We start from the raw sequence: 57671 nt of genomic DNA on the forward strand, positions 1-57671 counted from the left end.
GATGTAGGTGCAGTAAAAGCGGCGACTGATGCAGGAGCAGCAGCAGCAAGTGCTGTTGGAGAATTAATTTCTGTTCATGTAATTCCACGCCCTCACACAGAATTAGATTCAATTTTACCAGATTAATTATATTTTAATAAAAGAAATAGGGTGATGCCATGAAAGTAATTACGGAACAAAATATTAGAATGGCAATCCTAAAGGGTAAACTAAAAAAAGGTGATAAAGTAGTATCAGATGATACTACTTTGATCACCCCTTCTGCGTTATCTTATATTAGAGAAAAGGGTATTCTCATATCGAATACACAAAATAATAAAGAAGATAAAGAATCTCCAATAATCAATAATAAAAACGAAAATTCTAGTGATGATTTTGTTATCAAGATTTTTGATTATTTAATGGACATTTTAGGGAAATTGAATGAACTTCAGTCTTTTAATTTAAGTATTTATACTCAGTCCAGTTGGTCAATTATCAATGATATTTTTCTAATGATAGATTCCGGAAATTGTTCTTCTACTTTAGAATTAGACAATAAATTATCCAGTGATTTAATAAAGAGCGTATATAATAAAGATATTTATTTACCAATACCAGATTTAGGAGATAAGAGGTTGATTCTTTTATATCAAATATACTTTAAGGAACTTTTTCTTTATAGAAAATTACAGATACATGAAGATCTTGACGCTATTCTGGTAGACATTTATAAATTAATTTATTTATCTGCGAACGAAATCAAGCGGATAAAAAGTGAGGTGTTGTAAATTTGAATGTTACAAATATTGAAAACCTAGCTGAAAAAGTAGTACAGAGGGTAAAGGAAAAAACCGGACAAACATTTGAAGTAGAAGCCTCAGGTAGACATATTCATTTATCTGAAGAAGATTTGAAAACATTGTGCGGAGAAAATTTTGAATTAAATCCAGTAAAATACCTTTCTCAACCTGGTCAATTTGTTTCGCAACTAAGGCTTACGATTGTTGGCCCCAAAGGTCATCTTAATAATGTAGTAGTTCTTGGACCAGTACGAAAAAATTCTCAAGTGGAGGTTTCATTAACTGATGGGAATACCTTGGGGTTGAAAGCACCAATTCGTATGAGTGGAGATATTGAAGGGACTCCTGGAATTACTATAGTCAATGGAAATAAGTCAATTACTATTCAAGAAGGATTAATTGTAGCAAAAAGACATATTCATGTAAAAACTAGCGATAAAGAAAAATTGGGAGTTACTAATGGCGAAATAGTAAAAGTTAAAGTTCTAGGTAAGCGACCACTTATTTTTGATGATGTAGTTATTAGAATAGATGATGATTTTGCTACCTATATGCATATTGATTTTGACGAAGCAAATGCCTGTGGATCATCAAAAGGAACTCAAGCATATATTGTGAGAGGGTGAGTTAATGAATTCTGATGAATTAGTTCGTCTTGTAACAGAAAAGATACTTGAACAACTAAAAAAAGAATCATCAAAACGTTTTTTAGCACTAGGAAAAACTTTAGATATAAGTTTAGATGTTGATATTACGAATGATCCCGATGAGCTTTTGAAAAGTCAAGGAATAATTGTGAAGGGATTAGGTTGGGAGAGCTTATTTCGTTTAAAAAATCTAGTAAGTATAACTCAGAACGAAGAGGTAATCATAAAAGGTTTATTAGAGGATAAGTTAATAATTCTTATTCGACCAACCAACTGGCCAAAAAATAAGTTAATGATATCAAAGGCTGAAGAGACTCTTCGGGACTTAAAACGAATGGGATTAGTTTTCCTACACGAAGAAGAATTAAATAATTATATTAATTCTCAAGGGGTTAAAGAGCAACAAAGTTTTATTGGTCAACCAATGAAAACAAAGAAAAAATTAGTCACTGTGGATATATTACGAGAAGAATATGATTTAAAGCAATTAACAGAATTTAAAAAAGAGCCTAATATGATAATTACTGCTTTGGCTAAAGATTATTTGCAAGAGAATAATATTAAATTGATTTAGGAGTATAGAGTTATGTTAATTGGAAAAGTTGTAGGAAATTTATGGTCTACAAAAAAAGATGATAAATTAAATGGGAATCGATTTCTTATCATCCGAAAAATGAAAAATAGTGAAGAAGTCGAAGAAAAAATCTATGTTGCAGCAGATAAAGTAGGAGCTGGGATTGGCGAATTAGTTTTAGTGACTACTGGGTCAAATGCTAAACTAACCTTTGATAGCCAAACCCTCCCAATCGATATGGCAATTATAGGAATTATTGATTCTATCGACTTGTCCGAGTGAGGAGAAGAAAAATGGGAATAAATGAAATAATAATGTGGATAATCGCAATATTTATGATTTTAGGTTCAATTGATTATGTATTAGATAATAAATTTGGTTTGGGTGAACAATTTTCTGAAGGTATAATGGCGATGGGAGCCTTGTTCTTATCTATGGCGGGTATTATCGTGATTGCACCTTTATTAGCTGATATTCTTAGTCCAATTATCGTTCCTGTTTTTAGGTTGGTGGGCGCAGACCCAGCTATGTTTGCGGGAACTATTTTAGCGAACGATATGGGAGCATATTTCTTAGCAAAATCAATGACAGAGAATCCTCAAATTGTTGCTTTGTCAGGACTTACTCTAGGTTCAATGATGGGGGCAACAATTGTGTTTTCTATACCAGTATCACTAGGAATAATTGAAAAAGAAGATCAAGAATATTTAGCAACAGGAATTTTATGTGGAATGATGTCCATTCCATTTGGAACTTTCGTTGGTGGAATTCTAAGTGGTATGAATGCTATGACAGTTTTAATAAACTTAATTCCTATTATTGTTGTAGCTGTATTAATTGGTTTAGGTATGTGGAAAGCACCACATAAAATGATTTCTGGATTTAAAGTTTTTGGTAAAGGTGTAGTCATTGTTGCAATTATTGGTTTGATTATTGGTGGTTTGGAACAGCTCACAGGTGTGAAATTAATTGAAAATGTAGCTCCAATATCAGATGGGTTTATGACCGTTGGTCCTATTGCTATTACATTGGCCGGTGCATACGGTTTAGTATTTGTCATCACAAAAGTTTTCAAAAAACCATTAATGAAATTTGGAAGTCTGTTAGGAATGAATGATGTTGCTGCTGCAGGTTTAATAGCATCTTTAGCTAATAATATAGCAATGTTTCAAACGATGAAAAATATGGATAAACGAGGAAAAATAATTAACGTCGCTTTTGCAGTTTGTGCCTCTTTCACCTTTGGTGATCATTTAGGTTTTACAGCGGGTATAGATACTAATGCAATTGTTCCTATGATTGTATCTAAATTAGTTGGCGGAATTATAGGTGTCCTTATAGCATTAGTGGTTGTTAATAGTATGTATCCGAGAGATAAACAAACTATTGCTGTAAGTGAATAGGAGGACAGAGTATGTCGATTGATAAAGATAAATTAGAACTTATGGTTAGAGAAGTTTTAAAAGAAATGCTTGTAAAAGAATCAGATACTCATGGAGTAAAAAAAATAGAATTACCGAATCTGTCTGTTAGAGAAGAAGATAGAATGGATACAGGTAATCCTAATGATATTGTTTATACTCGAGATTTATTTACTCTCGATGAGAGTCCGCGTTTAGGCTGCGGATTAATGGAAATGGAACATACAACTTTTGATTGGACACTGACTTATGATGAAATAGATTATATTATTGAAGGAGAATTATCAATTAATATTAATGGAAATACGATTACTGCGGGTCCAGGTGAAATTATTTTAATTCCAAAAGGATCTTCTATTCAATTCTCTGTAAAAAATAAAGCAAGGTTTTTATATATCGTATATCCAGCAAATTGGCAAAATGTATAATATATAGAAAAGAGGGTATAGGATGTTTAATGAAGTTTTAAGTATTAATGGACAATCTTTAAAAAATAGACTTGTCATGGCTCCTATATCCTTAAATTTTTCAAAAAAAGGGTATTTAACTAAAGAAGAAGCAAATATATTGATTAATCGTTCAAAAAGATGTGGAATGCTCATTCTTGGTTCACATGCATTAAACACAAAAGTTTGTGGACTGGAAGATGGATGGATTTTAGATAATCAAAACGATAATCTAGGTATTAATTACTTGATTAAACAGGCCCATAAAAATAATGTGAGAGTTATTATTCAATTATATGATGGAGAACAACAAAAAGAAAATAATGATGAAGCAATTAATCGATATTCAAGAGAAACAAGTATTATTAATCATTTAAATGAAAACAAAATACATGAGAAAATATTAGCTTTTATTAAAGCTGTTGCTTTAAGTATTACTTTGGGGTTTGATGGTGTTGAAATTCATGGAGCGAATTCATTTTTGATTCAACAATTTTTATCCCCTTACTATAATCAAAGAACGGATAAATGGGGCGGCACTCAATCTAATCGTGAATTATTTCTTAAGAAAATTTTACAAGCTATAAAAAGATTAAAATGCTTAATGAATAGGGATGATTTTATTGTTGGGTTAAGAATGATTCCAGAGGAATTACCTGGCGGAATTACAATAGAAGATTCCATACATTTATTAAAAAATTTGTCTGTAAATGAATTAAACTATGTACATTTATCTTTGAGACTTTGGAAACAGAAAGATAAAAATGGTAATTTAATAGTCGAAAAGTTAGCAAAAAGTTTGGATAAAGACATTTTATTAATTAATTCAGGTCAAATTTTAAATCCGACAATTGCAAATCAATCATTAGAATATTGTCATTTAGTATCTATTGGGAAGTCTTTGTTAACTAAGAGCTTTTTCGAAGATTTAGATTGTGACATTGAGCGTGAATTAGCTGATTTTCTTCATCTTCAGAATAACTTTAAGCCCCAAAAAATATTTTTACGAAATAATTTACGAATCATGGGACCTCTATCTTTGATGTCTTCTAACAAGGAAGGTACTATATCAGCTGCTGAATTTTCTTTTTATTCAGAAAGAGCTAAAAATATTGATTTAGTTATTTTTGGTGCTACTGCAGTTTCATTTTCAGGGAAATGTATTATCAACGGACCTGATTTATTTAAGAATATTCATGTTTCTAGCTTCCAAAAATTGATTCGGAAATTTAAGGAAAAAAACTGTTACTCAATTATCCAGTTATACCATGCTGGAAGATTTGGAAAAAATTCAATATATTTTAAAAATAACTTAAATAAATTAATTAATCAGGGAGAAATAGATTCCAATTTTGTACAAGAATTATTTGAAATCTATTGTTCATTTGGAAAGTCAATGCAGTTAGCATTCTCAGCAGGTTTTAAAGGGATTGAGATTAATTTAACAGATCCTTATCTCTTAGGAAACATAATGAAATCTAATAATTATTATCTTCGTATTCTTTTGATAAAATCTTTACTAAAAATATTTTATAATATTAAAAAGATTAATGATTACTCAAATTTTTTGATTGGAATAAGAATCAATCCTGAAAATTTTGCATGTGAAATGAATGAGAGGATATTTATTCAAGAGTTTGTTATGGAAATACATCCCTATATAGACTACATTAGTTTTAATGTTAATGATTATCAAACTATAAATTCGTTGGCTATGATTGAATTGATTAAGAAATCTAGCCAAAATAAACTTTTCCATCTCATTTCCGGAGGTATTAGAAATGAGCAAGATAAAGAATATATGAAGAATTTTAATCTAATACCTATGCAAGTTAGACCATTTATTTTTAATAATAATGCGCATGAGATTGAAAGAGAAGAGAAGTTAAATATTCTCAATTCCCGAATAAAAATGAATGAGTTACGAATTCCTATTTCTTTTCAGAAATCGATGAAAGAATCTAGAGAATGGTATGTTGAATAGAATAAACTATTTATATTTAATGTTTCTAAAGTTATAATGATATTAGAAAATAGGGAAGTGGAGTGGAAATCTCCCGCGGTCTCGCCACTGTGATACAGGAAAACCTGTTAAGCCAGATTACTAATAATTTATCTTTTTCTACGAAGTATAGGAGAAGATTCTTTGCTCCATAAGGAGTATGGATTTTTCTATACTTCTTATGGAGTTTTACTTTGTTGATAACTGATTGGGGTGAAGTATGAAAGAAATAATGATATCTGGGGTTTCGAGTGGAGTAGGGAAAACGACCATAACCCTAGGCCTAATGGAAGTTCTCAAACGTCGAGGTTATACAATTCAACCTTATAAAGTAGGACCAGATTATATAGATACAGCTTTTCACCGTCGATTATGTGAAAGACCTTCGATTAATTTAGATGAGTTTCTTGTGCCAAATTCTACAACTTTACAAGCATTGTATTTAAGAGCACTAAATGAGGCAGATATATCGGTCATTGAAGGAGTTATGGGATTTTATGATGGCTTTGGTATTGATAAGTCATATTGTTCTAGCGCCGGCATTGCAAGAAAACTTAAAATTCCTGTTGTACTTGTCATTGATGGCCAGGGTACATCTACAAGTGCTGCCGCAGTAGTAAAGGGTTTTATGGAATTTGATAAAGAAATAAATTTTATAGGAGTGATTATTAACAGAGTAGCTTCGTACCAGCATTATCAATTAATTAAAAAAGCAGTTGAACAATATAATTCTATCGAAGTTTTAGGATATTTAAAGAAAGATATGGCCATAACCATTCCTTCTAGGCATTTGGGTTTAGTGCCCGAATCAGAATTACTTAATTTAGATGAAAAATTAAATACTCTGGCAAAAGAAATGGAAAAAACAATTGAGGTTGATAGGTTACTTGAACTTTCTGATTTTCATATAAATTCTCAAGAAGAGATTAATAAATTTGTAGAAAAAAATTTATCAGCTTTTACAGATAATATTAACGGCAAAGGTTTAAAAATAGCGTATGCGAAGGATGCAGCCTTTTCTTTTTACTATCCTGATAATTTGACTTTGTTAGAAAGTATAGGCATTGAACTAATATCATTTAGTCCCTTGAAAGACAATATTTTGCCAAAAGCGGATGCATATTATTTTGGTGGTGGGTTTCCTGAATTATATGTAAAAGAATTATCTCAAAATAACAATTTAAAACAGGAAATCAGATTAGCCTTCCAAACTGGAAAATCAATTTTTGCTGAGTGCGGGGGGTTAATGTATCTTGGAGAGAAGTTTGAGGAAAGGGATGGATCACAATATTCATTAGTTGGTTTAATTCCAGGGAAATCTTACATGACTCCTAAACTAAAACGCTTTGGATATTGTAAATTTTTTCCAGAGAAAGATATTGAAATTGCTGAAAAAAACTGGGAATTACGTGGACATGAATTTCATCATTCGGATTTTCATTCAGAGAGTAATTATGCTGGATATTCTCATAAAGAACGTGATGGTCAAATAATAAAAAGATGGCAATCCGGCTATCAAATCAATAATTTATTTGCCAGTTATTTACATATCCATTTTTATCAGCATCCAAATTTTATAAAACATTGGATAAATAATATAAAAGAAGGAAATAAAACTCTATGAATATGAATTTGATGATGTTTTTTGGTGCATTTTTATTAGATCTTTTTTTAGGAGATCCTTATAGTTGGCCTCATCCGGTTAAACTTATGGGAAAATGGATTAACTGGTTTTTGAATAAGTCTGATTATCAGAATAAGAGTAAAAAAAGACAGCAATTACTAGGTTATCTACTAATTATTTCTCTAATTATCTTAGTTGTTTGTATAGGTCAAGGCGTTTTACTAGTTTCTTCACACGCATCTAAAACTCTATATATTATTATTGGTATGTACTTTAATTATACTTGTTTTAGTATTAAATGTTTGAGAGACGAAAGTGAAAAGGTCCTATCCGCTTTGCAGAATAATTTAGCTTCTGGTAGGAAACAATTATCAATGATTGTAGGTCGAGATACAGAACAATTAAGTGAAACAGAAGTTTATAAAGCATTAATTGAAACTATCGCAGAGAATACTGTCGACGGTTTTATTGCTCCAGCATTATTTATTGCCTTTCTAGGTCCCATTGGAGGACTTGTTTACAAAGCAATCAATACTTTAGATTCTATGGTGGGATATCGTTACTCTCCTTATACCTACGTAGGGAAGGCATCTGCTCAAATTGATGATCTAGTAAATTATGTACCTGCCAGAATAGGCTATATAGTTTTTATTATTTCAAGTCTTATACTTAACTATGATTGGAAATCAGCAATTAGTATAGGCTGGCGAGATAGATATCAACATCTAAGTCCAAATAGTGGTTGGTCAGAAGCGAGTGTAGCAGGTGCATTAGGCATCGAATTAGGCGGGGGCCACTTATATAAAGGGAATTTTGTCGAGAAACCATCGATTGGTGAATCCAAAAAAATTGTATCGGTTAACCAAGTGTATCAAACTCTCACTTTGATGTACTATTCGGGGACTATATTATCATTAGTTATAGGATTATATCTTGTGTATGGAGGGTAATATGAATCAATATATAAAAAAGCCACATAAAATTACAAATCGAAGTTTTGAAATTATTCATGAAGAAATTTCTCAAATTAATCCAGAATATAAATTTTCATCTCCCCTACAAGAGGATATCATCGTTCGTGCCATTCATACTACAGCAGATTTTGATTATATGAATAACCTTGTATTTAATAAAAATGCTGAGCATATTATTCAAAAAGTTATCCAGAATGGAGGACATCTAATTACTGATACAAATATGGCTTTAGCTGGCATAAATAAAAAAATTCTCGATCAATTTTCTTGTAGCTATCACTGTTTCGTAAATGATACAAGAGCTTTTAAATTGGCTAAGCAAGAAGGTATTACTCGATCTATGGCTGCGATTACTTTGGCCAGTCAATTAAAAGGGCCGAAAGTCTATATAGTGGGAAATGCTCCCACTGCAATCTATCAATTATTAGAATCAGTAGAAGCTGAGAAGATAGATATTGAAGCTGTAGTGGGTGTACCTGTAGGCTTTGTTGGTGCAGCAGAATCAAAATTAAAATTACATCATTCAAACATTCCAAGCATAGTCGCACTTGGTAGAAAAGGTGGAAGCAATCTAGCTGCGGCTATTATTAATGCAATTCAATATAATATTCAAGGCATTATTCATCAAGGATAGGTGAAAAGATGGAGGAATATATTTCATATAATGGTAAAAAACTTAGAAAAGGCTATACTACTGGAAGTTGTGCGACGGCAGCAACGATAGCGGCAGTAAAAATGTTAATAGAACAAAAAAGAATTGATCAAGTAAAATTGATACCACCAGCAGGGGTAGAATTAATAATACCTATATATAATTGCTTGTTCAATTCTTCTCAAGCATCATGTTCAGTCATAAAAGATGGAGGAGATGATGCAGATGCAACTCATGGAATGCATATTTATTCAACTGTTACTTGGAATAATAACAGCGAAATAGAAATCATTGGGGGTGAGGGAGTGGGGGTTGTAACTCAGGAAGGTTTAGCTATTCCGGTAGGAGAAGCCGCAATTAATCCTGTACCTCGTCAGATGATAAGTTCAGAAGTGCAAAAGCTATTACCTAAAGATGTTGGTTTGACTATTGAAATATCTGCTCCGGGTGGTGAAGATGTGGCTAGAGGTACGATGAATCCCCGACTAGGAATTATGGGTGGAATTTCCATTTTGGGAACGACGGGAATTGTTACGCCAATGTCAGAAGAGGGTTGGAAACAATCTATTACTATAGAAATGGAACAAAAAAAGAAAATAGGTTTTAATAAAATTATTTTAACACCTGGAAATTATGGTGAGGAATTTATCATTGAAAAAACAAAATTGAATAAAGATTATATGGTTCAAATGAGTAATTTTGTCGGCTATGTACTATTAGAAGCTATGCGATTAGAATTTGAAGAGATTTTGTTAGTAGGACATTTGGGAAAATTTATTAAAATCGCCGGTGGCATTTTTTCAACTCATAGTAAAGATGCAGATGCAAGAAATGAAATTATGATTGCTAATTTAGCATTAATGGGGGCACCTTTATCCTTATTAGAGGAAGTTGATAAATCTTTAACAACTGAAAAACAAGCTGAATTAATTATAAAAGCAGGTTATGAACAAGTCTATCAAAGAATCGTTCAAAAAATTAAAAGCAGGATTTTAAAATTATATCAGTTTCGAGCTCCTCATATTAAAGTCGAAGTAATAACTTTTTTAACTCAAAATGAAATTATTGTTAGCACAAGATCATTGGAGGAGTTGGAAAAATTATGGCAATGATACATGTCTTTGGGATTGGACCCGGTTCAACGGAAATGATTATAAAGCAATTCGACAATATAATTCAATCTTCAGATGTAGTTATAGGGAGTCGCAGACAATTACAGGTTATTCCAAAAAAATTTTCTGGCAAAAAAATCATTCTACCAAAACTCAATCAACTATTGACAATATTAAAAGATTTTCTGGCGAAAGATAAGACAATTGTAATTTTGGCATCTGGAGATCCGTTGTTTTTTGGAATTGGAAGCTATATGATAAATCAGTTTGGGACAGATAAAGTTTACATTTATCCAGGAATAAGCTCTGTTCAATATCTATTTAATAAAATTGGTCTATCTATGAATGATTGTTATCTTACTAGTAGTCATGGACGGATTGTGGATTTTGGAACTTTAGTGACTCAGAAAAAGATAGGAATGGTAACAGATGAGAATAATGGACCATATGAAGTGGCTCAAGGACTGCTTAAACAAGGATTAACTGAAGCAACAGTTTATATAGGAGAAAATCTATCCTATGAGAACGAGAAAATTACAAAATTTAGATTGGAAGAAGTTCCAGATAAAGAATACCAAATGAATGTGGTGGTTATAACACGATGAAAGATAGTGAATTTCTAAGAGATAGGGTTCCTATGACAAAAGAAGCGATTAGAGCAATATCAATTGATAAATTAGAGGTCCATAAAGCTAAACGATTTCTTGATATAGGAGCAGGAACCGGGAGTATTAGTCTTCAGATAGCCTCTATGTATCCCGATATTGAGGTTATTGCGATTGAAAACAAACTATTGGCAAGTCAATTAATTCAGAAAAATTGTGAACATTTAAAAATAAATAACGTGAAAATAATTCAAGAAAAGGCGCCCATCAATAAACCACTTGGAAAATTTCAAGCCATATTTATCGGTGGAAATGGAGGGAATTTATCAGAAATTATTGAATGGATAGATGAGTTAATGGATGTTAATAGTAATTTGGTTTTAAATTTCATCCTTCAAGAGCATGCTCTGGAAGCAGAATATTTACTAAAAGAAAAGGGATGGAAAGAAGTTGAAATGATTTCTGTTTCAGTTTCTGATTGGACACAACTTGGGTCTGGTCATTATTTTAAACCACAAAATACTACACTTATTCTAAGTGCTAAAAAAGGAGAGAACAATGAAAAATAAGGTGACTTTTGTTGGAGCAGGCCCTGGAGATGTCGAGTTAATTACTCTAAAAGGATACAAAACACTTCAAAATGCAGATATGGTAATTTATGCAGGTTCTTTAATTAATACTAAATTATTGAAATATTGTAAAGAAACTTGTGAATTACATAATAGTGCTACCTTAGAACTAGGAGAAATTATTAATTTAATGAAAAGAGGTATTGAATCGGGATATTCTGTAGTAAGGCTTCAAACTGGGGATTTCTCATTATATGGATCAATACGGGAACAAATAGAAGAATTGAAAAAAATTAATATTGATTTCGAGGCAATACCTGGAGTGAGTTCTTTCTTAGGTGCTGCATCTGCAGTGGGCACAGAGTTTACCGTTCCAGAGGTTTCTCAAAGTTTAATTATTACACGGATGGCAGGACGTACACCAGTTCCTTTAAAGGAATCACTCAGATCTTTTGCACAACATCAAACATCTATGGTTATCTTTTTATCTATTCAAGGAATAAAGGACGTTGTATCAGAGCTATTAGCAGGTGGTTACTCAGATAAGACTCCAGTGGTAGTAATTTATAAGGCAACCTGGCCAGATGAAAAAATAGTAAAAGGAAACTTAAGCAACATTGCAGAAAAGGTAATAGAAGCTGACATAACTAAGACGGCACTCATTATGGTAGGAGATTTTTTGGGAGAGACATATTACTATTCTAAACTCTATGATAGTGAGTTCAGCCATGAATATCGCCAATAATATTCAAAAAAAGTATTCAAGATATTCTCATCCTAATGTAGCTTTGGTGTCTATTACCAGAGATGGTCAGATTTTATCGGAAAAAATTAAAAAAAGAGTATTTCCTCAAGCAATTATATATACGAAATATACTAATCACTTAAACACGAAAGAAGAGCCTTTAATTGAAGATAGTGCTATTAAAACAATTCAATACCTGATGCAAAATAAGACAGATTTAATCATTACTATTATGGCTTCAGGAATTACTGTAAGAGCTATTGCTCCCTGTCTACGGGATAAAACTATTGATCCTGCAATCATCGTCATAGATGATCAGGGCCACTTTGTTATTTCGCTGCTGAGTGGTCATTTAGGTAATGCGAATAATTGGGCTAAAGAAATTGCAATTAAAATTGATTCAACCCCTGTTATTACAACAGCTACAGATTCAAAAGAAAGAGTAGGTGTCGATGAATTAGCAAAGTATGTTCATGGTTACTATACAAATTTTAAAGAACAGACTCGCTTATTTAATCAATTAATTGCAGAAGATAATAATATTGCATTAATTAATGAAGCAGAAGTTCCATTACCAGAACAGCTAGGAAAAATAAAAAATATTGATAAGCAGATTTGGATGTTAAATCCTGAAAGCTATCAAGGAACGATTGTTATTAGTGATAAGTTTGAGGAAATATTTTATCAACAATTCAATCAAAGAGTTTCAACCCCTATACTCCAGTTGATACCACGTCAATATGTTATAGGAGTAGGTTGTCGCAAAGACATAGAATTCCCAAAATTATTAGAAAACTTTAAAAAGTTTATGCAGGACCAAGATTTAAGCATCTACGCTGTTAATAAAATTGTGAGCATTGATATTAAAAAGAATGAATTATCAATTCAGAAATTAGCCCAAAAACTAGGTGTTGAATTTGAAACATATTCAAAAGAAGAATTAATAAAATATGAAAATTTATATCCTGGATCTTCATTTGTTAAGAAAAAGGTAGGTGTTTCAAACGTAGCTCAAACTGCGGCACATCATGCTACTAATTCCAAAGTTTTGTCTCAACGATATGCATATGATGGATCCACTTTTGCTATTGCTAAAAAAATCAAGGGAGATGAATAAATGTTATATATAGTCGGATTAGGACCCGGATCAGCTGAATTAATGTCCCCTATGGCCCAAAATGCATTAGAAAATGTAGATGTTATTGTAGGATATACTACTTATATAAAATTAGTGAAAGAATATATTAAAGATAAAGAAGTTGTTAATACCGGAATGAAAAGAGAAATAGATCGGTGCAAAAAAGCGATAGAATTAGCAGAAAATGGCCAAGATGTTGCTGTTATTTCAAGTGGAGATTCCGGAATATATGGAATGGCAGGATTAATTATGGAAATTCTTGCTAGCCAAAATAGTAATCTAAAAATTAAAGTTGTTCCAGGGATTACTGCAAGTATTGGTGGAGCAGCATTATTAGGAGCGCCACTAATGAATGATTTTTGTCATATTAGTCTTAGTGATTTAATGACACCATGGGAAATCATCGATAAAAGACTGAATGCAGCTGCTCAAGGAGATTTTGTTATCTGTTTATATAATCCTAAAAGTAAAGGAAGACCGAATCATCTAAAGAAAGCTTTAGATATTATTTCTACTTATAAAGGCGAAGAAACTATTGTTGGTATTGCTAAAGATATTGGGCGAAAAAAAGAGAAAGTAATTGTAACGACTATTAAAGATTTAGATGATTCAATCGTAGATATGACTACAACTGTTATTGTCGGAAATAAATTTACCAAAGTTTATAATGGGATGATGTATACCCCTAGAGGATACAATTTATGATTCTATTGTTTGGTGGAACATCTGATAGTCTTAAAATTATGGAAGAGTTAAAAAAAAATAAATATCAAACTCTACTTTCAGTGGCAACGGATTATGGGAAACGATTTTCTAAAGCATTTGAGCCAAATGTCGTTCAAAAACGTATGAATCTGATTGAGATGGTGGATTTTATTGATAAGCATAATATTGATTTAATAATTGATGCCTCTCATCCTTTTGCTGATTTAGTATCAAGAAATGCAATGCAGGCAGCGATTGATAAAAATATTAAATATATTCGTTATGAAAGGCCCTCTGTAATCTTGCCAAATTATGTGGAGTGCGTTAAATCAACTGAGGAAGCTTCTCAAATTGCCTTGTCGAGTCTTACACAGCAAGGAATAATCTATCTAACGACAGGTAGCAAAACGTTGAAAGAATTTATTTATAGAATTCCTAAGGATAGATTATGTGTGAGAGTTTTACCTACTGGTGAAGTTCTACAAGAATGTGAAAAATTAGGATTAGAAGCACACCAAGTTCATGCGATTAAAGGACCATTTTCATTGGAATTGAATAAAGAGTTATATCGTAAAGTGAAGACTGAAGTAATGATAACCAAAGAAAGTGGGAAAATCGGTGGAACTGATGTGAAAATAAAAGCTGCTCACGAACTAGGAATAAAGGTAATATCGATAGGGCGACCAATTCTCAGATATCCATTAAAATTTGGAGATATAAAAGAACTAATAGATTTTCTCAAAAGTGGAAAGTCAGGTGAATAGAATGAATACTAATAAAGTCTATATTGTAGGTGCTGGCACAGGAAGAATTGAAAATCTAACTGTTAAAGCAAAAAATTTAATTGAAAAAGCAGATATAATTTTCTACGACAGATTGATAAATGACAATTTGCTAATGTTAACAAAATCAGATTGTAAAAAAGTGTATGTAGGAAAAAATCCTAATGGCAAAGCAACCAGTCAGGATACAATTATTAATCAATTAATTGATGCGGTCCAACACTTTCCAGTTGTATTACGTTTGAAAAGTGGTGATCCTTACATTTTCGGTAGGGGTGGAGAAGAAGCCAAGATACTTTATGATAAAAATATTCCTTTTGAAGTCGTTCCCGGGATAAGTTCTTCAATGGGAGGGCTGACCTATGCGGGTATTCCTATCACTTATCGAGATATTGCTTTAGATTTTCATGTGTTTACCGGACATGCGAAGGACGGAGAAGCAAAGCATGATTGGAAATCCATTAGTCAACTCAAAGGTACTTTAGTATTTATGATGGGAGTCAAGCATCTCAAGAATATTACAGAATCATTGATTAAAAATGGTAAAGATCCTCAAACACCTGTTGCTATAATTGAATGGGCTAGCCGTAGTCATCAAAAACTTATCATAGGGGATTTGAAATCTATCTATGTTAAAGCTTTGAAGGCCCAAATTCAGCCTCCATCTTTAATAATTGTTGGGAAAGTTGTTAACTTTAATGATTCGCTAAATTATTTCATGAGAAAGCCTTTGTTTGGTTTTAAGATCGCTATTCCTCAGTCGCAATCTAGAGTATTGTTACCATTACTCGAAGATTATGGAGCTGAAGTGATAATGTTCTCTTCTCCAATTAAAAGGATAAAGACGATCAATTTATCAGAAAGAGCTTTATCTTCAACCTTATATTTTTTAGATATAAGTTCAGTAGATTCTTTTATAAACTGGATGATTGAAGAGAAAAAAGATTGGCGACAGTTGGCTTCTCTTAAAATCGTTTCCGTTGGGAATCATACATATCATCGTTTCAAAGAAATAGGAATTCAACCCAATGAAAATATTGAGAATCTAATTTCGTTGCAGAAAAAGAAAATGAATGGAAAAGAAATTTATTTGGCAAGTGAAGAGACCAGCCAACAATTACAATATATTATTAAAAGCTTTAATATGAATAATGTCATTATTACTAGTCAAGAAGAGTTCAATATTGCTGAAAATTCTCCTGCGATAAGAGAAGTAGATGCGGTAATTTATTCTAATACTAAGGCTGTCAGAAGTATGCTTCGATATGAAGAGTATGTTGATTATAAGACTATTCCTTCATACTGTTTAGGAAATCAAAGCAAAAAAATGTTGGAAGATTTAGAATTTAAAACTATTTATATGTCTGAAGAAGGAACCTATGAGAGTCTAATGGAATTATTAATTTCACAAGTACCTTCTGAATATGAGGAGGATTAATTGATGAAGAAAGCGATTATTTTGACTAGTTTTGGGTCTACTCATCAAGATACTAGAAAAAAGACCATAGAGGTTTTAGCAGAAGAAATAAGAGATTTGTATCCAGATTATGAACTTAGACAAACTTTCACCTCAAAAATTGTTCGACAAAAAGTGTTGTCAAGAGAAAATATTAAAGTCAACAGTTTAAAGGAAGAGCTTGATTTATTAATCAATGAAGGCGTTAGTGAAGTGGTTATTCAATCTACTCACATAATTCCTGGTTCTGAATTTCATAAAATAGATATGCAAACAAAAAAAGCAAGAAAAACAGGTTTAAAAATAAAAGTGGGGCAACCTTTGTTGAGTAGTCCTGAAGATTATAGAGAAGTTGTTAACTATTTAAAAGAAAATTTTACGCCAAAATCAGAAAATGAAATTACTTTATTTATGGCTCATGGGACATCGCATGCTAGCTTTACTTCTTATGTAGCGTTGGCGTATATGCTCAATAATTCACCTTTATATATGGCTTGTGTAGAATCCTATCCTGAATTAAATGATATAATTCCAGATTTAAAAGAAAAACAGATAAAAAAAATTAATTTAAGACCTTTTATGTTTGTAGCTGGAGATCATGCGAAAAATGATATGGCAGGTGAAAACCCTGATTCTTGGAAAATTCAGTTACAAAATTCTGGTTTTGAAGTACAGACATATATAGAAGGTCTAGGGGAATATAAAAAAATTCGTCAAATTTTATTAAATCATTTAGAAAAATCAATGAAATATGAAAGTCGGTGTCGTCATGGTAGGTAAACTCTTTGCAATTGGCGTTGGTCCTGGAGATCCAAAATTACTGACAATAAAAGCTACAGAAGCCTTTCAATCTATTCAAGTAATATTTTCGCCTCAAGCAAACGCTGGAAAAAGATCTTTAGCTTTAGATATCGCTAAAGATTATCTACCTGAATCAATACGTATTGAAACTAGATATTTTCCAATGATTACAGACTATATTCAAAAGGTTAAACAATGGGAACAAGTTACTATTGAAATAGAAGAGGAATTAAATAAAGGAAACAATGTTGGTTTTCTTACTTTAGGTGACCCTAACACTTATAGTACATTTTCTTATATACTTTCACGGATTAATTCTAAGTTTGAGATTGAAATTATCCCAGGAGTAACTTCTTTTGCTCAATTGGCAAGTATTCGCTCAGTTCCTCTTGTTTTAGATGACGAATCTTTGTGTGTTATATCAGGAACAGCTTCTAAATTAAAGATAAAAATGGCTCTAGAAATGTTTGATAATATTGTGATTATGAAAGTTAAACGTCACCTAAAAAAAATATTACCACTGATTCAGAGTCTAGATTTAAGTAGTACTTCTTATCTAATTAGCAATGCCGGAATGACTGATGAAAAGATTTATGAAGATCTTAATGGACTAACTGGTAAAGAAGATCTCTCATATTTTTCTACGTTGATAGTCCAACGCCGAAATGAGGGGAAAAAATGAAAATGGCAAAAAGAATTATGATTCAGGGGACTTCTTCTGATGCGGGAAAAAGTCTCATCGCAGCTGGTTTATGTCGGATTTTATCTAAAAAAGGATATAAAGTATTTCCGTTCAAATCACAAAATATGGCACTTAATTCATATATAACTGCCAGTGGTGATGAAATGAGTCGAGCTCAAGTGGTTCAAGCAGAGGCAGCGAATCGTATACCGGAAGCTCGAATGAATCCGATTCTTTTGAGACCAGTGGGAGAGGCTCAATCGGAGGTTGTCATTCTGGGTAAGCAAATAGCGAATACGTCAGCGGCAGAATATTATGATTATAAAATCAAATTGAAACCGATGATATCAGATATTTTTAACGAGATTTCTGTCGAAAATGATGTGATTATTATAGAAGGTGCAGGCAGCCCAGCCGAAATAAATTTAAATGATCATGATATTGTGAATATGGGGATGGCTGAAATAGCTAATAGTCCAGTAATATTAGTTGCGGATATTGACCGTGGAGGGGTCTTTGCGCAAATATATGGAACGATTGCTTTAATGAATGAGAAAGATCGCCAACGAATAAAAGGTGTTATCATAAATAAGTTTAGGGGAGATATCAATTTATTAAAAAGTGGTATCGAGATGATTGAAGACTTAATAAAAATACCAATTATAGGTGTGGTGCCTTATATTTCTTTAAATATCGATAGTGAAGATTCTTTGGCTTTAAATTATGTTTCACAAAATAAACAGAAAGAAAAAGATATTAATCTAGCAATTTTAATGCTCAGTAAGATGAGCAATTTTTCTGAATTTCAAAGTTTGCAAATTTACCATGATATTTCTGTTAGATATATCAAGAAATTTGAACAACTCGGCACTCCAGATGTGTTGGTAATTCCTGGAACTGAAGATATGAAAGAAAGTTTGTCATATTTTCGTAAGTTTATTCCTTCAATTAATAATCTCATTAAACAAGGAACTCGAATCATAGCAATTAATTCTGGTATGGCTTTACTAGGAGAATCTATTTACCAAGGAAATGATTTTTTAGGTCAGGGTATTGGTGTCATGAAAAAAAGAATGGAATTAATTAAAGAAAAAAAGATCAAACAAGTTGTTACAGAGAACAATATTGAAGGATTTCATGGTTATTTAACAAAAAGAATAAGTTTTGAGCTGAATGATGGATTTAGTGTATTCATACATGGGGATAATTATCAAGATGGATTTGCAGCAGAAAATTATCAAATAATTGGTACACAATTAAATGGTTTATTTCAAAACCAAAACTGGTGTAGAGAATATTTTAACCAAATTCGCCAGCAAAAAGGACTTCAGCCTTTAGATGTACCAGAGACATCCTATGAGGAGTTAAAGAATTTAGAATATGATCGATTGGCTCATCATCTCGAGAAACACTTGGATATGACATTTTTATACAACGTAATAGGATTTGGAGAGGATTAGATGAGTTACTATACTCGAACTGGTGATTATGGGCAAACAAGAATTATTGGTGGCCATGTATATGATAAATCACATATTAGAATAGACTCTTATGGAAAAGTAGATTCGTTGAATGCATTATTGGGTTATACAATTAGCCAACTGCAATCAGGAAAGTTAAAACACTATGTACCAGAATTAGTCCAAATACAACAAGATTTATTTGATTGTGGCAATGATTTAGCACAGATTAATCATGAACGGGATTATCATATTCAGGAAGACCATTGGCAAAAACTAGAAAAAATGATTGATTCTTATACAGAAATTTTACCTCCTTTAGAGAAGTTTATCCTACCTGGAGGAAGTCCCGAGGCATCACTGATTCACCTTTGTCGAACGATGACTCGAGACGTTGAGAGAAAGATAGTTACACTTTTTCAAATTAAAGATTCTTCAATTAATAATCAAGAGGTACTTAGATATATAAATCGTCTTTCGGATTATTTCTTTGTTTTAGGACGACTTATAAATTATGAATTAAACTGCAAAGATATTCATTATTATAACAGTAAACCTGTTTTTAGAAATGGGATTTTAAAAAATAAACGAAACACAGAAAACAAATCTTGAAAGGAAGTGAATTATGTATCCAATTTTATTGGATTTGACAAACAGACCCATTCTGGTTGTAGGGGGTGGTAAAGTAGCAAGTAGAAAAATAAATCAATTATTAGAAAATAATGCTAAAGTAACAGTGATTTCTCCTTATTTGTCTCAAGAAATAAATAAAAAGCAAATTAATTGGATATGTAAGACCTACCAACCTAGTGATAGTTTGGGCTATGATTTGATATTTGCTTGTACTGATAACGAAACACTTAATGAGGAAATATACAATAAAAGTAATTCAGGACAATTTGTAAATAATGCAAGCAATAAGCATAAGTCTGATTTTTATAATATGAAAGTGATTAAATCTGGGGATTATCTGTTTAGTGTTTCAAGTTTAGGAGAAAATTATAAACATACTAAACGTATTGGTAATAATCTAAAAAAGTGGTTGGATAAAAATTTGACAGAATTACTAAAGTAGGGAAGATAAAATGAATATAGTATATGTGGGGATTACTCATCAAAAGACGCCCATTGAAATTAGAGAAAAGTTATCTTTTGCAAATGAAGAATTGAAAAAGGCGGGATTGGCTTTACAAGCAGAAAAATCTATTCTGGAGAATGTTATTATTTCCACCTGTAATCGTACAGAATTATATGTCTTATGTGATCAGATTCATACTGGACAGTATTATGCTAAACATTTTTTAGCAAATTGGTTTGGTTTAAATTTTGATACATTAAAACCATATATTGAGATCAAAAAAGCAGAAGAAGCAATCAGACATCTTCTACTCTTATCGTGTGGAATGAAATCTAAAATATTTGGAGAAAGTCAAATATTGGGCCAAATTAGAAGGGCTTATGAAATCGCTCTAAATAATGGGACTACAGGTCTCTATTTAAATAAATTATTTCAAATTGCACAGAGGTTTGGAAAAAAACAACAAACAACATATAAATTGAGTCAAAGACCAAGATCGATTTCTTTTCAAACTATGAGGATAATTCAAAAAGATAAATCACTTGCAGAAAAAAGTTTATTAATTATAGGTTTGGGTGAGATTGGTCAATTAGTACTAAAACATGCAATCGCTCAAAAGTTCGAAAAAATTTATATTATGAATCGAACTTTTAAAAAGGCTGTACAATTTTCTCAAAAGTATGGCGAATTAGTTTGCGCCAAACCAATTAGTGAAATAGAAAAATACATTAATAAATGCGATTATATTATTACAGCGGTAGCTTCATCTAAACCTATTATTAATGGAAATCTTTTGAGTGGACAGAAATTTCAAACCTTTTTTGATTTAGGCTTACCAAGAAATATGTCTAACATTAAAACTCATAAAAAAATAAAATACTACAATATAGATGACATTAATTTGCTATTGGAAAAAAATTACGCAGAACAAAAAGCCGTTTATTCTTCGATTAAAGAGGACGCTGATCAAGAAGTGATTGACTTCTATAAGTGGGAAGCAAGTCTTGACGTATTACCTACAATTGAAGCTTTAAGAAACAAAATGTTGTCGCACTATGAACAAGTAGAGTCAAGTTTAGATAGAAAAATAGATAGCCTTTCGTCCCATGACCGAAAAGTAATTCGTAAGCATCTTAAAAGTTTAGTTAATGCAATGCTTAAGGAGCCCATAAAAGTAATAAAAGAGTTGAATTACGATACTTATGGACAATACAAATTAGATTTTGTAAGAGAATTATTTCAATTAGATATGGATTTGAACATAAAAAATACTAATGGAATCGAACAAAGAATCGTTAAAATTGGTACTAGAGGAAGTAAACTTGCTTTAATTCAAACCGAGTCAGTAATAGAAAAATTAAAAGTAATATATCCACATATTCGTTTTGAAAAAATAATAATTTCAACAAAAGGAGATGTGGATCGTACTTCTTCTTTAAAGGTTATCGGTGGAAAAGGAGTATTTATCAAAGAAATTGAGAAAGAATTAATAAACAAAAATATTGATATAGCAATTCACAGTCTAAAAGATGTCCCAAGTCAATTGGTGCCGGGAACGGTAATTGCCAGTACACCAAAACGTTTCACTACTTCTGAATGTATTATTATGAAAGATTATCAGAAATTTAATCAATTACCTCATGGAGCTAAGATAGGTACTGGAAGTCAACGAAGAGTGTACCAACTTAAGAAAATAAGACCGGATTTAAATTTTGTAGATATTAGAGGTAATATTGAAACTCGAATTAACAAATTATACACGGATAATTTAGATGGTGTAGTCCTTGCGGTAGCTGGATTAGAAAGACTAGGTTTTTTTGACAATAATGATAACTTATTTGTGGATTATTTTTCCGATGAAGAGATAATTCCGGCGGTTGGACAAGGTGCTATCGCTATTCAATGTCGTTCTGATGATTTTTCTCTAATAGAAATGGTAAGGGCAATTAATCATGAGTTAACTGAAGCGTGTGTCAAAACAGAACGAGATTATCTAGGTCAAATGGGACTAGGTTGTAATTTCCCTATTGGAGCACATGCAACAATGAATTCTGCGGGAAATATCATTCTCAGAGGTATGCTCGCAGATAATAAGTCCAATAAGATAATTGTTGAGAAAGTTACGAGTCAAAATCAAGATTATAAATATCTTGGCAAGGAGTTATTCGATAAAATCATGAGTAATGGAGGTCGCAAAATCTTAGCCGACTACCTTCAAGAAATGGATGCTGAACATGAAAATTCCTAAAGTATGGTGGTTTAGTAGCAAGGCATTATCAAAAGCTTTAGAAGAGAAACTTATTCTTGCAAATTATACTTTGGAAAACATCTCCATGTTTAATATTGATATCGTTGTCGATAAAAGAAATATTGAATTAGCTGATGGTATTTACTTTGTAAGTAAAGCTGCTGTAGATGGACTATTTGAGAATCTAACATATTCGACAGATATTCACAAATATAAAATGATAATAGCTACTGGGCAAGGAACAGCTGACTATTTGAAAGCGAAATACAATATTCTTCCGACAGTTATTAATCCATACAAAACGGTAGAAGAATTTTTTGAGCATTTTAATTTTAAAAGTAATGGTATTTCGAAACTATTAATTCCTTTATGTAAAGATAGTTTTCATAAATATAAAAAGATAAATATTAAATATCAGCCAGATTTACAAATTCATCTGGTAGAAGTATATCGCAGAGTACCTTGTGAAAAAATAGATCAAACTCTTTCAGATTTAATTTCGTCGATTTGTGTTAATGATGTAATGGTATTTACAAGTCCGTTACATTGGCAAATGCTAACTAATAGAATATCAGAAAATTCAGTTCGCTTTATAATGAAAAAAACGAGAATAATATCGATAGGGCCTATCACAAGTAAGAGCATTAAAAATAAAGTAGGTAAATATTTTATTGAATCTAATAACCCAAGTCAAAGTAGTATTGTTGAATTAATTATTAATAAAGGAGAAAAATATGACTGAATTTAAAAGGAATCGGAGAACGCGTTTAACTTCAGATATTCGAGAAATATTTCAAGAAAATCGTTTGAATATCTCCGATTTTATTTATCCAATATTTGTTTCAGAACTTATCGATGAACCGAAGGAAATTGAAAGCATGCCCGGGATTTATCAATGGCCACTTTCTCATTTGGATCAGGAGATTAAAGAAATACAAAAATTAGGCCTCAAATCAGTTATTTTATTTGGTATTCCTCTTCAAAAAGATTCTTTAGGTAGCCAAGCCTATAATCCAGATGGAATCGTACAGAAAGCAATCCGTCAAATCAAGAGAAGTGCGCCAAATTTAGTAGTTATTGCTGATACTTGTCTTTGTGAATATACAGATCATGGTCATTGTGGTCAAATTGATGAACAAGGATTTTTACTAAATGATGAATCGGTTGAACTTAGTGTTAAAACAGCTGTTTCACAAGCTAAGGCTGGTGCAGACATCATCGCTCCTTCTAGCTGTCTAGACGGAGTCGCAATAAAAATTAGAGAAGCTTTAGATGAGTCAGGATATGACTATGTCTCTCTAATGGGATATTCAATCAAATTTGCCTCATCATTTTATGGACCATTCCGAGAAGCAGCTGACAGCTCACCTAAGCACGGTAATCGAAAATCATATCAGATTCCTTTTGGAAATCAAAGAGAGGCACTTCGAGAATTACACAGTGATGTAGAAGAAGGCGTAGATATGGTAATCGTTAAACCGGCTATGGCTTTCATGGATATGGTTTATCAAACTCGGCAAAATACTATATTACCAGTAGTTGTATATAATGTTTCTGGTGAATACTCGATGATTGAGGCAGCTTCTAAACATGGTTGGATTGATAAAAAACAACTTATTTTAGAACTTATGATGAGTTTTAAAAGAGCGGGCGCTGATTTGATTATCACCTACCATGCAAAAGAAATCGCCAAAATAATTAACAATAGTTAGAAAGAAGAAGAATATGACGAAGGCTTTAATCGTTTATGCGAGTTTAACAGGAAATACGGAAGAAGCTGCAGAAATTTTGGGTGAGGCCTTAATTTATTATGGTATGGAGGCGCATTTAAAGTCTATTGAACAAGCCGATGTTATAGATTTCCTAGATTATGATATTTGTATAGTTGGTTCTTATACATATGGTCCTGGAACGAAAGGCGAACTACCTATTGAATGCCAAGAATTTTACAAGGATTTAGCTACAATTGATTTATCAGAAAAATACTATATGGTTTTTGGTTCGGGTGATGATTTTTATCCTGAATGGTGCACTGCAGTTGACGATTTCTGTTATCAGTTTCAAAAAACTGGAGCAAGAGAAGGAACTCCATCTTATAAATTTAATTTAAATCCAGAAGAAAAAGAGATAGAGGATTTATACGAACGTGCAAAAATTTTGTCACAAAATATTTTGGAAAAGGAGTGAATATAATGAAGAAGAAATTTTTAATGGCATTGTATTTGTTAGGAGTAGGAGTATGTTTAAATATGCGAACAGCCCATGCTATGCATATTATGGAGGGTTATCTACCTTTAAACTATGCTTTATTTTGGATAGCACTTTCCTTACCGTTTCTGTTCGTTGGGATTAAGAAATTATCGAGGGTAATGGACAAACAACGACGGGTATTGATCATTCTTGCGATGACAGGAGCGTATGCCTTCGTTCTTTCAGCATTAAAAATTCCATCAGTTACAGGCTCATCGAGTCATCCAACAGGAATGGGATTAGTAACTATTTTCTTTGGACCCAGTATTGCTGCTGTGATTGGTTTAATTGTTTTATTATTTCAGGCGTTGTTGTTAGCTCATGGAGGATTGACAACTTTAGGTGCTAATACATTTAGTATGGGAATCGTTGGTCCAATTGTGACCTATGTTATTTACAAATACGGTAATAAAGTATCAAAAAACAAACATTTTGTGATATTTCTTGCTGTTGCTTTAGGTGATTTGTTGACTTATGTCGTAACTAGTATTCAACTTGCCTTAGCTCATCCCAGCGAAGTGGGAGGGGTTCTGGCCTCTTTTACTAAATTTGCGACTGTATTTGCACTGACTCAAGTTCCAATTGCTATTATTGAAGGAATATTAACGGTTATTGTTATGATAAGTTTAGAATCAGTGGCTAAGCCAGAATTAGATTTATTAGGGTATAGTTTGGAGGGTTAATAATGAAAAAATCTTATAAAATATTATTATTGTTAGTAATGGCAGTAGCTATTGCGGTCGTCCCCTTAATAATGATTAAAGACTCAGAATTCGGTGGTGCTGATGGTGCTGCAGAAGAGGTGATAGAAGAAATTGATCCAAACTATGAACCGTGGTTTGATAGCATAATTGAACTACCGGGTGGTGAAACAGAAAGCCTCTTATTTGCTCTACAAGCAGCTTTAGGAGCTAGTGTGATTGGTTTAGGATTTGGATATTTTATAGGTAGAAATAAAGAGTACAATAAACAATGATGTTGACTCTTCTTCTAATCTTATTTTGGATAACGATATCCATTGGACAAATCGATAATAGGTTAATCTGCTTGGGAATTATTTTATTGGGTGTTGAACAATTTTTAGTGAAGAAATCTTCTCATAACCATAATATAGTACAAATGGAGACTTTGGCGTATCAATCCCCCTTTCGAGATATTAATCCTTTATATAAATTATCTATAACAATAATTGCATTATTCCTTATTATCGGTTATCAAAGTATTTTAGCAAGTTTATTTGTGATTATGTGCGTTTTTATATTCATACACAAATTTGTTAACTTAAGTTATGTTCAAATAAAAGAATTATTTACAGCTCCAGTGATGTTTATTATTTTAAGTACATTAGGAATAGTTATCTCGATTAGTCACCAACCAATCGAAGTAAGTATTAGATTTAATTCCTGGTATATAGGACTGAGTAAAGTATCACAGCAGAGAGGAATACAACTAGCGTGTATTTCAATAGCGAGTGTCTCACTATTAATAAACCTTGCACTGACTACACCCATTGGGGATTTTGTCTATGCTTTGCGTAAATCAAAGATACCTAAAAGTGTTATCGAAATAATGTATTTCATTTATCGATATATTATAGTTTTGAATAGAGTTTTGAACCAAGTGCAAGAAAGCGCCTTATCTCGACTAGGGTTTATTACATATCGCCGTGGATTTAAATCAACAATGATGATTGCATCTAAATTGTTTTCACAATCACTTCGATTGTCACTAAAATCCATAGATGCAATGGAATCTAGACTGTATAAAGGGCAAGTTAAATTTATTGTACATAAATATCAAAGAGAAAAAAATATTTATTTTTTGATAATATTTGTGATTTTAATATTTACTCTCTGCCAATGGGGGTGGTAATTTGACATGGAAATTGAATTAAGAAATTTATATTTTAAGTATGAGCATAATCAACGAGAAATAATAAATGGTCTTTCTTTAAAAATAAACAAGGGAGAACGTATCGTTGTTTTAGGTGAGAATGGTATGGGAAAATCTACATTATTTCTATTAGCCAATGGAATTTTAAAAGCTCAGAAAGGTAATATATATATAAACCACAAATTAATAAATGTTAATTCTCACGATATTTATCGACTGAGACAAACGGTAGGATTGGTTTTTCAAAATCCAGACGTCCAATTTATCGCCCCCACCGTTGAGGAAGAGATTTCTTTTGCTGCACTAAACCGAGGATTAAGTACTGAAGATACTAAATTGCTTATGGATAGAATAAGCAAGATGTTAGATATACAAGATTTAATGCCTTTAGCCTTGCATACTTTAAGCGGGGGACAAAAAAAACTTGTTAGTATTGCTAGCGTTTTATCTTTAGAACCAGAATTTATTTTTTTTGATGAACCTTCCGCAGGATTAGACTATAGGAATTCTCAAAAGCTTATCTATACTCTTAATAAACTTCATAAAAAGAATTATGGTTTAGTTGTATCTACTCATGATATTGATTTTGCATGGGAATGGGCAGATCGCATCATAATTCTAAATGAAGGAAAAATTGCGGCTGATGGCTCAGTTTTAGAAGTTTTAACAGACAAAAGAATTATAGAGCAACAAGGATTACGTTTACCTTATATCTACCAATTTATGGATATGTTTTCTATTTCTATAAAAGATGTATTTCCACGAACGATGGAAGAATTAAAACTATTAAGAAAGGATTGTTAACATGCATTCACGTTTAAGAAAATTAATAATACTAAGTTTTCTAATCGCCTTGTCAGTTATAGGCGCTAATATCAAGATTTTAGGTTCAATTGCTTTTGACTCGTTCCCTGCTTTTATTGGGACTGCACTTTTAGGTCCATTATTTGGAATGTGTCTTGCTTTTGCTGGACACATGGTTTCAGCGTATTTAGCTGGTTTTCCACTATCTTTACCTATCCATCTTTTGATAGGAATCATGATGGTTATTACGATGTGGGCCTATGGTACTATCCGGAAAAGAGAAATTAAACCGAGCATTTCGAAAATTGCATTAAGTAATCTAATTGCTTTTATAGGAAATGTCCCTTTATCTTTAGCAGTATTAATTCCAATATTTGGTTTACAAGGTGTAATTCCTCTTTTTCTGCCTCTAACAATCGCTACTTGTGCTAACCTTTTTATTACAGAATTTGTATTTGCTGCACTACCTGTAAATTATAAAACTAAATTAGCATCATTATAAAGTAAAAGGAGTAAAGAATTTTGAATCAAAAATCTGAAATCGCATTTAAAGAAGCCCTAGATATTTTTCCAGGTGGAGTAAATAGTCCGGTAAGAGCTTTTAAATCATTAGATATTGTTCCCCCATTCATTCAAAAAGGCCAGGATCAATACATTTTTGATATAGATAATAAAAAGTATATTGATTATGTTCTTTCATGGGGGCCTCTCATTCTAGGACATAGCGATCCGAGAGTAGTTGAATCAATTACAAAACAAGCACAAAACGGAATAACTTTTGGGGCACCAACGTTGTTAGAATCTGATTTAGGAAAAACGATTATTGAGCGTTTTGATACAATTGACAAGGTTCGTTTTGTCAATTCAGGAACAGAAGCAACTATGAGTGCAGTCCGTTTAGCTAGGGGATTCACAAAAAGGGATTTAATTATAAAATTTGATGGTTGCTATCATGGTCATTCTGATTCATTTTTGGTCAAAGCGGGTTCTGGAATTGCTACCTTTGGTACGGCGGATTCTGCTGGTGTTCCCCGTGAAATGGCAAAGCTGACAATTTCTGTTCCATATAATGATGAAGAAGCTGTTCGTGATGTGTTTAATAAATATGGAAATAAAATTGCAGCGGTAATTATTGAACCTGTAGCAGGGAATATGGGATTAGTTTTAGCTAAACCATCATTTTTAAATTCTTTGCGAGATCTTACGAATCAATATCATTCGTTATTGATTTTTGATGAAGTTATGAGTGGTTTTCGGTGTGATTATATAGGAGCACAGAATTATTATAATATTAAACCTGATATTACTACTTTGGGGAAAGTGATTGGAGGAGGTTTGCCAGTTGCTGCGTATGGTGCAAGAAAAGAGATTATGAATTGCATTGCACCAGTAGGGGACGTTTATCAAGCAGGAACATTATCAGGCAATCCTCTTGGCATGACAGCTGGGAATGTAACTTTAACTTCATATAACGAAGAAGATTTTAAATTAGCCTCCATCAAGGTTGATATTTTATGCCAAAACATTGAAGAATTAGCCAATAAATATGGATTTAAAGTCCAGGCACCTCATTTAGGGACTATGTTTAGTATATTTTTTAATAACAATCCAGTCAGAGATTTTGAAGATTCAATGAGCAGTAATCAAGAATTATTTAATGCTTTCTTTATACGCCTATTAAATAAAGGAATATATTTTGCCTCTTCACAATTTGAAACTAATTTTATTTCTTTGAAACATAGTGATGAAGATATTACTCATACCTTAAAAATGGTTGAAGAAACCTTTAAAGAATTGAAGGGAGAAGGTTATGCAGAAGGCATTTAAATACAAGGATTTATCTTTTGATCCTATTTCTGAGGAAGAAGTGCTCGTATGTGCTTGTGATGTTTCCGCATCAATAGGGTATAAACCTAATGACATAATACAAATTAATCCTAGTATTACGGCAGCTTTTTCATTAAGAGTTGCTATGTTAGAGTTGATGGCCATCAATGCTAAACCGTTTTTACTTTTTAATTTATGTGGTAATGAATGGGAAAATACCGGTAAATTGTTTTATCAAGGTATAAAGAATGAATTAGAATTGGCTGGTTACCCAAATCTAACCATTAATGGAAGTACTGAGGAAAATATGGAAACATGTATGTCTAGTATTGGAGTGACATTACTTGGTAGAGCTGAATATAAAAATTTGAAAATACGAAAAGTTCAATCAGGACAAAGTTGTTTTCAATGTGGATTGCCTTATTCCGGTCATGCTTTAATTGAACATTTACAAGATGTTCCAACATATGATGATGTTCGCAAGTTAAGGAGTAATGAAATAGTAAGTGAAATCGTGCCTATTGGGTCTAAAGGAGCTTTAAACGAAGCACACCAAACAGCAGAAGCAAATAATATGGTTTTCACTCCTTTATCACTTAGTAAACAGTCTTTGGATATAGCGAAGTCTTCAGGTGGACCAGCCACTTCACTTTTAGTTGTAGCTGATAGAGAACTGGAAGAAGAATTAGAGCATACATTTGCATATGTGACAGAGATTGGAAAAATTGAATAATAAAGAAGGTGTTGTGATGCAGACTCATGGGGGGAATACTTCACTTTTGCTAGAAGAATTAGGACTAAATATATGTGAAGTAATAGATTTTAGCGCAAATATTAATCCATTAGGAATGCCAAATCAGTTCAAACAAACTATCATCAATCATATAGATGATTTAGAGAGATATCCTGATTATACATATAGAGAATTAAAAAAGGCGATTGCAAATAAATATTTGATCAATCCAGAATTGCTGTCTGTGACTAATGGGGCTGAAGAAGCAATACGAGTTATTATGGATATACTTCCTAAGAACATTATTATTATTTCACCAACTTTTTCTGAATATGAACTTTGCGCGAATGCTAGACACAAGAGAATAACTCATTATGTATTAAAACCACAGAAGGATTTTGAACTGGAAGTTTCATCATTTAAAGCTTTTGTTAAAAATTTTTGTGCTTCAAAAAGAGATCCTAATAATTATCAAGCTGCTGTCTTTCTTTGTAATCCCAATAATCCTACTGGCAATTTATTATCTACAAAAAAAATAGAAGAGATACTACAATTTTTGAAACAAAAAAATATTTTACTGATTTTGGACGAGTCTTTTATGGATTTTGTTCCAGACTCAGTTTCACATTCAATGTTAGGCAGACAAAAGGCATATCCTAATTTAATTGTGATTAAATCTTTTACCAAATTTTATGCAATTCCTGGACTCAGATTAGGGATGATTTCTCTACCATCTAAAAGTATGAACTTAAAGTTGGAAGATTTGTTAGGAAGTTGGAATATAAATAGTATGGCAGATCTTTGTGGCCAACGTTTAAATGATTTACAAGAATATGAAATTAAAACTTTAAAGTATTATTTAAAAGAGAAAACACGGTTAAATGAAGTTCTTAGTAAAGAAGAGAGGATTAGAGTTTATCCAGCTAATGCAAATTTTATTTTATTTAAAACAGATATTGAAAACTTATTAATGAAATTTTTGCATAAAAATATTGTTATTCGATCTTGCAAAAATTATCTAGGCTTGAATAGTCAATATTATCGTATTGCAATAAGGACTAAAAAGGAAAATGATATTTTTATAAAAAAACTAAAAGAAATTTTGGCTGAGGAGTTGGCCGATGAAGTCTTATGTTAAAGTTAATTTTCCAGCCTCTTGTGGGGAGCTTGTACAAGGAGTTTGGGAGTCAGAAATATTTTTATCTTCTTATGCAATAAATCTATACAATGAGATAGAGATTTACCAAAGTGATTATCCCGTAAAAAATTGTATACCTCTTAAAACTAAATATTTAATACTAGATTGTATGAAGAGCTTAGGAAGAAATTTTATCGAATTATCGAAAATAAAAATAAATATTAAAAATCCAATTCCATATGAAAAAGGAATGGGTTCTAGTACAGCCGATTTAGCAGGTATGTTATATGCTCTGTATACCTTTTTTGAAGAGGATATAAATTTAAGTAATTTTGCTCAACTTGCTTCCAATATAGAACCCACGGATAGTTTAATTTATCCTTCTCTGTCTTTAATGAATCCAGACACGGGATTTCTATATGCTAAATTGGATAATAATTTAAATGACTCAGTAATTTGTTTAGAATTAGCTGATAAATTAAATACCATAGCATACCGAAAAATATTATTGGGATATAAAGATAATGCTTATAAAAATTTATTTCAGGAAAGTATTCAGGCGTTTACAAATCACTCGTTAGAGCATCTTTTGGATTTGACAAGTCAATCAGCCAAAATTAATCAAAAATATAATCCTAAACCCTATTATAAAGAAATTGCTGATTTAATAAATATTTCTGGTGTTAAGGCGATTAATATATCACATACAGGGACCGTGGTTGGTATAGTCTATTCAGAAAATATCATTTCTACTGACGAAATAATAGCTCGGATTCAACAAATTGACAAGAAAAAAATCTATCAAATAAGAACACATCAGATTGTTTCTTCTGAGCCGAAAATTGAGACAAGAAATTAAAACAAAGAAGGATAGAAACACATGCAAGCAATAATTTTGTATTTTCAATTTTTTACTGCTCTTTCAATACCGATTGAAATTAATAACGTTGAAAAAACGTATCGCGAAGGAATTCATTTTTTTCCGATCTTTGCTTTCTTATATGCAAGTATCCATGCAATCTGTTTTTATTTCTTACAGAGCCAATTTTCTTTGGAAATAGTATGGTTATTTCTGATTTTTTTAGATGTAATCTTAACACGTGGCTTTCACTATGATGCTTTGGCCGACATGGCAGACGGTATGCTCTCTTCAAGAAAGAAAGATGATGTAATCTCTATAATGAAAGATTCCCATATTGGTGCTATGGGTACAATTATTTTGATTTTGTATTTTATGGGGATGTATATTTGTGGTTTTGAGAACCTTCACTCTATCTCATCTCTCGAAGAAAAAATTTTATATATTATAGGGATTAAAACACTTTCTAGAGGGGGAATTAGCTTTTTGTGTATTAATTATCGTCACTGTAGTGAGCATGGATTAGGTTTACTACTGGAAGGAATAAAAACTTGGAGAATATTTCTTTCTCAACTGATTTTTTTAGGAGTTGCTTATTTGACGGGTGGACTCATTTACTTAATTGTTTATCTTGTTAATTTATTTTTGATATATTTATATAGAAAATGGGTTGAACATAAGATAAAGGGTATGAATGGAGACACGGTAGGTGCTTCAACTCTTATTGGGGAACTGTTTATGCATTTTATACTAACAATATTTTAGGTGGATTTTATGAAAGTAATATTAGCTAGACATACACAGACTAATTATAATTACAAAAAAGCTTACTACGGTATTAGCGATATTTCTATTAATGAGACAGGTAAAAAACAAGCAATCAGATTGGGAAAATTATTAAAAAAAATAGAAAAAATCGACTATATGTATCTATCGACATTAAAAAGAACCCAAGAAACCGCATTAATAGCTTTAAATCAATGTCAACATCGCCCTAAAACCAAGTCCATTAAAGAATTCAATGAAAGAAACTTTGGTATCTGGGAAGGCAAGACAGCAAATGAAGTGGAATTATTAGATAATATAAATTGGGAAATATTTTTAAAGAAACCTTTTGATGCTATCCCTAAGAAAGGCGAGAGCTTTTACTTATATAAGCGACGAGTTCTTTTAGCATGGGATAAAATAATTAAATCTCATGAGGATCGGGACACAATATTATTTTTATTACATTTAGGTGTACTTAGAGTCATTATTAAAGAAAGAATTGAACTGGATAAAAATTTCTGGAGTATCCAAATTCCCCAAGGGAAGTTCCTTATATATAACATAAAAAGGAGAGATTAAAATCGGTAAGATTAATTATTTGACAGGAGGAGCAAAAAGCGGAAAATCTTCTCATGCAGAAAAACAAATCATAGATAGAAAATTTCTGCGAGTTGCTTATATTGCTACCCAAGCTAATGATTTCAAAGATACTGAAATTATTCAATCAATTAAAAATCATCGTATGCGGCGCCCAAAGGAATGGGTTACTTATGAAACATTTAAGAATATTGATTGCTTAATCAGATCGACAGTTCTTTTGGAAAAATATGATGCGTATTTAATAGATTGTGTGACGTTATGGGCAAATAATCAGATGTTTAACTGGATTAATGAAAAAGATTTTCAACAATCAATGGATTCTATGACTTGGAAGGATTGGCAACAACTTGAAAATGATTTGCTTCATAATTTTGATTTAATATTAACTGCTATGAAAGAGACTAATGCTGAATTTTGGATAGTTTCTAATGAAGTTGGGAGTGGCATTGTTCCAGAACATAAGTTTGTTAGGATTTATCGAAATCTTATTGGAAAAATAAATCAAAAAATAGCTATGTCTGCAGATAATGCCTACATTTCGATTTCAGGAATATTAGTAAAATTGAAATAAGAAAACTATGCACTTCAAAATGGAAAATTTGAAGTGCATTTTAATTGAAGTTAAGAAAAATAGGAATAATAAAAAAGTGTTAGTCCTCGTTGACTAACACAAAAATTAATAGATACTTCATCGGCTAAAATAAAGTTGCAATAAAATAAATCCAGGCTTCATTGCATGGATTACGCTAAACGACACTGTCTTGCCTCGAAACAGCAACGTTAATATAGCAAATTGAATAAAGACCTGGCTCCAAATAAATTTGTTTACAGTGGCGGGACCGCGTTGGGATTTAACCAAACTTCCATATTCAATTATCCTTGATGTTTTTCTATTGATTTAATTATAACATACTTATCAATTTTTTGAAAGTAATTGAAGTGTTATTAAATTAATCTCAAGCGAGCGTCTATGAGTCCATTTACAAATCAAAAAACATATGATATTTATGTAGATTAATAATGTATAATTGAAGTAATAAGTTAACATTCTGAAATGAGCTGAATTCTGAAAAATATTATAAAATAGATTGAAGATTCTACTTATTCAGTGTAATGGAGGTTCTCATGCAAAAGCTGGTTATCAAAACATCTTCGCAAATCATGGCCGAGATTGAAGAACATGATAATCTAAGGATTACCACGCCCCAGGCCCTATACCAAATCAAACGTAATCGCCATCAAGAAGATCAGAAGAATGCTTTGCATTGGGTCTTTCTACCAACAATTCTGCAAATGGGATTGTTTGTCTTATATTTTATTTGGCGAAAAGTTGACTTGATCCCGATTTCAGGTCAAACGTCGATGTCACAAGCAACGGTTATTTTAGGGGTTATTGGTGTCTTTGTTTTATTTACGAGCTCTTTTATTCTGGGTAAGAAAAAACAGCTAGACTATATTCGCCGGTTTCCTTGGCGCCATTACCCAGCCTTACTTTTATCACTAATGATTATTACATTAGTAAGTTTGCTGTTTTTCTTTTATTTATTTGATAAATTATTTCACGGTCTGCAGTTGGATATTTATTTAACGAGTGTTATGACTGGTATAATTTTAGGAGTCGTTAATTATGCAGTCTTGTATTTCATCTTCACCATGTCGACAACCAGCTTGACTCAATTATTGACTCGGATGATGGTTGGTGGTGTAGTTATTGCCATCATTACCAATTCGGAAACTTTGTGGTGGCAGCGTCATTTAAGCTTTCTGGGCTCATCCAAAGCTTTGAACGCATGGCAATTCAATCTCACTTTGATTTTATCAGGTTTGTTGATGATTGCTTTGGTTGATTCAATTTTTATCACTTTAGAGAAAGATCTCCCAGCTTACCAAGGATTACGAATATTGCGTTATTTGCTTTATGCGACTGGTTTTAGTCTCGCCATGGTAGGGTTATTTCCATTTGATGGGCCTCGCATTCAACCTTTTCTGCACAATAAATTTGCCGAGCTAATGGTTGTCCTGGTAACTACAATGATGTTTTGCAACCGTTGGCTTTTGCCCAAAAATCACCCTTCCTTTGAATGGCTTTCTTATGGTGTAGCAATATTTCTGGCTGGATTCTATGTCACTTACGAATTTGGCAATTATATAACGCTAACTGCCTTTGAGATCATATCTTTTATGATTGCTTTTATTTGGCTAACCATGCTTTTTAGCCATCTTGACCATGCTTCCTTCCCCGAAACTTTGAATTTAGAGTTAGAATTTGAGTTGGAAGAAAAGGCAAGGGAAACTATATAAATCCAGTTTGAAGGATATAAGATTTTAAGATGGAAATTAACAACCTGCTAAATTTGGCAAAAATCCACTAGACTATAACATTATCAGCTTTCCTCAAAGTTAGATATAATAGAAGGAGAGGAGTGTTTGTATGTCGATTAAAAAATTATTTTTAGTAGCAGCCCCTTTATTGGGTGGTTCTGTGGTTGGAAAATTGACGACGCCTCATGCTAAGGCAGATTACCAAGAATTTAAGCAACCTACTTTTGCTCCCCCTAAAGAAACCTTTGGGATCGTATGGCCTTTATTGTACACGGCCATGGGGATTGCCCGTTGTCTGATTGAAGATGAAGCAGATAAGGAAGAGGCGATCGCGAAGTATGATCTTCAACTCGCTCTGAATTATCTCTGGTCCGTTCTTTATTTTAACTTTAAACTTCGGGGAGCCGCTTTTATCGAAAGTTTTATCTTATTGGCGAGTGTCATAAGTACAACCGTTAAATTCTTCGAAAAAAATAAATTAGCGGGTAGTTTACTGATTCCTTATGTGGCTTGGTCAGCTTTTGCTACTTATTTAAATGGCGCAACATATCAGTTGAATGAAGACAATCCGAAATATTCGCGTGACAAAATAAAAATCACACCAATAAAAAGAGCGGAATAGAACTTTGTTGTTTTACTTTCTTTGGATTGAGATTTTTAAAATCTTTCAAAATTAATTAAGCAATCTTTTTACCCTTTATGTCTCTAAGTCTTGTGCTGAAAGAAGAGAGGAGATATGTTTGGACTTAAAAGTTATCACAAAAAATATCCCTTTAAATAGTAATGAAGAAAGAATTTTAAAATATATTATAAATAATATTAAAGAGATCGAAGGCAAAACTCTTAAAGAGCTTAGTAAAGAAGTTTATTCTTCACCGGCTACAATCGTAAGATTAAGTAAAAAATTAGGTTACACAGGATATCTAGATTTATACTATTTTATTTTTCATCATTGTAATCGTCAGGATATTAGTAACCCAAATTTACAATCAGATACGATGAGTCCATTTAGCATCACGGAAGTGGATTTTTCACAAGATGTTAAAGAGAATATAGCAACTTTTCATAAATTAATAAATGATCATCCACATATTCCTATAGTAATTTGTGCGACAGGGTTTTCTGGGAATGTGTCTACTTATTTATATAAAAAATTGTTGGTAAAAGGTGTCCATGTTATTTATTCAGGTGGTGAAGATTCTTCTGGGATAATTGAGCGAAATATTGATCGTTTAGGACTTTTCATAGGTATCTCAAAATCAGGAGAGACCACAACGATAATTGATAAAACAAATCTATGTCACCAGCATCAAATTCCGACGTTTGTTATTACAGGCAATCAGACGAGTGCACTCTATAAACTAGGTAAATATACTATCTTGGTAAGAGATGATGCCCCTTATGATAGCCAAAATATCACTTATAATAATTTTTTTATTCGATTACTTTTCCTTTTTGAATTGTTATCTGATTTTTAAGGAAATCTGTTTCAGTTTATGAAATAGATTTCTTTTTCTATACTAATCCTTAAATAATGAAAACGATTACTTTAAAATAAAAATAGGAAAGAGAGGTGTCTTAATTATGAAGACAAAAATTATGGATAATTTACAAAAGTTTTCAAGAGCGATGTTTATACCCGTTTTAATTTTACCTATTGCCGGCCTTTTAATTGCTATAGGAAATATTTTTACGAATGAACGGCTGATTAATGCCGTTCCTTTACTGAATAATCCTTTCACTATGGGATTTGGAAGTGTCCTATCTTCCTCATTATTACCTGTATTAACCAATTTAGGTTTAATTTTTTGTGTGGGGATTGCTTTAGGATTAGCCAATCGAAAAAAAGCAGAGGCCGCCTTTACAGCTGTTCTGTCCTATTTAGTATTTGTATTTGCTATGAACAAGATATTGGAATTAATGGGAGTATTGGTTGATCCTGAAGCGCTTAGAGGTTCTGGCCAATCCATAGTTCTGGGTGTTCAAATTCTCGATATGGGCGTCTTTCTAGGCATTATTCTAGGAATTGTAGTTGCCTGGATTCATAATAAATATATCGATACTGAGTTTAACAATGCTTTTCAAATTTATGGTGGTGCGAGATTTGTCTTTATTGTATTGATTCCAATATTAATTGGTCTGGCGGGACTTTTTTCTCTATTATGGCCAATTATTCAGAATGGAATTAATGCTTTAGGTATTTTTATCCAACACAGTGGTAACTTCGGCTTATTTATCTATGGAATGCTAGAGCGTTTGTTAATTCCAACGGGTTTGCATCATTTAGTTTATACTCCGTTTTTATATTCTTCTTTGGGTGGTACTCAAGAAATAGCTGGAGTAGTATACGAAGGAGCTCGAAATATTTATTTTGCTGAAATTACCGACCCTACTATAAAGGTGCTTTCAGAGTCAGTGAAATGGGATGCGCGAGGAATTTCAAAAATGTTTGGTTTAATCGGGGCTTGCTTGGCCATGTATCATACTGCAAAACCAGAAAATAAAGTGAAGGCCAAGGCAATATTAATTCCAGCTGCCTTTACTTCATTTATTGCAGGTGTAACTGAACCCATAGAATTTTCTTTTATGTTTGTTTCTCCAATTCTTTACCTAATTCATTCGGTATTAAGTGGGTTAAGCATGGTTATCTTGAATATATTCGGCTCCAGAGCGATTGGTCCTAATGGTTTTATTGATTTTCTTTTATATAACTTACCTTTAGGCATTGAAAAAACAAATTGGCCAATTTATATTTTGGTGGGTATGATTTTCTTTGGATTATATTATGTAATATTTAGAATTTTAATTATAAAAATGGATTTAAAAACTATCGGTCGATCTGAAGAAGTAAAACTATATAGTAAGAAAGAATATCAAGAAGCTAAAAGTAGTATGAACGAAGGGCAGGACTCTGGAGTAAATATGCATAATCTAGTCGAAGGACTTGGTGGAATTAAGAATATTAGAGACGTAGATAATTGTTATACTCGCTTGAGAATAACTGTTGATAATCCAGAAAAAGTCTCCAAAGACGTATTACAAAACAATGTAAACGCTAAAGGCGTCATAATTAATGATCAGAGTGTACATGTGGTATACGGTCTCGAAGTAAATCGAGTAAGAAGGGACTTAGACCGATATATAGAGCATAATAGTGGAAAGGAAATTGATAAATAATGAAGAAATTCTCAGTATTGATTGCTGGTGGAGGATCTACCTTTACTCCTGGTATTGTAATGATGTTATTAGACAGTGTGGATCGATTTCCATTAAAAACTTTGAAATTATACGATAATGATCCTGAAAGACAAGAAACTCTTGCCAAAGCAATAAAAATTATGTTAGCAGAAAGAGCACCAGAAATTGAATTTATATATACAGCTGATCCAAAAATGGCATTTTCTGAGATTGATTTTTGTATGGCTCACATCAGAGTTGGCAAGTATCCCATGAGAGAACTCGATGAGAAAATTCCTTTAAAACATGGGGTGTTAGGTCAAGAAACATGTGGTCCCGGAGGAATTGCTTACGGTTTGAGAAGTATTACTGGCATGATGGAAATCATCGATTATATGGAAGAGTATTCTCCTGATGCATGGATGTTAAATTATTCGAATCCAGCAGCAATTGTGGCTGAAGCCTGTCGTGTGATGAGACCAAACTCAAGAGTCATCAACATATGTGATATGCCAGTGGGTACTTTACGTCGGATGTCCTTTATAATAGATAAAGATCCTAAAGAATTAGATGTATCTTATTTTGGATTAAATCATTTTGGTTGGTGGACTAGTGTTAGAGATAAAGAAGGCCATGAATATTTACCTGAATTAATTGATTATGTAAGCAAACACGGGTATTTAACACAAAAAGAAGTCGATACTCAACATACTGATCCTAGTTGGCAAGAGACCCATAAAAAGGCTAAAGATATACTAGCGGTAGATCCAAAATTTTTGCCAAATACATACCTTAAATACTATTTCTATCCAGATTATGTTGTAGAACACTCAAACATTCATCATACACGAGCCAATGAAGTCATGGCAGGTCGTGAAAAAACAGTTTTTGAGAAAGCAAGAAAGATCATTGAGCAAGGACATGCAAAAGAAGAAGCGTTTGACATAGATTCCCACGCTTACTTTATTGTCGACTTAGCATGTGCTTTGGCATTTAATACTCAAGAAAGAATGTTACTCATTGTAGAGAATAATGGGGCTATTGCTAATTTTCCTGATGATGCGATGGTAGAAGTTCCTTGTATTGTAACATCAAAAGGTCCCGAACCGATTACACAAGGCAAAATACCTATGTTTAATCAAGCATTGATGTTTCAACAAGTAACCGTTGAAAAATTAGTGGTCGAGGCATATGTAGAACATAGTTATCAGAAATTATGGCAAGCTTTAACCTTATCTAAGACGGTGCCAAGTGCGAAAATAGCCAAAGAATTATTGGATGATCTTATTGAGGCAAACAAGGATTATTGGCCAGAGTTGCATTAATATTTGTTACTAGCCATAGTTTGATTTGTCTTTTATCACATCATTTTATTGAATATTTATCTTTATAAATATAAGGACAAGTTCTCTACTCTATAAATTTGGAGGCATTGTATTTATGTTAGAAAGAGAAAATAACGTAACTTTATGTATCGATGTAGGAACTACAAATATTAAATTCTTATACAAAAGTACCGATGAGAGAATTATCCGTTTCGATGAAGAAGTAACTATGTATTATGATGAAAAGGGAAATTCATTTCAAATTCCTGAAGAAATCTTAGAAACGATATTACATAACATTAGGCTGATGAATCAAAAATACGGTCAAATTGATAATATTGCTTTAAGTGTTCCTATGCATACGCTCATCATCGATCACAAGTTATGGTTGTGGTCAGATATTCGAAGTGCTACCTGGGTGGATACCTTTAATCAATCTGAACTAGCCTTAAAATTCTATAACTTGACAGGCACTCCGATTCATCCGATGTCTCCATTTTGTAAAATTGCTTATTTACAATCACTGAATAGAATCGAAAAAGCTCAAAGATTAATCGGTTTGAAAGAATATTTAATGAATGTGTTGACTGGGGAGTTTCTTATTGATTATTCTACGGCTTCGACTACTGGATTATTTAATCTACACACTTTAGATTGGAGCGACGAAGTACTGACTTTTTTGAAAATAAAGAGAGAACAATTAGGAAGGTTAGTGGATACAAATTTTCATGCTCCGATAAATTTAGTGTTAGCAACACAATTAGGCCTTTCGAAAGAAGTTAAGATCTTTGTAGGAGGCTGTGATGGTTGCTTGGCAAGTTTGGCAACTTTAATTAAATACCAAGAAAAGAATGTACTTACTATGGGAACAAGTGGCGCAGCCCGATCCGTCAAAGATGAAATAACTCTTTCTAATCAAGGGAGATATTTTTGTTATTATATGACTCCTAAACATTGGGTAATCGGCGGTCCGACAAATAATGGAGGAAATGTGATTCAGTGGTGGAGTAGGATTATTTACCGTGATTCAAAAGAAATTTATCAGCATTTAGATCGCATTAGCGAACGTCAAAATCTGAAAAATTTAAAAGTAAATCCTTATTTGTTTGGTGAAAGAGCTCCCTATTGGGATATCCATAAAACCGGCACTATTATGGGCTTATCTGCCTCATACGACGAAGATGATTTGAGTTATGCGATTATTGTAGGTGTTTTTAATAACCTTATTCAAATCGCTAATGATTTGAAAATAGAAGGAAATATTTTAGTCAATGGTGGAGTATTTAGAAATCCATATCTACGCAAAATATTTCAAGATTTGTGGCTAGATAATGTTGTTCTAGCGGAGAACTGTGAACCCTGTGATGGCTTATTGTATCTTGTAGAAAGTAAATACTGAAATTTTAGATGCTCATTCATAGTATACTAAGTTAAAATAAGGATCCCACTATAATGATTTATATAGTGGGATTGTTTTATTTATATGAAATAGTCTAGTTCCAGCTTATATTTTTTATGATTTGGTTAATTTGCTTGGTCATAGTGGTAATAAAATTTCAAGAGTTTAGTAATGTTTCTGAAAAACCCCTTCTAAAATCTATATAATTAACATGTTTTGACAATTACAGTCAATATAGAAAGTAAAGCCCAGTCTAAAAATATGTAAGCGGATTATTTTGGGCTCAAATAACCTTCTAGTTTAGAGTTGTGTCATTTATAGTATTAATAGGGGGAATTTCATTGATTAATAATGATATTATAAATAATTTGCCAATCTTTTCTAACTATAATGGACATTCTCTCTCTGATTTAGAGAAAGTCTTAAAAACTACGAAGAAAAGTATACTGCAGGATGTTGAAAAAATAAATGATGTATTGGCTTATTTTAACTATCCAGTGATTGAGATATGTGATAACAACTTATGGTTGCCTAATGTTTCCATAAAAGAATTATTTTCTAAAATGTCCCCCGAGTTGTCCCTATACTATTTTCAAGACGAACGAGTTTGGATGATTATACTATATATCTTTTTAGAGTATGATTTTATCTCTAACTATCATTTTCAAGAATTTTTGCGAGTAAGTAAAAACACAGTCTTATCGGATTTAAAAGAATTGAGAATCATATTAGAGAAATACAAAGTTGAATTAAAATATTCTCGCAAAGATGGATATTATTTTCTTGGAAAATCCATTCATATTCGACAAATACTTGAGACAGCCTTGAATGAAATCATGGCTTTTGAAAGTGGTAAATGGATCATACGGTACACATTTTATCGATGTCGACAAAATTTTGAGATTGATCCTATCATTCGATTTTTCCATTCGGTATCCCAAAAAGAAGAACTAAGTTTTATTGAGGAAAGAATCGAGACAACGGCATATTTAATTTTATTTCTTCAAACTGGGAAAATAGGTAGTAGTCCACAATATAGTGACAAAGAAATTAGAGAAATCGCTACCTCGCCAGTAATTCATATTGTAGAGGACTTTATGTCTATTTATCCCGAATTGGAGTGTGAAAAATACTTTATTGCCTCAAGATTATTGGGATGTATACAGGGAAATCTCTATTTGGATATTAATCCAAAAATAGTGGCCATTATGGAAGATATGATTGAGGTTGTTACTGCTAATACAGGAATTATATTTAATAATAATGAGCAATTTAGAATGAATTTATATAATCATTTGGCACCAGCATATTATCGATTAATGTTTGATATGAATTTAATCAATCCACTCAAAGACCAGATTATAGAGGAGTATAGTAGCTTATTCTATTTAGTGAAGAAGAGTATGTTTCCTTTAGCAAATGCCTTAAATAAAAATATCCCTGCAGATGAGATTGCCTACTTTACCATGCATTTTGGTGGATATATTACAGCCTATCAAAGTATTGAAAGTAATAGAAAGTTGACGGCGCTAACAATATGTCCTAAAGGAGTTTCTTCATCCCTTATCTTGACTTCAGAACTCCAGGCCATTATGCCAGAAATTAAATTTAATGGAATCCACCAGTTAGATAAAATAAAAGAGTTAGACTCATCTGAATATGACTTAATCTTTTCAACTGTGTATTTTGAAACCGAGAAGCCACTTTTCCTTGTCCAACCTTTTATGAATCCGGTAGAGAAGAGTCTACTGAAGAAAAAAGTCTACTCGGAGTTTCTAATTAGAACGGGACACAATGAACAAATAGAAGAGATTTTAACAATCGTTGGTAAACATGCTGAAGTAAAAGATGAATTACTATTAAAAGAAGCTTTATTTGATTATTTTTTTGATAAAACTAGAAGTGCCATTAATTGGGAGGGTGTTACGTTGAGCGATTTGCTTCAAAAAAGTTTAATTCAAAAGGTAGAGAAAGTAGCTGATTGGCAAGAGGGGATCCGTCTAGCTGCAAAGCCACTAGAACAACAAGGATATATAGAAGCCACATATATTGATGCGATGATTGATTCAATCAAAAAACTTGGCGCTTATATCGTGTTGGCTCCCCATGTAGCTGTACCTCATGCTTCGCCAAAGGAAGGTGTAAAGAGATTAGGCATGAGTTTGTTACAAATACAAGAACCGGTAAATTTCAACTTAGAACAAGATGAATACGATGAAGATCGCGAAGTTCATTTAATTTTTGTATTAGCTGCGATTGATTCAACGGCTCATTTAAGAGCTTTGCAACAGTTAGTAATGATTATAGAAGATGAAGAGACGATCGATAAATTGATCGCAGCAAATAGTTGTGAAGCCATCGAAGAAATAATAAATAAATCAATAAAACAGGAGGAGTCTTATGATTAAAATAGTAACAGTTTGTGGAAATGGAATTGGTTCGAGCTTGTTGTTAAAAATGAAGATAGAAAAAATTGCAAAAGACCATGGTTATGATGTTCAAGCAGAATCTTGTGATTCAAATGCTGCTGTAGGAAAAGACGCTGATTTATTCGTAACAGTTAAAGAGTTTAAAGATATCTTTCCTTCAGAAGCGAATGTCTGTATTGTTCCTAGTTATACTAACCGTCAGAAAATTGAGAACGAAATCTTACCTTATTTAGAAAAATTGAGCGTTTAAAAGCAAAAGGAGGATAAAGAAATGGTATTTTTAGATTTTTTGAAAGATATCTTAAGTGAGCCTGCATTCTTGATGGGATTGATCTCTTGTTTTGGTCTAATTGCATTGAAATCTCCAGCACATAAAATTCTTACGGGTACTTTAGGGCCCATTCTAGGTTATTTAATGTTATCAGCTGGAGCGGGTGTTATTGTCGCAAATTTAGACCCTTTGTCTCAAATGATTGAGACTGGATTCCATATTACAGGGGTCGTACCCAATAATGAAGCTGTTACATCAGTTGCTCAAGAAGTATTGGGTGTTGAAACCATGTCTATTTTAGTAGTAGGACTAATTTTTAATTTATTAATTGCACGATTTACTAAATATAAATATATATTTTTGACCGGTCATCATAGTTTTTTTATGGCTTGTTTATTGTCGGCCGTCTTAGGAGCATTAAATTTTAAAGGATTTGTTTTAATTCTTATTGGTGGATTTATCTTAGGTGCCTGGTCAGCAATTTCACCAGCCATTGGTCAGAAATATACACTGAAAGTAACAGATGGAGATGAAATTGCAATGGGCCATTTTGGTTCATTAGGTTATTATCTTTCTGCTTGGATAGGATCATTGGTAGGTTCTAATAGTTTAAATACCGAAGAAATTAAAGTATCCGAAAAATGGAATTTTCTCAGAAATACCACAATTTCAACTGCAATAATTATGGTGATTTTTTATATCATTGCTGCCATAGCTGCGGGTTCAGAATTCGTTACCAGCTTATCAGGCGGACAAAATTTTATTATCTTTGCGATTTTATCGGGATTAAAATTTGCAGTTGGGGTAGCGATTGTATACGCGGGGGTCAGAATGATTTTAGCGGATTTAATTCCAGCATTTGAAGGTGTAAGTACGAAACTAATTCCTAATGCAGTTCCTGCTGTGGATTGTGCCGTCTTTTTCCCTTATGCCCCTACTGCCGTTATTATTGGTTTCGCCTTTAGCTTTTTCGGCGGTGTGATTGGTATGTTGATTCTGGGAGCCATTGGAGGCGTCTTAATCATTCCAGGTATGGTACCACATTTCTTCTGTGGAGCAACCGCAGGTATCTTTGGGAATGCTACAGGCGGACGCAAAGGTGCTATTTTTGGTTCTTTTGTTAATGGATTATTGTTATCTTTTCTACCTGCTTTGCTCCTACCTGTTCTAGGGAATTTAGGTTTTAGCAATACAACCTTCGGTGATGTTGACTTTGGTGTTATCGGAATTATTTTAGGTCGACTAGGACAATTAGCTCAATCCATTGGAGTTTATGGCTTGATCGTAGTATTGATGCTAGTCCTAATAATTCCTTCTTTTACCAATAAGTCTGTAGATGCGATTAATAATCAACAATAGGAGGAGAAAATGGAAGAGCTAGCTATTAAGATTTTTTCTGATGGTGCAAATATTGATGAAATGATCGAAGATTTAAATGGCGGAATTGTTACTGGCTTTACTACCAATCCCAGCTTAATGAAAAAAGCTGGAGTTACTAGTTATCTAGATTTTGCTCAAAAAGTCTTAGCTCAAATTAAAGAATATCCGGTTTCGTTCGAGGTTTTTTCTGATGATATTTCGGTAATGAAAGAAGAGGCTTTGCGTTTATCTAGCTTGGGAGATAATGTCTATGTGAAGATTCCAATTACTAATTCAAAAGGGGAGAGTACTTTAACGCTCATTAAAGAACTATCAGAGAAGGGAATTAAGATAAACGTTACAGCAATATTTACCACTCAACAAGTAGCAGATACAGTAAAGGCACTTAGCAATCAGACACCGTCCATAGTTTCTGTGTTTGCAGGAAGAATTGCTGATACGGGGATCGATCCAGAACCCCTGATGAAAGAAGCTTTAAATATTTGTGCGGAGAAATCCTCGATTGAATTACTGTGGGCGAGTCCAAGGGAAGTTTTAAATGTCTATCAGGCCAATGATTTAGGGGTTCATATCATTACTTGTACACCTTCGATCATTAAAAAACTGTCTTTAAGAAATAAAGACTTAGAGGAATATTCATTGGAAACAGTACAAATGTTCTTAAAAGATAGTCAAAGCTTAGGTTTCTCAATTTTGTAGTTTCACTGGGCACACAAAAAAACGATAACTTTACTCATAATGAGAAAGTTATCGCTTTTTTGGTTTATTAAGATATCAACCTACGGTTTCCGACTTTTAATTAATCCAAGTCCGGCGATAATAGATAGGGCTGCGCCAGTGAAGATAAGGCTTGGATCTTGTTCACCGGTTTCTGGTAAGCTACCAGCAGCTTGGATATTTATATCAGAAGCATTTGAAATTTGAGGGAGACTGTTATCTTTTATTGTGGAAATATTTTCTTTTTCAGTATCATTTGTGGTTTTATCTGTGTCATCAATCTCTTGGTTGGCATCTGTATTTTTATCGGGAGCTTGATTATCTTTATCTCCGGATTGATCAGGGAGCTCAGGATCAATCTCCGGTTTCTCGGGTTGTGGAATCGTTGGGGTATTGTTTGCAATATCATTCTCAACTTGGTTGATCGAGCTAGGGTCCTTGACTAAATTCTTGACAATCGCTTCATATTCTTTAGGAATGGTGTAGGTGCTATCTGCTACCATGAGACGAATCGGGTTAGCGTAGAACCATAGATCACTGTAATTGCGATCGTTAATCCGGTTGAAATGCGCCATCATTTGTTTCTTGTATTCCTCGGTCGGATGACTCCAATCGTAGGTCGCTTCATTGGCAGACATTGGTTTCTTCAGTTCTTCATCGAGAAGTGGATTGCCATCTTGGTCGGTCTCTCCAGCTACACCAAGGCCATGATTGGTTCCTCGAAGACGCATATACATATCTTGATTAATAATGAAAGGAACTTTGATTGTGTGCCAACCGTCAGCATCTGCTTGAGACCAATTTGTCTGATCAAATCGTCTGGCAATCCGGGTGGTTGGGTTTTCTGCAGTAGTTTTGTCTGCCATTTCGCCAAAGATATTACCTACAATTAAATCAATATGGTCTAAAATGGGATGATTACTTACATTTGATCGGTGATCAGCAGAGAGGGGCTTATAATTATTCTTTTGTGTATCTTTGAAGCGAATGGTGAGGTTTGCCAAAGTGTCTTTAGCAACTTCAAGTGTACCGCCCATTTCAACCTTTTTGCCATCTGCTTCCACATAGAATTCTAAGCCAGAGATAAGATCGCCATAGACTGACCAAGAGTTTCCTATCTTTAATCCTTCAGAGATATCCTGGAAGGTGTTGCCTGAAACCTTAGTATAATTGCGGGAATATTCTGATGGCCAATAGCCTGAAGAGTAGATTCCATTCGACGAAATCTTAAAGTGGAAATCAGAATTTGCATAGTTGTAAAATTGACGACCTTCACCAAGCAGGGAATCCCAGACGCCTCCAACTTTGGCAATCATCAGGTCGGCGCCCCCATAGATATCTCGCATTTCACCACGGTCGCCTCCCATTTGATTTCCAGGCATCCCTTCTAAGCCAGCAACGATGTCGGGGGCAACGTTCAACATATCGCGAATATCTTCGACCCGAACTTCACCGCCCCCGCCATTGTGTCGGGAAGGGTGGTTGACTAAGAAGAATGAATGAGGGTAGTATTTTTGTAACCAACGGAGGCCATCATAAGCATTCGTCTTATCAGCCTTCACATTGTCTCTTGGCCCGAAGACTTCCAATTCATTATCCGTAAAAGCGGAAGTAGGAGTATCGTATGAATATAACCATTCGAAATGACGGATCGCATCCAGGGGTACTCGGTTAGTTGAATCTTCGATAATACCTACAGTAACATGGTCCAGGCCGAATAAGTCCCATTCAAAACCAGGATAGTAGATTTTACCGCTATATTTTCCTTGGGCTTTAAGCTCATTATATTTATCAATTTGAGATTGGATGGTTTTCCAGGTTGGCTTTTCATATCCGTTCCCATCTTTGACCAGCGGATCGCCATTAATATCGCGAGGAGATTTGCGGAAATGATCCTGCGACATATAATAATCGAAGGCTTGACCATAATCCAGGTTAGGATAAGCTTCTTCAGGTAATTGATCTAAATCTTCACGAAATCCTGCATTCAACACATTTTCTAAAGTCATATATTTCTCAGAGGCGTCGTTCGATTGATTGGTATGATTATGAAATTCACCGGTAACAATTCGTTCTTCGCTAGGAACGGTAGGGTCTTCAGCGAGTTGACCTTGGTCAGCAAGTTTAAGGGGGTCGGCATCGGCATTATAATAATCACCGGTATTTTCAACTTCGTTTTCACCATTCTCATTCACGGTAGTGTGAACCGATCCTTCAGGGGCCTGATCTATCATGGCTTGGACTTCTTCTACTGTCTTAGCTTCGACAGATTGGTTAGCCGTTAAGCCAACTAACGTCATTGATGATAATAGTAGACTTGCAGCAGTGATAGGAAATTTGCGCATTTCATTAACTCCTTTTTGGCTAGATTTACTTTCATTATAAGGGCTAATTTTTTAATTTATGTAAATTTGGAGTAGAGAAATGTAAAAGTTTTGTAAATTTCCCTAACGATTGTTATGGTTGATATGTTTGGGTTACAACCAGTCTATAGCAAAATATTTTCATGATAATTCTATGAAAACGTATTAAATTAACTTTGTGATGAAAACAACTAACTTTTTATGTTATAATCTACCAGTAAATTTTATGATGAGTTTTCATCAATGAGAGGATTTTTCTTATGGACTTATTGAATATTTTTGAGCAGACGCTGACCGACATGAATGTGGTCAGTGCCATTACTTCGACCGTCTTTGTTATTTTGGTCGGTTACTATTGTCGGAAGCGCGAGATTTTTTCTGAAGCAGTGAGCAAGATTTTGTCTAAGGTAGTCTTGACGGTTGCTTTACCTGCATTGGCTTTCAATGCTTTTATGAAACCAATCAATCAGGAACAACTCCAACAAGGAATGAGTGTGCTGATTTGGGGGATCTTGATTTACATCGTCTTAATCTTTGTGACAAAGATCTTCTATTTGAAGTATGAAGGCGATCGCAAGACCACGCTAGAAATCTTGACCATCTTTGGTTCAACGACTTTCTTCGGGATTCCAATTATTTCGGCGATTTATGGTGATGAAGGGGTAATCTATGCCAATATCTTTAATATTGGTTATCGTATCTTTTTATACTCTTATGGTTTCATTGCTATGTCTGGATTGAAAATGGATAAGAAGAATGTCAAAACCATGTTCTTAAATCCAATTGTCTTAGCGACCTTTGGTGGCTTATTCATCTGGCTCTTCCAAGACCAACTGCCACAAGTTCAGACTGCTGATGGAGCCGTGGCATTCTTGCGGATTGATGCGACCGCCCCTTGGTTATATAAACCTTTAGAATATTTGGCTAAATTATCTTCACCGTTAGCTTGGTTATCGATCGGGGCCACTTTGGGCAGTCTGAAGTTCTCACAAGCAGCTTCCAACCGCACAGCCTGGTATTATACGGTGATGAAAATTATCGCTGTGCCAGTGATTAACATTCTAGGCATTTATCTATTACATGGGACGGGGCTCTTACATTTCAATCCAACTAGCTTAGCAACCACAGTCATTATGATGGCAACCCCAACTGCTACCGTTGCAGCCGCTTATGCCATTAATTTTGATAAGGATGCTGTCTTAGCTTCCAATGCTTCTTTATTGTCAACCTTAGCCGCAGTAATCATGATTCCACTTTGGATTGTAATTTTAGAAATTATTAGTCAAACAGGCATATTATAGAAAGGGTGCGATAGAATGTTTAAGATTGCATGTTATGGTGTACGGGAGAATGAAGTTGAATTCTTCAATAAATTGAACAAATATGATTATGATTTGACTTTGTATTCAGAATATTTAAATCATGAGAATGTTGCCACAGCTGAAGGTCACGATGCAGTTCTACTTCGTGGTAATTGTATTGCTGATGCGCAAAATTTAGCTAAGTTCGAAGAATATGGGATTCAATATGTCTTTACGCGGACGGTTGGCTTTAATCATATCGATGTTGAAGAAGCTAAGCGTTTGGGTATGAAAGTAGCACGAGTTCCTGGTTATTCACCTAATGCCATTGCCGAATTGTCTCTCACTCTAGGGATGACCTTATTGCGCAATGTACAGTACACCGCACACAATACTTCAATCAATCAAGATTTCCGAGTAACCCCGCGGATGTTTAGTCGTGAAGTGCGGAATTGTACAGTAGGTGTTATTGGTACCGGTCGAATTGGATTAACCGAAGCCAAATTATTTAAAGGTTTAGGAGCCAAAGTCCTAGGTTATGATGTGTTTCAATCTGAGGCTGCTAAAGAAGTGGTTGAATTTGTGGAACTAGACGACCTATTAGCTCAATCAGATATTGTCTCGCTTCATGTCCCATTAATTAAAGGGGAAAATGAAGGCATGATCAATCGGGAATTTATCAGCAAAATGAAAGATGACGCGATTCTAATTAACACCGCCCGCGGCGAATTGCAAGATAACCAAGCGATTATTGATGCGATTAAGAACAATAAACTTTACGGTTTTGCTGCCGATGTGCTTCCTGGCGAAAGTGATGTCTTCTTCAAGAAATTTGATCAAGCTAACCCAGTCCCTCGTCAAGATGTGCTTGACTTGATGAATTTATACCCACGAGTCCTATTAACACCTCACGTTGGGTCTAATACGGATGAAGCTTTGACCAACATGATTGAGATTTCTTATGATAATTTCAACGATGTCTTAACTAAGGGAAGCTCAGAAAATGAATTATAAAATAAAAGCTTAATAAAAGCAGTAGGCTTTAAATTAAATGCGGAAAGACCCTCTAAAGTCGGATTTTCTAGTCCAACTTTAGGGGTCTCTTTTTGTTTACTGTTTATTTGATATATAGGTAAATGAATTAAAATAGAATGACTAACCATTCAATGTTACGAGTTTATGGTTGCCAACGTGAACCATAAATAGAAACGCATCAAAAAACCTGCCCGCCAAGCGAACAGGTTAACCACTCTTTGCAATAGAGGGTGGCTCTCAAACAAGTTAGCTACATCGATAAATTCAAGGACTAGACTTGAATTGTAGGTAAAGTTATGAACGTTATATTGTCAATAGGGATAATTCTTGGACGAGCTAACTTATTGTGAAAGTTTACCAGAAAATCATGCGATCAGCAGGTGCCATGTACATTGGATCGCCCTCTTGTACACCATAGGTTTCATAGAATTCTTCAAAGTTTTGCACTGGGATATTTGTCCGTGTTTCGGCTGGAGCATGTTCGTCAGTGACTAGTCTCATCTTACCAAATTCAGGACGAAGTTTAATGGCCCAGGTGCGAGCATAAGATTCAAAGAATTCTTTGTAGTTAGGATCTCCTTTACGTTTCAAACCTTCTAAAGCTACGGACATACCACCATTATCGGCAATATTCTCAGCTAAAGTTTGTTCACCGTCAACTTGGCCATCATAGATTTCATAGCCATCATATTGATCAATCATCACTTTAGTGCGGTCTTCATAGGCAGCGTAGTCTTCTTCAGTCCACCAGTTTTCGAATGCACCATCGGCATTGAATTCTGCACCACTTGGGTCGAAAGCGTGAGTCAGTTCGTGACCAACCACATTACCTACCCCACCGTAGTTTTGGCTATCTGTTTGATCTTTATCGTAGAATGGTGCTTGCAAGATACCTGCAGGTAAGCAAATTAAGTTTGAAGTTGAGCTATAATACGCATTGACAGCGAATGGTTCCATTCCCCATTGGTTTTCGGCCACAGGTTGGTCATAATCTTTCAAATCATTTACCACATCGACCTTATTAATTCCTTTAATACCATCAAAGAATGATTTTTCTGGGTCTACTTTATAGTCAGGGGTATTCTTATTATATTCATCACCATATCCGACCATAACATCCATCTTGTCTAATTTTTCGATGGCTTTTTTACGGGTTTCTGGGCTTAGCCATTCATTATTATTTAGGCGTTCTTTGTACATATCAATAATATCATAGGTAATATCTTCAACTTCTTTACGAGCTTCTTCACCGAAGTATTCTTTACCATAAGCATTACCGATAACATCATAGAATTGGTAGATAATTTCTTTGTAAGCGGCTTTATCTTGAGGTGTTGGTTCTTCAATACCACGTTGAGCCATTCCATATTCAGCTTGTAATAAACGAAGTTCTTCGGTTAAATATGGAGCAGCTGCGATGGCTTGTTTAACTAACATCCATGATTTCAATTCTTCAAAGTGTTCTTCACCCATCATATCAGCAAGACCACCAGAGAATGATTTATCATCGATATTAATCTTTTCAACTTTTGTACCGATAATATTTTCTAAAGCTGATAATAATTTGAAACTATCGGTCATGCCTTGTGCATCTTCCACAGAAATTGAGAAGATATTGTCACTATATTTAGGACGTTCTTCACTTGGCGTACGGTATTCAGCCATCAAAGCATCGAAATTAAGAGTATTTTCTAGATGTTTAGCTGCTTCTTCTTCGCTGTATCCCATAGCAACTAAGATTTTTTCGCCTGATTCACGGTAAACTTTAAGTAATTCAGGCGCATCTTCATTACCTTCATCATAATAAGAAGTATCTGGCAAGATTAAGCTACCAGATGCGATCATTAATTCATTGGTTTTAGGATCTTCCAAACCTGGTGAACTATACACATAGAAAGGTAATGGCAGGTCTTCTTCAATCCATTCACCTAAACGATCAGCTAAATCTTCAGCAGATTCTAGCGATTCAATCTTTTCTAAATATGGTTTAACCGGTTCAGCGCCTTCTTCTTCACGACGATCGAAATCATAGGCTAAATCATAGTAATTCATCATTTGTTGTTCTTCTTCGTTTTGAGGTTCAACTTTACCATCTTTAAGATCTCCTAAGATGGTCTTCAAACGTTCATCAACAATTTCATCTAATTCATCATTGACTCCGATAGCGACTTCGTCAGCAGCCATTTCCATATTATCTAAATATTCTTTATTGACAGCCTCAAAGAAATCTTCCTTATAATCTGGAATCTCAGTGCTCGCTTCTTCTTCTTGAGCTAGAACGATAGGACTTTGCCAAATAATTGGGGCGCTTTGTACGCCAACACCTAAGGCCAGAATTGCTACCATTGAAGCTCCAACAAAATTAAATTTCTTATGACTCATTCCATAACTCCTCTCGATAATTTCGTCTCAACCAAGAAAAATAGATACCCATATACCTACAACAATCCCTGATGGAAACGCTAACAAGAGTATAAGCTATAAATCCATAAACTGCAATGATAAGTCCTATAAGTAATAATTATATCCATATAGCTTTTAGCAATAGATTAACTTTTTCATTATAATTACCGGAAAATTTAATCCAAATATCATTTAGTGTCTATTTATCAGTAATTTGGGTCTAACTCAGAATATCTTGTTTAGGAATTCGTATATAAATCATATCATTATACATCTGCCTCTATCTGGTTTATAATATACTTATCAAATAAAGAGGGGGAATTACTCATGTCAGAAGAAAAGAAAAAAAGCTCAATGTTTGATAAAGTTTCTGGTTCAGTCAAAGAAACTGTCGGAAAAGTAACAGATAACGAAAAATTAAAAGCAGAAGGTGCTACTCAAAAAGCCAAAGGTAAAGCGAAAGAAGTTATCGAAGATGCTTCAAACGCAGCTAAAGGTTTTGTAGACGGACTTTCTGAAAAGAAATAAGTTAAAGTGAATGGACCAGTCCCTTGACGGGGCTGGTTTTTTTGATTTGTTTATTGAAAGTACTTTCTGAAAATATATTAATATTGAAAATCTAAACAATTTCCAATAAAATATTTGTAAGCGGTTGAGGTTATTTAGTTTGTTAAAGAAAAGGAGATTGAGATGGAAATTAAAGATAGCTTAGTGCCAGTAATCGAGTCGCTCTATCCTTCATTTACTGAGACAGAGAAAGTCATTGCTCAGTATTTTATTCAGCCGCCGACAGAGTCATCAGATTATTCTGCCAAATCTATCGCTCAAACTCTCCATGTTTCGGAAGCTTCACTGACTCGATTTGCCCAGAAGTGTGGCTATCAGGGTTATCGGGAATTTATCTTTGCATACCGACAGAAGGATCAACCCAATTATCAGAATAATGCGTTGGCGATTGAGAATGTTTTAAAGGATTATTCTGAAATTATTAATAAAACCTATAGTTTGATGAAGGAAGAACAACTGAAACATATTGCTCAACTCATCTCTGAAACGCAAAGAATATATATTTATGGAATTGGAAGTTCTGGTTACGCTGCCCAAGAGACGCGTTATCGCTTAATGCGTTTAGGATTGACGGTTGATGCGATTACTGATCCTGAAATGATGGCAATGAATCAAGTTGTACTGAATTCGACCTGTCTAGTCATTGGTTTTTCAATTTCTGGTGAGACTTTTTCTGTACTAAAATCGTTAAAACAAGCTGCTAGCCAAGGGGCCAAAACCCTATTGATTACTTCTAAAGCCAAACCGCTTTATGATGATCAAATTCAGGTGATTCTGAATTGTGCCAGTCTGGCGAATTTAAATTTTGGCAATCGAATCTCGCCCCAATTACCCATCTTGATGGTGATTGATATTATTTATGATTATATTATGGACCTCGACCGAGTCCAACGAGGAAAAGTTTTCCTAGATACTTTATTTGCGATAGAAAAAGGAGTGGATAATAAAGATGAATAAACAGGATTTTATAGATGTTATAAAAAAAGGTTTGATTGTGTCATGTCAGGCCTTGCCAGGAGAACCTCTATATATAGAAGAAGGTCAAGGTTTGATGCCTTATATGGCTCTGGCAGCTCAAGAAGCAGGAGCAGTTGCATTGCGAGCCAACTCAGTGCGTGATATTTTAGCCATTCGTCAGCAAGTAGATCTGCCGATGATTGGGATAATTAAACGTGATTATCCACCTCAAGAACCTTTTATTACGGCTACGATGAAAGAAGTAGACCAACTCATTGAAACTGGAGTTGAAGTGATTGCTTTAGATTGTACACAGCGACCCCGGTATGATGGTTTGAGCATTGAAGCATTTATCCAACAGATTAAAGCTAAATATCCTGACCAGTTATTTATGGCAGATATATCGACCTTTAATGAAGGCTTGGCAGCTTATCAAGCAGGTATTGATTTTGTTGGAACGACACTTTCTGGTTATACCAACTATAGTCGTCAATCAGATCAGCCTGACTTTGAATTGGTAAAAAATTTAGTGGCTGAAGGAATTCCCGTCATTGCTGAAGGAAAGATTCATTATCCTGAACAGGCGCGAAAAATGAAAGAACTCGGGGCGACTGGAATCGTTGTCGGTGGGGCGATTACTCGACCTAAAGAAATTGCTCAACGTTTTATTAAAGGATTAGAAGGATAAGGAGGAAAGCATATGTTTAAAAAATTCTCGAAGTTAGGCCAAGCGTTTATGCTCCCGATTGCAATTTTGCCGGTAGCAGGGCTATTACTCGGTCTGGGAGCTGCTTTATCAAATGATGCTGCTATTGCTGCCTTCCCCTTTTTAGGGGCAGAATGGATTCAGTCCGTATTTGCAGTAATGGCTGGAGCCGGGAATGCGGTCTTTGCCAATTTACCATTGATCTTCTCTATTGGTATTGCTGTGGGACTGGCTAAAGGTGACAAAGGAACTGCGGGTCTGTCGGCTGGAGTTGCTTTTCTAGTCTTTACAGCAACTATTAGTTCACTTTTGCAGTTGTATTCTGACGCTGACGCGACAATTGATACTGGTGTTCTTGGTGCTTTGGTCATTGGGTTGACGGTAACTTATTTACATAATCGCTATCGTAAAATTGAGCTACCACAATTTTTAGGTTTCTTTGGCGGATCACGATTTATTCCGATTGTTTCATCGTTATCAGCCATTGTATTAGGTAGTATCTTCTATTTAATCTGGCCCCCCATTCAAAATCTCTTAGTAGTCTTGGGTGAACAAATTGCTCGAATGGGTAGCTTGGGTTCTTTCCTATATGGATTTTTTTTACGGCTTACAGGAGCCGTAGGTTTACACCATACCATCTATCCATTATTCTGGTATACATCCTTAGGTGGGGTAGAAACGGTGGCGGGACAAACAGTTTCGGGTGCTCAAAATATCTATTTCGCTCAACTTGCGGATCCAAACTTTAGCGGATTGTTCACTTATGGAACGCGTTTTTTTGCTGGGCGTTTTGCTACAATGATGTTTGGTCTGCCTGCTGCATGTTTAGGGATGTATCATGCTATTCCTAAAGAAAATCGCAAAGCCAATGCCGGATTTTATATGTCTAGTGCACTCACCTCATTCTTAACTGGGATTACCGAACCGATTGAATTTTCTTTCTTATTTGCAGCACCTTGGTTATACGTCATTCACGCTTTCTTAGATGGTGTCTCTTTCTTGGTAGCCGATTTATTGCAAATCCGAATTGGTAATACTTTCTCTGGTGGACTGATTGACTTTACTATTTTTGGACCTTTGCAAGGTCAAGCGCAAACTCATTGGTTGCGCGTTCTGCCGGTCGGAATTATTTGGGCACTGGTTTATTATTTTATTTTTAGGTATTTAGTCAAACGATTCAAAGTAGCCGTACCTGGTATGGAGTTGAATGTGGGTGAATTTGAATCTGGAACCGAACAATCATCGACAGATTTAAGTCAAAGAGCTCAAGAAATCATTGCGGCTTTGGGTCAAGCAACAAATATTGAAAATGTAACTGCTTGTGCCACACGGCTGCGGGTATCCGTGGTGGACACCCAGCAAGTTGATAAGACTAAGTTGAAACAACTTGGAGCTACGGCAGTTGTCGACGTTGCTAATGGAATTCAAGCAGTCTTCGGTGGCAAGTCAGATTTATATAGCCAGGAAATTAATCAAATCCTTGGTCATGAAGAATAGAATTTATTGACCAGTCCCTTGACGGGGCTGGTTTTTTAATTCGCTTTAATAGGGTTGGCAGTAGATGCATGTTATAATTTCAATAGAAAGGGTGAGACGTATGCCATGGAATATGCAAGATTATCCGCCATCGTTTAAGAATTTCGAAACCTTAGAGCGGAAGAAGATGATTGATATTGCCAATGCCCTCTTAGCCAATGGTTACGATGAAGATCGGGCCATCCCCATTGCCATTGCTGAAGGAAAGAAGTGGTTTGCCAAGGCGACTGATAAAGAATTGAAGGAGCTTAAAGCAGAAGCGAATCCTTCTAAAAGAGATAAACATGACCGTGATTCGACCAATCCTGATTTATTAGATGAAGATGTTGAAGTTTATTTTGAAGATGACCAGTGGAAAGTTAAGACTAAGAAAGCGAAAAGAGCTTCTGACAGTTTTGCTAGTAAGGC

General features: G+C 33.8%; 59 protein-coding genes and 2 riboswitches (1 of these 61 running past the window's edge). Of the genes, 57 read left to right on the forward strand and 2 right to left on the reverse strand.

Annotated elements, in window-relative coordinates; translation table 11 throughout:
* The 50 genes from BMX34_RS04080 to BMX34_RS04325 all read left to right on the forward strand — a co-directional run.
* A partial coding sequence (locus BMX34_RS04080; protein ID WP_143440727.1) for a BMC domain-containing protein occupies positions 1–126 on the forward strand: 126 nt, incomplete at its 5' end.
* A 32-nt stretch (positions 127–158) separates the two neighbouring features.
* A complete protein-coding gene (locus BMX34_RS04085; RefSeq protein WP_092571078.1) occupies positions 159–770 on the forward strand; it encodes a hypothetical protein in 612 nt (203 codons plus the stop codon).
* Positions 771–772: 2 nt separating this feature from the next.
* Positions 773–1408, forward strand: a complete 636-nt coding sequence (eutD, locus tag BMX34_RS04090) for an ethanolamine utilization phosphate acetyltransferase EutD (protein ID WP_092571080.1) — start codon at positions 773–775, stop codon at positions 1406–1408.
* Positions 1409–1412: 4 nt separating this feature from the next.
* A complete protein-coding gene (locus BMX34_RS04095; RefSeq protein WP_092571082.1) occupies positions 1413–2003 on the forward strand; it encodes a hypothetical protein in 591 nt (196 codons plus the stop codon).
* Between the two features lie 12 nt (positions 2004–2015).
* Positions 2016–2285: a EutN/CcmL family microcompartment protein gene (locus BMX34_RS04100; protein ID WP_092571084.1), complete on the forward strand. Its 270-nt coding sequence runs from the start codon at positions 2016–2018 to the stop codon at positions 2283–2285.
* Positions 2286–2296: 11 nt separating this feature from the next.
* A complete protein-coding gene (gene eutH / locus BMX34_RS04105; protein ID WP_092571086.1) occupies positions 2297–3406 on the forward strand; it encodes an ethanolamine utilization protein EutH in 1110 nt (369 codons plus the stop codon).
* An 11-nt stretch (positions 3407–3417) separates the two neighbouring features.
* Positions 3418–3852, forward strand: coding sequence for a cupin domain-containing protein (locus BMX34_RS04110; RefSeq protein ID WP_092571088.1), 435 nt, complete (start codon positions 3418–3420; stop codon positions 3850–3852).
* Between the two features lie 22 nt (positions 3853–3874).
* The gene (locus tag BMX34_RS04115) at positions 3875–5854 is read left to right on the forward strand and encodes an oxidoreductase (RefSeq protein WP_092571090.1); all 1980 of its coding nucleotides are present in this window, start codon (positions 3875–3877) and stop codon (positions 5852–5854) included.
* A gap of 31 nt (positions 5855–5885) precedes the next feature.
* Positions 5886–6018: riboswitch (adenosylcobalamin (AdoCbl) riboswitch) on the forward strand.
* Positions 6019–6092: 74 nt separating this feature from the next.
* Complete coding sequence (locus BMX34_RS04120; RefSeq protein WP_092571092.1) at positions 6093–7496, forward strand: cobyrinic acid a,c-diamide synthase CobB; 1404 nt, start codon at positions 6093–6095, stop codon at positions 7494–7496.
* Positions 7493–8446 (forward strand): adenosylcobinamide-phosphate synthase CbiB, encoded by a 954-nt coding sequence (gene cbiB / locus BMX34_RS04125; protein WP_092571094.1) that lies wholly within the window; start codon positions 7493–7495, stop codon positions 8444–8446. Before BMX34_RS04120 ends, cbiB begins: the two co-directional genes overlap by 4 nt.
* A 1-nt stretch (position 8447) precedes the next feature.
* Positions 8448–9104 carry a cobalt-precorrin-8 methylmutase gene (locus BMX34_RS04130; protein WP_092571096.1) on the forward strand — a complete coding sequence of 219 codons (657 nt, stop codon included), beginning with the start codon at positions 8448–8450 and terminating at the stop codon, positions 9102–9104.
* Between the two features lie 8 nt (positions 9105–9112).
* A complete protein-coding gene (gene cbiD / locus BMX34_RS04135) occupies positions 9113–10234 on the forward strand; it encodes a cobalt-precorrin-5B (C(1))-methyltransferase CbiD (protein WP_092571099.1) in 1122 nt (373 codons plus the stop codon).
* Positions 10225–10839 carry a precorrin-6y C5,15-methyltransferase (decarboxylating) subunit CbiE gene (gene cbiE / locus BMX34_RS04140; RefSeq protein WP_234971673.1) on the forward strand — a complete coding sequence of 205 codons (615 nt, stop codon included), beginning with the start codon at positions 10225–10227 and terminating at the stop codon, positions 10837–10839. The genes cbiD and cbiE overlap by 10 nt, the downstream gene beginning before the upstream one ends.
* Complete coding sequence (locus BMX34_RS04145; RefSeq protein ID WP_092571101.1) at positions 10836–11408, forward strand: decarboxylating cobalt-precorrin-6B (C(15))-methyltransferase; 573 nt, start codon at positions 10836–10838, stop codon at positions 11406–11408. Before cbiE ends, BMX34_RS04145 begins: the two co-directional genes overlap by 4 nt.
* Positions 11398–12153 (forward strand): cobalt-precorrin-4 methyltransferase, encoded by a 756-nt coding sequence (locus BMX34_RS04150; protein WP_092571103.1) that lies wholly within the window; start codon positions 11398–11400, stop codon positions 12151–12153. The genes BMX34_RS04145 and BMX34_RS04150 overlap by 11 nt, the downstream gene beginning before the upstream one ends.
* Positions 12137–13270 carry a cobalt-precorrin 5A hydrolase gene (locus BMX34_RS04155; protein WP_159428842.1) on the forward strand — a complete coding sequence of 378 codons (1134 nt, stop codon included), beginning with the start codon at positions 12137–12139 and terminating at the stop codon, positions 13268–13270. The genes BMX34_RS04150 and BMX34_RS04155 overlap by 17 nt, the downstream gene beginning before the upstream one ends.
* Entirely contained in the window at positions 13271–13996 is a 726-nt protein-coding gene (gene cobJ / locus BMX34_RS04160; RefSeq protein ID WP_092571107.1) for a precorrin-3B C(17)-methyltransferase, read from the forward strand. It begins immediately after the preceding gene.
* Entirely contained in the window at positions 13993–14760 is a 768-nt protein-coding gene (gene cobK / locus BMX34_RS04165; protein ID WP_092571109.1) for a precorrin-6A reductase, read from the forward strand. Before cobJ ends, cobK begins: the two co-directional genes overlap by 4 nt.
* 1 nt (position 14761) lies before the next feature.
* Positions 14762–16216: a uroporphyrinogen-III C-methyltransferase gene (gene cobA / locus BMX34_RS04170; protein ID WP_092571111.1), complete on the forward strand. Its 1455-nt coding sequence runs from the start codon at positions 14762–14764 to the stop codon at positions 16214–16216.
* Positions 16217–16219: 3 nt separating this feature from the next.
* Entirely contained in the window at positions 16220–17014 is a 795-nt protein-coding gene (locus BMX34_RS04175) for a sirohydrochlorin cobaltochelatase (RefSeq protein WP_092571113.1), read from the forward strand.
* Positions 17004–17717 (forward strand): precorrin-2 C(20)-methyltransferase, encoded by a 714-nt coding sequence (gene cobI, locus BMX34_RS04180; protein ID WP_159428843.1) that lies wholly within the window; start codon positions 17004–17006, stop codon positions 17715–17717. Before BMX34_RS04175 ends, cobI begins: the two co-directional genes overlap by 11 nt.
* On the forward strand, positions 17714–19177 hold the full coding sequence (locus BMX34_RS04185; RefSeq protein ID WP_092571117.1) for a cobyric acid synthase: 1464 nt from the start codon (positions 17714–17716) through the stop codon (positions 19175–19177). Before cobI ends, BMX34_RS04185 begins: the two co-directional genes overlap by 4 nt.
* Positions 19178–19789, forward strand: coding sequence for a cob(I)yrinic acid a,c-diamide adenosyltransferase (locus tag BMX34_RS04190; protein WP_092571119.1), 612 nt, complete (start codon positions 19178–19180; stop codon positions 19787–19789).
* Positions 19790–19802: 13 nt separating this feature from the next.
* The gene (locus BMX34_RS04195; RefSeq protein ID WP_092571122.1) at positions 19803–20252 is read left to right on the forward strand and encodes a precorrin-2 dehydrogenase/sirohydrochlorin ferrochelatase family protein; all 450 of its coding nucleotides are present in this window, start codon (positions 19803–19805) and stop codon (positions 20250–20252) included.
* Between the two features lie 10 nt (positions 20253–20262).
* Positions 20263–22503, forward strand: a complete 2241-nt coding sequence (hemC, locus tag BMX34_RS04200; protein WP_092571124.1) for a hydroxymethylbilane synthase — start codon at positions 20263–20265, stop codon at positions 22501–22503.
* Positions 22490–23245, forward strand: coding sequence for a uroporphyrinogen-III synthase (locus tag BMX34_RS04205; RefSeq protein ID WP_159428844.1), 756 nt, complete (start codon positions 22490–22492; stop codon positions 23243–23245). The genes hemC and BMX34_RS04205 overlap by 14 nt, the downstream gene beginning before the upstream one ends.
* A complete protein-coding gene (hemB, locus tag BMX34_RS04210; protein WP_092571128.1) occupies positions 23238–24215 on the forward strand; it encodes a porphobilinogen synthase in 978 nt (325 codons plus the stop codon). The genes BMX34_RS04205 and hemB overlap by 8 nt, the downstream gene beginning before the upstream one ends.
* A 13-nt stretch (positions 24216–24228) precedes the next feature.
* Complete coding sequence (locus tag BMX34_RS04215; protein WP_092571130.1) at positions 24229–24690, forward strand: flavodoxin; 462 nt, start codon at positions 24229–24231, stop codon at positions 24688–24690.
* A 5-nt stretch (positions 24691–24695) separates the two neighbouring features.
* Complete coding sequence (locus BMX34_RS04220) at positions 24696–25436, forward strand: energy-coupling factor ABC transporter permease (RefSeq protein ID WP_092571132.1); 741 nt, start codon at positions 24696–24698, stop codon at positions 25434–25436.
* A gap of 2 nt (positions 25437–25438) precedes the next feature.
* Entirely contained in the window at positions 25439–25729 is a 291-nt protein-coding gene (locus BMX34_RS04225) for an energy-coupling factor ABC transporter substrate-binding protein (RefSeq protein WP_092571134.1), read from the forward strand.
* Between the two features lie 86 nt (positions 25730–25815).
* Positions 25816–26625, forward strand: coding sequence for an energy-coupling factor transporter transmembrane component T family protein (locus tag BMX34_RS04230; protein WP_159428845.1), 810 nt, complete (start codon positions 25816–25818; stop codon positions 26623–26625).
* A 6-nt stretch (positions 26626–26631) separates the two neighbouring features.
* Complete coding sequence (locus BMX34_RS04235) at positions 26632–27450, forward strand: energy-coupling factor ABC transporter ATP-binding protein (RefSeq protein WP_092571138.1); 819 nt, start codon at positions 26632–26634, stop codon at positions 27448–27450.
* Position 27451: 1 nt separating this feature from the next.
* Positions 27452–27952 carry an ECF transporter S component gene (locus BMX34_RS04240; protein WP_092571140.1) on the forward strand — a complete coding sequence of 167 codons (501 nt, stop codon included), beginning with the start codon at positions 27452–27454 and terminating at the stop codon, positions 27950–27952.
* A 17-nt stretch (positions 27953–27969) separates the two neighbouring features.
* Complete coding sequence (gene hemL / locus BMX34_RS04245; RefSeq protein WP_092571142.1) at positions 27970–29277, forward strand: glutamate-1-semialdehyde 2,1-aminomutase; 1308 nt, start codon at positions 27970–27972, stop codon at positions 29275–29277.
* The gene (locus BMX34_RS04250; RefSeq protein WP_092571144.1) at positions 29261–30010 is read left to right on the forward strand and encodes a hypothetical protein; all 750 of its coding nucleotides are present in this window, start codon (positions 29261–29263) and stop codon (positions 30008–30010) included. Before hemL ends, BMX34_RS04250 begins: the two co-directional genes overlap by 17 nt.
* A gap of 16 nt (positions 30011–30026) precedes the next feature.
* Entirely contained in the window at positions 30027–31148 is a 1122-nt protein-coding gene (locus tag BMX34_RS04255; protein WP_092571146.1) for a pyridoxal phosphate-dependent aminotransferase, read from the forward strand.
* Positions 31132–32007: a GHMP family kinase ATP-binding protein gene (locus BMX34_RS04260; RefSeq protein ID WP_092571148.1), complete on the forward strand. Its 876-nt coding sequence runs from the start codon at positions 31132–31134 to the stop codon at positions 32005–32007. The genes BMX34_RS04255 and BMX34_RS04260 overlap by 17 nt, the downstream gene beginning before the upstream one ends.
* Positions 32008–32028: 21 nt before the next feature.
* Positions 32029–32772 (forward strand): adenosylcobinamide-GDP ribazoletransferase, encoded by a 744-nt coding sequence (locus BMX34_RS04265; RefSeq protein ID WP_092571150.1) that lies wholly within the window; start codon positions 32029–32031, stop codon positions 32770–32772.
* A 9-nt stretch (positions 32773–32781) separates the two neighbouring features.
* Complete coding sequence (locus tag BMX34_RS04270; protein WP_092571152.1) at positions 32782–33354, forward strand: histidine phosphatase family protein; 573 nt, start codon at positions 32782–32784, stop codon at positions 33352–33354.
* 19 nt (positions 33355–33373) lie between these two features.
* A complete protein-coding gene (locus BMX34_RS04275; protein ID WP_159428846.1) occupies positions 33374–33946 on the forward strand; it encodes a bifunctional adenosylcobinamide kinase/adenosylcobinamide-phosphate guanylyltransferase in 573 nt (190 codons plus the stop codon).
* 175 nt (positions 33947–34121) lie between these two features.
* A riboswitch (adenosylcobalamin (AdoCbl) riboswitch) is annotated at positions 34122–34267 on the reverse strand.
* A gap of 233 nt (positions 34268–34500) precedes the next feature.
* On the forward strand, positions 34501–35676 hold the full coding sequence (locus tag BMX34_RS04280) for a DUF998 domain-containing protein (RefSeq protein ID WP_092571156.1): 1176 nt from the start codon (positions 34501–34503) through the stop codon (positions 35674–35676).
* Positions 35677–35806: 130 nt separating this feature from the next.
* A complete protein-coding gene (locus BMX34_RS04285; RefSeq protein WP_092571158.1) occupies positions 35807–36319 on the forward strand; it encodes a TspO/MBR family protein in 513 nt (170 codons plus the stop codon).
* Between the two features lie 118 nt (positions 36320–36437).
* Entirely contained in the window at positions 36438–37175 is a 738-nt protein-coding gene (locus BMX34_RS04290) for a MurR/RpiR family transcriptional regulator (protein WP_092571160.1), read from the forward strand.
* Positions 37176–37281: 106 nt separating this feature from the next.
* Positions 37282–38874, forward strand: coding sequence for a PTS transporter subunit EIIC (locus BMX34_RS04295; protein WP_092571162.1), 1593 nt, complete (start codon positions 37282–37284; stop codon positions 38872–38874).
* A complete protein-coding gene (locus BMX34_RS04300) occupies positions 38874–40199 on the forward strand; it encodes a 6-phospho-alpha-glucosidase (RefSeq protein WP_092571164.1) in 1326 nt (441 codons plus the stop codon). The genes BMX34_RS04295 and BMX34_RS04300 overlap by 1 nt, the downstream gene beginning before the upstream one ends.
* Positions 40200–40314: 115 nt before the next feature.
* Positions 40315–41598, forward strand: a complete 1284-nt coding sequence (locus BMX34_RS04305; protein ID WP_092571166.1) for an FGGY family carbohydrate kinase — start codon at positions 40315–40317, stop codon at positions 41596–41598.
* A gap of 341 nt (positions 41599–41939) precedes the next feature.
* Complete coding sequence (locus BMX34_RS04310) at positions 41940–44006, forward strand: BglG family transcription antiterminator (protein WP_092571168.1); 2067 nt, start codon at positions 41940–41942, stop codon at positions 44004–44006.
* On the forward strand, positions 43999–44277 hold the full coding sequence (locus BMX34_RS04315) for a PTS sugar transporter subunit IIB (protein WP_092571170.1): 279 nt from the start codon (positions 43999–44001) through the stop codon (positions 44275–44277). The genes BMX34_RS04310 and BMX34_RS04315 overlap by 8 nt, the downstream gene beginning before the upstream one ends.
* A 21-nt stretch (positions 44278–44298) precedes the next feature.
* Entirely contained in the window at positions 44299–45657 is a 1359-nt protein-coding gene (locus tag BMX34_RS04320; protein ID WP_092571173.1) for a PTS ascorbate transporter subunit IIC, read from the forward strand.
* A 9-nt stretch (positions 45658–45666) separates the two neighbouring features.
* Positions 45667–46377 (forward strand): transaldolase, encoded by a 711-nt coding sequence (locus BMX34_RS04325; RefSeq protein WP_092571175.1) that lies wholly within the window; start codon positions 45667–45669, stop codon positions 46375–46377.
* An 80-nt stretch (positions 46378–46457) separates the two neighbouring features.
* Here BMX34_RS04325 and BMX34_RS04330 read toward each other — a convergent pair whose 3' ends face one another.
* Complete coding sequence (locus tag BMX34_RS04330; protein WP_092571177.1) at positions 46458–48740, reverse strand: LPXTG cell wall anchor domain-containing protein; 2283 nt, start codon at positions 48738–48740, stop codon at positions 46458–46460.
* A gap of 278 nt (positions 48741–49018) precedes the next feature.
* Between BMX34_RS04330 and BMX34_RS04335 the strand changes: the two genes are divergently transcribed.
* Positions 49019–50059, forward strand: a complete 1041-nt coding sequence (locus tag BMX34_RS04335; protein WP_092571179.1) for an AEC family transporter — start codon at positions 49019–49021, stop codon at positions 50057–50059.
* Positions 50060–50074: 15 nt separating this feature from the next.
* Complete coding sequence (locus BMX34_RS04340; protein WP_092571181.1) at positions 50075–51073, forward strand: 2-hydroxyacid dehydrogenase; 999 nt, start codon at positions 50075–50077, stop codon at positions 51071–51073.
* Positions 51074–51448: 375 nt separating this feature from the next.
* Here BMX34_RS04340 and BMX34_RS04345 read toward each other — a convergent pair whose 3' ends face one another.
* Positions 51449–53476 carry a M13-type metalloendopeptidase gene (locus tag BMX34_RS04345; RefSeq protein ID WP_092571183.1) on the reverse strand — a complete coding sequence of 676 codons (2028 nt, stop codon included), beginning with the start codon at positions 53474–53476 and terminating at the stop codon, positions 51449–51451.
* 348 nt (positions 53477–53824) lie between these two features.
* On the opposite strand from BMX34_RS04345, the gene BMX34_RS04350 reads away from it, so the two are divergent.
* The 5 genes from BMX34_RS04350 to BMX34_RS04370 all read left to right on the forward strand — a co-directional run.
* Positions 53825–54025, forward strand: a complete 201-nt coding sequence (locus tag BMX34_RS04350; protein ID WP_092571185.1) for a CsbD family protein — start codon at positions 53825–53827, stop codon at positions 54023–54025.
* A gap of 162 nt (positions 54026–54187) precedes the next feature.
* The gene (locus tag BMX34_RS04355) at positions 54188–55021 is read left to right on the forward strand and encodes a MurR/RpiR family transcriptional regulator (protein WP_092571187.1); all 834 of its coding nucleotides are present in this window, start codon (positions 54188–54190) and stop codon (positions 55019–55021) included.
* The gene (locus BMX34_RS04360; RefSeq protein WP_092571189.1) at positions 55014–55709 is read left to right on the forward strand and encodes an N-acetylmannosamine-6-phosphate 2-epimerase; all 696 of its coding nucleotides are present in this window, start codon (positions 55014–55016) and stop codon (positions 55707–55709) included. Before BMX34_RS04355 ends, BMX34_RS04360 begins: the two co-directional genes overlap by 8 nt.
* 12 nt (positions 55710–55721) lie before the next feature.
* Positions 55722–57224, forward strand: coding sequence for a PTS transporter subunit EIIC (locus BMX34_RS04365; protein WP_092571191.1), 1503 nt, complete (start codon positions 55722–55724; stop codon positions 57222–57224).
* 100 nt (positions 57225–57324) lie between these two features.
* On the forward strand, positions 57325–57671 hold the 5' portion of the coding sequence (locus tag BMX34_RS04370) for a DUF2188 domain-containing protein (RefSeq protein WP_092571193.1). Its footprint extends 94 nt past the window's final position; only the first 347 of its 441 coding nucleotides appear in the window; the start codon lies at positions 57325–57327; its stop codon lies off the right edge, out of view.

Origin of the sequence: Ignavigranum ruoffiae, assembly GCF_900110675.1 — a bacterium.
GTDB lineage: Bacteria > Bacillota > Bacilli > Lactobacillales > Aerococcaceae > Ignavigranum > Ignavigranum ruoffiae.

Bases quoted from the DNA above. Each gene is read 5' to 3' on its own strand.
- BMX34_RS04085 (WP_092571078.1), top strand. From the start codon at position 159: ATGAAAGTAATTACGGAACAAAATATTAGAATGGCAATCCTAAAGGGT.
- BMX34_RS04095 (WP_092571082.1), top strand. From the start codon at position 1,413: ATGAATTCTGATGAATTAGTTCGTCTTGTAACAGAAAAGATACTTGAA.
- BMX34_RS04100 (WP_092571084.1), top strand. From the start codon at position 2,016: ATGTTAATTGGAAAAGTTGTAGGAAATTTATGGTCTACAAAAAAAGAT.
- eutH (WP_092571086.1), top strand. From the start codon at position 2,297: ATGGGAATAAATGAAATAATAATGTGGATAATCGCAATATTTATGATT.
- BMX34_RS04110 (WP_092571088.1), top strand. From the start codon at position 3,418: ATGTCGATTGATAAAGATAAATTAGAACTTATGGTTAGAGAAGTTTTA.
- BMX34_RS04115 (WP_092571090.1), top strand. From the start codon at position 3,875: ATGTTTAATGAAGTTTTAAGTATTAATGGACAATCTTTAAAAAATAGA.
- BMX34_RS04120 (WP_092571092.1), top strand. From the start codon at position 6,093: ATGAAAGAAATAATGATATCTGGGGTTTCGAGTGGAGTAGGGAAAACG.
- cbiB (WP_092571094.1), top strand. From the start codon at position 7,493: ATGAATATGAATTTGATGATGTTTTTTGGTGCATTTTTATTAGATCTT.
- BMX34_RS04130 (WP_092571096.1), top strand. From the start codon at position 8,448: ATGAATCAATATATAAAAAAGCCACATAAAATTACAAATCGAAGTTTT.
- cbiD (WP_092571099.1), top strand. From the start codon at position 9,113: ATGGAGGAATATATTTCATATAATGGTAAAAAACTTAGAAAAGGCTAT.
- cbiE (WP_234971673.1), top strand. From the start codon at position 10,225: ATGGCAATGATACATGTCTTTGGGATTGGACCCGGTTCAACGGAAATG.
- BMX34_RS04145 (WP_092571101.1), top strand. From the start codon at position 10,836: ATGAAAGATAGTGAATTTCTAAGAGATAGGGTTCCTATGACAAAAGAA.
- BMX34_RS04150 (WP_092571103.1), top strand. From the start codon at position 11,398: ATGAAAAATAAGGTGACTTTTGTTGGAGCAGGCCCTGGAGATGTCGAG.
- BMX34_RS04155 (WP_159428842.1), top strand. From the start codon at position 12,137: ATGAATATCGCCAATAATATTCAAAAAAAGTATTCAAGATATTCTCAT.
- cobJ (WP_092571107.1), top strand. From the start codon at position 13,271: ATGTTATATATAGTCGGATTAGGACCCGGATCAGCTGAATTAATGTCC.
- cobK (WP_092571109.1), top strand. From the start codon at position 13,993: ATGATTCTATTGTTTGGTGGAACATCTGATAGTCTTAAAATTATGGAA.
- cobA (WP_092571111.1), top strand. From the start codon at position 14,762: ATGAATACTAATAAAGTCTATATTGTAGGTGCTGGCACAGGAAGAATT.
- BMX34_RS04175 (WP_092571113.1), top strand. From the start codon at position 16,220: ATGAAGAAAGCGATTATTTTGACTAGTTTTGGGTCTACTCATCAAGAT.
- cobI (WP_159428843.1), top strand. From the start codon at position 17,004: ATGGTAGGTAAACTCTTTGCAATTGGCGTTGGTCCTGGAGATCCAAAA.
- BMX34_RS04185 (WP_092571117.1), top strand. From the start codon at position 17,714: ATGAAAATGGCAAAAAGAATTATGATTCAGGGGACTTCTTCTGATGCG.
- BMX34_RS04190 (WP_092571119.1), top strand. From the start codon at position 19,178: ATGAGTTACTATACTCGAACTGGTGATTATGGGCAAACAAGAATTATT.
- BMX34_RS04195 (WP_092571122.1), top strand. From the start codon at position 19,803: ATGTATCCAATTTTATTGGATTTGACAAACAGACCCATTCTGGTTGTA.
- hemC (WP_092571124.1), top strand. From the start codon at position 20,263: ATGAATATAGTATATGTGGGGATTACTCATCAAAAGACGCCCATTGAA.
- BMX34_RS04205 (WP_159428844.1), top strand. From the start codon at position 22,490: ATGAAAATTCCTAAAGTATGGTGGTTTAGTAGCAAGGCATTATCAAAA.
- hemB (WP_092571128.1), top strand. From the start codon at position 23,238: ATGACTGAATTTAAAAGGAATCGGAGAACGCGTTTAACTTCAGATATT.
- BMX34_RS04215 (WP_092571130.1), top strand. From the start codon at position 24,229: ATGACGAAGGCTTTAATCGTTTATGCGAGTTTAACAGGAAATACGGAA.
- BMX34_RS04220 (WP_092571132.1), top strand. From the start codon at position 24,696: ATGAAGAAGAAATTTTTAATGGCATTGTATTTGTTAGGAGTAGGAGTA.
- BMX34_RS04225 (WP_092571134.1), top strand. From the start codon at position 25,439: ATGAAAAAATCTTATAAAATATTATTATTGTTAGTAATGGCAGTAGCT.
- BMX34_RS04235 (WP_092571138.1), top strand. From the start codon at position 26,632: ATGGAAATTGAATTAAGAAATTTATATTTTAAGTATGAGCATAATCAA.
- BMX34_RS04240 (WP_092571140.1), top strand. From the start codon at position 27,452: ATGCATTCACGTTTAAGAAAATTAATAATACTAAGTTTTCTAATCGCC.
- BMX34_RS04250 (WP_092571144.1), top strand. From the start codon at position 29,261: ATGCAGAAGGCATTTAAATACAAGGATTTATCTTTTGATCCTATTTCT.
- BMX34_RS04255 (WP_092571146.1), top strand. From the start codon at position 30,027: ATGCAGACTCATGGGGGGAATACTTCACTTTTGCTAGAAGAATTAGGA.
- BMX34_RS04260 (WP_092571148.1), top strand. From the start codon at position 31,132: ATGAAGTCTTATGTTAAAGTTAATTTTCCAGCCTCTTGTGGGGAGCTT.
- BMX34_RS04265 (WP_092571150.1), top strand. From the start codon at position 32,029: ATGCAAGCAATAATTTTGTATTTTCAATTTTTTACTGCTCTTTCAATA.
- BMX34_RS04270 (WP_092571152.1), top strand. From the start codon at position 32,782: ATGAAAGTAATATTAGCTAGACATACACAGACTAATTATAATTACAAA.
- BMX34_RS04280 (WP_092571156.1), top strand. From the start codon at position 34,501: ATGCAAAAGCTGGTTATCAAAACATCTTCGCAAATCATGGCCGAGATT.
- BMX34_RS04285 (WP_092571158.1), top strand. From the start codon at position 35,807: ATGTCGATTAAAAAATTATTTTTAGTAGCAGCCCCTTTATTGGGTGGT.
- BMX34_RS04295 (WP_092571162.1), top strand. From the start codon at position 37,282: ATGAAGACAAAAATTATGGATAATTTACAAAAGTTTTCAAGAGCGATG.
- BMX34_RS04300 (WP_092571164.1), top strand. From the start codon at position 38,874: ATGAAGAAATTCTCAGTATTGATTGCTGGTGGAGGATCTACCTTTACT.
- BMX34_RS04305 (WP_092571166.1), top strand. From the start codon at position 40,315: ATGTTAGAAAGAGAAAATAACGTAACTTTATGTATCGATGTAGGAACT.
- BMX34_RS04315 (WP_092571170.1), top strand. From the start codon at position 43,999: ATGATTAAAATAGTAACAGTTTGTGGAAATGGAATTGGTTCGAGCTTG.
- BMX34_RS04320 (WP_092571173.1), top strand. From the start codon at position 44,299: ATGGTATTTTTAGATTTTTTGAAAGATATCTTAAGTGAGCCTGCATTC.
- BMX34_RS04325 (WP_092571175.1), top strand. From the start codon at position 45,667: ATGGAAGAGCTAGCTATTAAGATTTTTTCTGATGGTGCAAATATTGAT.
- BMX34_RS04330 (WP_092571177.1), bottom strand. From the start codon at position 48,740: ATGCGCAAATTTCCTATCACTGCTGCAAGTCTACTATTATCATCAATG.
- BMX34_RS04335 (WP_092571179.1), top strand. From the start codon at position 49,019: ATGGACTTATTGAATATTTTTGAGCAGACGCTGACCGACATGAATGTG.
- BMX34_RS04340 (WP_092571181.1), top strand. From the start codon at position 50,075: ATGTTTAAGATTGCATGTTATGGTGTACGGGAGAATGAAGTTGAATTC.
- BMX34_RS04345 (WP_092571183.1), bottom strand. From the start codon at position 53,476: ATGAGTCATAAGAAATTTAATTTTGTTGGAGCTTCAATGGTAGCAATT.
- BMX34_RS04350 (WP_092571185.1), top strand. From the start codon at position 53,825: ATGTCAGAAGAAAAGAAAAAAAGCTCAATGTTTGATAAAGTTTCTGGT.
- BMX34_RS04355 (WP_092571187.1), top strand. From the start codon at position 54,188: ATGGAAATTAAAGATAGCTTAGTGCCAGTAATCGAGTCGCTCTATCCT.
- BMX34_RS04360 (WP_092571189.1), top strand. From the start codon at position 55,014: ATGAATAAACAGGATTTTATAGATGTTATAAAAAAAGGTTTGATTGTG.
- BMX34_RS04365 (WP_092571191.1), top strand. From the start codon at position 55,722: ATGTTTAAAAAATTCTCGAAGTTAGGCCAAGCGTTTATGCTCCCGATT.